Genomic DNA, 57,671 nt, shown 5'->3' with positions numbered 1-57,671 from the left:
TTACACGAGTTTTCTTAACTTCTAACCCTTTATATTCACCTAGTTCAACTTCTGGTTTAACTGGCACTAAGATCTTAACTTCTAATTCTTCTTTACTTACCTTATCAATACTTAAAGCTGGCTGTGCAATTGGTTCCACTTTAGCCTCATCTAAAATCTTAACAAAATTAGCTTGTAAAATCATATCAGTCGCTTCTTCTAAAATACTTGCTTTAGATACTCTAGCTTTAACCATTGCTACTGGTGCTTTACCTGGTCTAAATCCATCAATTTTTACTTTTTTAGCTAATTTGTCTAATGCTTTTTTTTGAGTTTCTTTCCATTCTTCTACATCGAATGCTACTGTTAATTCAACGATGGCATTCTCTAATTTTTTATTATTGATTTTCATACAATTCTCCTTCTTTAGTTTCATCACGTATTATATACTAACAATTTCATTAATTCAACTTTTTTGAACATTAATATCCCAATTTTTGTGACTTTAATATTCAATTTGTTTAATTTCATTTAATTTTTCTAAAATTTCTTCTTTATCACAGTTATAAAGCAGTTCAACATCATCTAATTCCAGATCAATATACTGCATCGAAGCCAAATGATAATGAATCGCTCCAGCAATTGATCGATAATCATATTCATCAATAAACTTAGGATATATCAAATATAAATAAAAATTTAAAAACTGCTCACACAAATTAAATAAAGATGGATTTTCATCTTCGATTGCATCACTTAATAAAGCTAAGATTATTTCACCAACTTCTTGATTCAATACTAACGGTGCATAACTAGGATTAATTTCATATTCGATTCCGTTTTTTACCAGAATCATTTCTTCATCGATCTCTTGATCGATCATTAATTCAACTAACAGGCTTTTAGCAAAAGCCGGTTTATCATCATCTTTTAAAAATCTTCTGATTGCTGGTAAAAGACGGCGAATGTTCATTCCTTCCATTTGTTCGATCGCCATATATAAAAGATCTTCATTTAAGATATCTTTCATTAAAATATTTTCCATATCTTCTAAGCTAAAAGCATTATTATGACGTTCCATTCCTTCATTAGCTTCTCTTTTAGCTAATAAAAGCTCATCATAAGCCGCATTAAAAACACTCTCATATTCATAAGGAATATAAGGCATCGACAGTTCTTCAACAATAATATTGATTGCCTCTTCAAATTCCTCTAACTCTTTTAAAACTGCAACATAAATACTAATAACATCATAATATGTATTACCAGCTTTTGCCTTTGCTAGCACTCCTTCACTTCTAGCTGCCTGATATTCACCTAAGCCGTATAAACATACTAATCTTTGATAGCGAACCATTTCGTCATCAAGATCAGTAAGCAGCTCTAGTGCATCTTGAAACTGACTATTAGCAATATATTCTTCAATCATACATTCTCCTCAAAAATGATGTATCATAGATACATCATTAATCTTCATCTTCTAAATCAAGCTGATACTCCTGTTCCTCAGTACCATCATCTTCTTGTTCATGTAAACTTTTAATTACTTCATTATAAAGTTCCAATTTACTATCATTAAAAAAATCATCATCTGTCAAAGGCATAACTATCACTCCTCAAAACACTATTATAACAAGCCGTAAATATTTTGCAATGAAAACAATTTATTTTTTTGACCGGCTAAACAATTACCGATAACGATCAACAAAAAAACTATTTTCTCGCTAAATAAAATCAATATCATCTTTTTCAACAAGTCAATTATTTATTTATCGATCTGTTTAAAAAAGATAATACAAAAAGAATTTATCGAAAATTGATAAATTCTTGATTCAACACTTAAACTATCAAATTCTGTTAAATAAGTTTACCCTAGTAGTAATATAAAATATCACTAACACTCCTCTTATAATAAAACCTAACAATGCCCTTTTACTTGTAAATATAATTGTGGTAATTCTCTTGCTCTTAGCTTTTCTAACATTTTTAAATCATCATTATCAACAGCAAGTGCAATAGTTTGCTTTCTTAATCGATCTTTTTCTGACCTGATTTGCAATTGTAAATCAATTGGTGGTATATAACGTAACCCCCATTACCAAGTTCTTCAAATTCTGTTTTGGGGATACTAGTTCCAGCCCCAAAATTTGCCTATAGTCATTGCTATTGCCACTATCAAACCAAATATATTTATTATTGATAAGAACTTTTATAAAATCATAATCATTGAACTCAATAGCATCTTCAAATACTGTTTTTTATATTCGTCAACATTAAGAATCAGCTCATCATCTCTTTTTATATAAGCAAGTCATTCTTTTTATTATGTAATTAAGCAATAGCATAATTTGTTACTCTTTTACTTTTTTGAACGCCACAACTTCCAGCACTAAGTATTTGTTCAAAAGAAACATCAAGTAACTTAGAAAAAATAGTGGATCGTAAATTTGAATTGCTTTTGTCCCCTTTTTAATTTGTAAAAGACGATTTGCCACATTTTGGATCGTATCCTCATTGATCTTTTCACCACTTATTTTTAAATATTCTCTACAAAAACTACGTGCTGAATCAAATTTATTAGTAATTAAACTTGAAATATAGTTTCCAATCTTATTGTTTTCAATTTCAAACATAACACTTTTTCCCTTCTTTTCTAGATGCTTTTATGATATCAAAAAAATTCTCATTACATATCATAAAATTGTATATAAAAAAGCAAGCTATAAACTCAAAATCATTTTGGGTATATGCCATTTGCATATATGTTGATATCCTCGATGTAAACGATTTATCATAAGATCTATTTAGAAAACAATTTAAATAACTGTTGATAATAATCAACAAAAACACTATTTTTTCGCCAAACAAAGTTAATATCATGTTCCATTGATAAATCAGCTATTTTTATTTCCTTTAATAAACCTAATTCTATTTCCTTTTCAACAGCAATGCGATACATAAAAGTTATTCCACGATTATTTTTAACTAGCTGTTTAATTGTATTGATATTGCTGATTTCAATCAAATTAATAAAATCATTAATACTTAAATTACATTCTCCTAAATACCGCTCAAGTATTTCTCTTGAGCCTGAACCAGTTTCGCGAATAATTAGATTATAGCTAAAAAGCTCGCTTATATTTTTAACTGCATCAATTTCAAGATCATTTGCCGCTACACATACATACTGTTCCTTACAATAATATAGATAATCATACTCCAGTTTATTAAAATATCCCTCCACTAGAGCAAAATCAATTTTCCCTTCATTAATATAATTTAATAATTCCTTAGTATTTGCCACTTCCATTTTTAGCACCATATTATCTTGATTACTCAAAAAATTATCAATAACTTTTGGCATCATATATTCTCCAACTGTTAATGTCGCTCCAAAAATCAATTCTTGTTTCATTTTCATATCATTAAATTTTCTCTTTAAAAAGATATCATCATGTTTCAAAGTTCGGGCATATTCTAATAAGATTTTTCCTTCATCAGTTAATTGCATCTTTTTACCTAGAAAATAAAATAATTTAATCTGGTAGTAACTTTCAAGATAATGAATATGATTAGATACTGCCGGTTGTGTAATATTCAAATATTGACTAGCTTTAGTGAAATTCATAAATTTGCATACAGCTAAAAATGTATCGATTCTAAAATCCAGCATTTTTATCACCCTGATTAATAATAACATTTTTTTATCGTTATATAAATATATATAATTTTTATTTATTGTTTTAATCATGTATAATATTAGCGATCAGAAGGGAGATTTGTATGATTAAAATTAAAAATAGCTTTTTAGGTGTAGTTTTATGTCTAATTATTTCTTTACCTGCTTATTATTTAGGTAAAATGTTCCCTTTAGTTGGTGGTCCAGTTTTTGCAATTTTAATGGGAATGATCATTACCTGCTTTTTAAAAGATAAAAGTAAAGTTCAAGAGGGTATTACTTTTACTTCTAAAAAGATCTTACAATATGCAGTTATTTTATTAGGATTTGGGATGAACTTAAAAGACATCTTAAAAATCGGCAGTTCATCATTACCAATTATCCTTTCAACCATCACAACTTCACTAGTAGTTGCCTTTGTTTTATGTAAACTGTTAAAAATACCTTCAAAGATAGCTACCTTGATTGGGGTCGGCTCTTCAATCTGTGGCGGATCAGCCGTAGCAGCGACAGCACCAGTAATTGAAGCTGATGATGAAGAGATTGCTCAAGCAATTTCTGTAATCTTTCTTTTTAACATTCTCGCGGCATTGATTTTTCCAACTTTAGGAGGACTCTTAGGATTATCAAACGATGGTTTTGGATTATTCGCTGGAAGTGCTGTTAATGATACATCTTCAGTTACTGCTACTGCTACAGCATGGGATGGTATTCATGGCAGCAATACATTAGACCATGCTACGATCGTTAAGCTTACAAGAACTTTAGCAATCATTCCAATTACTTTAGTTCTAGCGCTTAAACGTACTCGTGATAATGGAAAAAGCAGCAAAGTTGATCTAAAAAAGATTTTTCCTTACTTTATTTTATTTTTTGTTCTAGCTTCAATTATTACTACTGTTTTTAATCTACCTGTTAGTATTACGGCACCAATCAAAGATTTGAGTAAATTCTTTATCATCATGGCAATGAGTGCTATTGGTCTAAATACTAATATTGTAAAATTGATAAAAAGTGGTGGTAAACCAATACTACTTGGTTTTAGCTGCTGGATGGCGATTACTGTTGTATGTTTATCAATGCAGGCATTACTTGGTTTATTTTAATGACGGAATTTCCGTCATTTTTATTTATTCGATAATTTTTTATTATTTTAATTTATTTTTATCAATTTTTATACTAAAATAGTAAGAGGAGGTGGATATATGATTAGCAAAACTACAAATATCCAATTTCAAGAATTTGGATCAATATATAACGACCCCTTTACTACTAAAAATAAATATATTCATAAAGAAATTTCTTTATCTAGTCAAATACTAACTGCCATGTTTTATTGCAACAAACAAGTACGTATTGAATCAGCAGATTTAGCAAATATCGTAATCAGTAAAAATTTAAGAGATTTTGAACTATTTGCTATTCGCCTTAATTTACTTATTAAGCCTTTTCAATTTTTTAATATTATTCCTCATAACAAAAAAACAACAGTTAAATTAATCATCCCAAATAACGCTAAATTTATTGCCTTAAATCTCATGAAACCATACATTTACCAGCCAATCGTTCCAATCTTATCGATTCCGCAAATAATTGGCTGTTACTATAACATAAAAAAGCCTAAATATTATTTTGAAGGTGAGCAGCATAATTTTTATGAACTTACTTTCATTGATCATGGCAGCCTTGATAATTATATTGATGATACCTGTTACACACTACAAAGCAATGATTTAATGATCTTTGGCCCAAATCAATTTCATAAACAACAAGTTAATAGTAATCAAACCTGCTCTTATTTAACGATTCTTTTTGAAATGTCGATTGCTGATGATTCAAAATTATTAAATACTGTTTTTCACCTTAATGACACTTTACGCAACTTATTAAATAAATTATCCTTAACAAGTGATAAACAAAATATTTATTCTAAAACATTAATGTTATGCTATCTCCAGGAAGTAATCATCCATCTATTGCAAGATAATCAATTTCAAAAAAAGCATTCCAAACTTCCAAACATTCAAAAATACCAAGACAATTTATTTAAACAAATAATAGCATATATCAACAATAATATTAATACACCATTATCAATTGAAGATATTACAGAATATTTCTCTATTTCCCGAAGTTCTTTACAAGCCCTTTTTAAAGCCAATATCAACAAAGCCCCTAAAAACTATATTATTAATTTAAAATTAAAACGCAGTAAAGAACTACTATTAGAAAATAAATATACGATTACAGAGATTGCCTATATGTTAGGATTTAGTTCCATTCACTATTTTTCAAGAGCATTTAAACAGCAATTCAACCTAACCCCCAGCGAATATTCCAAACTTGTCTATCATCAGCAAGATCCTGCATCATATAAAAATGACGAATAATCGTCATTTTGTCACAATATTCACAAGTTATTCACAATTGTGATTTTCAATAGTAAGAGAACTTAATAAACTCTCCAATTCTTGGATTCCTTTTGACTGAGACATAATAATCGCCTCTAATATCGGCCTCAATCCTGGACAAATATCGTATTTCAAAGCTGTTTTTGACATCGCTATTGCACCAGCATGATGAGGAATCATCTCTTTAATAAAATTAACATCAATATTATTATTAAAAGATTTTTCCGACATTTTGATAAACATAGTTTGCATGATTGCATCTATCTCATCTTGATATTGATCTAAGTGCATTTTACAATTAGTCTGCTTTTGACAAGTACATAAAATACTTTTCATATTCTCAATGCTTTTTGTCTGATCTCTAATAATCCCAAAAGCCAGTTCTTGTAAATAAGTATTTTTCGTATATTTTAAAAGATTACAACACATTAAAATAGCTGCGCGATGATGGGGAATCATCTGAACAATAAAATTATGAGAAATACTGCATGATAATTGTACAGAAGTCATCTTTTCAATCATTTGCGCCAGAATACACTGATACTCATTCAAATATACCTGCGTGTTCCAATCAAGGTAACATGATTGTTCCATAGCCTCATCTCCTAATTTATTTATATGCTGTCTCTATTTATTTGTTACAAATATTATTCTTTCCTTTCAGCTTATTACCCCACGTATTTTCGCCTTAACTAAACTTTTAATCATTTCTAAGCAAAACAGATTTAAAAATTATAGCTTTACGTGTTTCAAAACATATGATCATTTGATTTTTAGTAAATATTCCAGTATTATAAATGTATTGGAGGTTAAAAAATGAAAAGAATATTACAAATAAATAAAAAACAATCTATAATATTTGTGATTATTTGTATAATCATCTTATCAATATCTCTTTTATTTGTTCTTTTCAACAGGGAAGATACTCATATAAAAAATACTAATAAAGACAAGATAACTACACTGACAAAAAAAGATATCAATGAGTATATTACAGGTTTAGATGATCATTACATCTTAGAGGGTTCTAGTGATATCGATTACTTACACGATGTACAAATCGATAATGAAATAATCGAAAATGTTGAAGTTGATGATTCCAATGTCGATTTATCTGTATTAGGAAAATATCCAGTTAGATATAAAATATATATCAATATCAATAAATATAATGAGAAAAACAATACCCATATTACAAATAAGACAATTACCATCCAAAAAGAAGTTGAAATCATAGCTGCAGAAACAGCAACAGATTTAGCCAACAGTGGAAAGACTGTCTGGACAAGTAACAGTGAAACTCTGCCTAGAGATGACAAAACAGCAACTTCGATACCCGACTCTAAGATGCCTGCGGAAAATAGTGCAACCTCTGCGCCATCTACATCGACCAGTGGAAGCTCATCCAGTTCATCTGAAAACAATTCTAAAAATACAAACAGCAGTGCATCGTCCCATAGCCATAACTGGGTCGCACAAACAACTTCGATTTTTCATACAGCAGAAGGATATTACAAAACAGTAACAGTACAAGATGCCATCTATGCATATCGAACAATATGTAATGGATGTGGGAAAGATTTAACAAATCTTGATGGTGAAGCATTAACAATTCACATTGCCGAGGAAGGAAGTTCTTATTCAGTAAAAAAAGTCAAAGTCCAAGATGCCGTTACAGAGCAGCAGTGGGTCGAAACCAAAGCAGCCTGGACAGAAACAAAAATCAATGGATATAAATGCTCAACATGTGGAGCTACAAAGTAGAGGGAAATAATTATGTATTGTAAAAAATGTGGTTTTAATTTAAATGAAGAAATGAGTTTTTGTCCTAAATGCGGGAGAAATGTAGATAGTCTCAAATCTCAAAAAAATAATGAGACAAACTTACAAACAAAGAAAAATAACAGTAATGAAACTGTAGATCGTGATTTGTGGAACAAGCTTATATCTAATGTACTAAAATATCATAATTTTAAAGTAAAAGGGGCTTCTTTAGATAAAATAGAAGATGCTTATCATCAAGCAGAAAAAGATTTGATCAAATATAATCAGTTTTTAAAAAAGCAGGGTAAAAAAATATTTCCAATTGATCAAAATAGTCGATACCCTTACGACAAATCTATTGAATATATTGCTAATAAAATTATAAAAAATCACCAAAGAAAAAATGTTGGCCAGCAATATATGCGTTCCTTTACAGATATTAATGAATTAAATCATTGGTTAAAAAATGAAAAAGGAATCAAAAATATTAAATGTGATATCCAGACAGGAAATTCAATCGGGCTAGTTGCTAATCATATAACGCTTGAAAAAATAAACGTCACCTACATCAAAACGATGAATGATTATCCATACCGATTCCAAGTTACATTTATTGAAAAAACTAATATGTTAAAGGCTGGTGGCGGTAAATATATTGATACATTAAAAAAATTAAATCCATCTAAAACGATTGTTTCATATGTTTGTAAATCATCATCAAGAGGGAGTTCGTCAAGTGTTGCTTTTGGATTTGGTTTAGATTACATGGAACATGAATCATATTTTATTGTTTATCGTGAAGATATTTCTGATAATCGAAGTTTTATTAAAAAATAAAAGATTTTTATTCGATAGAAAATGAAATTATGCAAAATTTAAAGAATAAAAAACAATTATTGTAATATTTTGAATATTTATAATTATATCAGGCCTTAGCTGTTATTTTATTTCTTCAAAAACACTAAACAACCAAATAAGAATGCTATATCGAATATAACAGAAAAAGATGTTAGTCCATATATCATAAGCTTAGATGATCATTATATCTTAGAAGGTTCTAATGATATCGATCAGATCGACAATGTTGAAGTTGATGATTCTAATGTCGATTTATCTACACCAGAAAAATATCCAGTTAGATATCAATATTGATAAATATAACGAGAGAAATAGTGAAATTCTGCCTAGAGATGACGAAACAGCAACTCCGATTCCTAAACCTGAGATTTTTGCCAAAAATACCGTACTTCCACATCGACTAGTGGAAGCTTATCCAGTTTGTCTAAAAGTAATTCAAAAAATATAAGAGCAGTTCATCGATCCATAGTCATAACTGGGTCGCACAGACAACTTCGATCTTTCATACAGCAAAAGGATATTACAAAACAGTACCAGTACAAGATGCCGTTACAAAACAGCAATGAATCGAAACTAAAGCCGCCTGGACAGAAGGCTGCAAGTGCTCAACGTGTGGAGTGGCAAAATAAAAACAAAAGAATTATTTGACCGTAGGATTTTCTATTATAAATCACAAAAACTGTAAATTAAGATAACGAAAAGGTTAAGAGAAAAACTCTTAACCTAATCTATGGTGTATTTATTAACTACTTTATGAAAAAAGATAATTACACTTTCATAAGTAATCGTTCTGTTACATAAGTAAATAAAACAGTATCTTCCCGATTGCTTCAAAGTTAATTTATTTATGTGATATAAATGAATATCATATAGTTTCTCAATGGAAAATTAATTAAAAATTTTATAGACTTTCAAGTACCTTTTTTCTACTTATTTATTTCTAAAAAGCCTATAAAATCTTAAAAGTATGACACTTTTTACACCACAAAAAAACACTCAGTCGAGCAGTTTTTCATCTTGTTTCGCTTTTCAGGAAACATATGCAAATAACGATTTCCAACCATTTCTCTGCCATGTCCAAGATGTTCAGGAATAACCCAAACATCAGCACCATTGTTTGCTAAATATGATTGTACTCTATGATAAAATTGAGTACGTAAAAGAACTTTTGGTATAGTCTTTACATTTATGAGATACTGGTAATATCTCATTTGGTCACGTGCTGGTAACACGTGATTTTATTGTATCTATGCTAAAATAACTCTGATAAGAAAGTTTGCGAAGATCCCATGCTATATTGTGTGGGTGTTCTATAATTCTTCTGTTTTATATAAATCATATCCCTCATAATTATAGCTTGCATCTATACCTTTCATATAGATCTCTCTATCATTTATCTTATCTGTTAAGGCATTTTTTAATAGATGTCTGATTTCTAAATCTTTGATAGGACTTCTTTCCATAGCAAGGAGATATTCGTTTTTATCAACTCTTGACCAGTCCACAACATAACCGATTTCTTTTTTTAAAATAGCATCAAGCCATATCCTTGTACTTCTGCCAGTTCCTTCACGAAAAGGATGGGCAACATTCATTTCAATATATTTTTCAATGATTTCATCAAATGTTGATTGAGACATTTGATCAATACTTTCTAAGGCTGAATAAAGATAAAGAACAGGCGCAAAACGAAAATCTCCTTTAGCAATATTTATATCTCTGATCTGTCCTGCAAAATCATATATGTCTTCAAAAAGATATTTGTGAATTGTAGACAGGCCTTTAAAAGTACCCACTTCAAAAGTATCTAAAATACCTTTTTCAAACAACTCCAAAGCTTTCTTTTTAGTTGTTTTTTCTTCAATGTGTGCCAGTTTTACAGAATTAGTTATATTGAGTTTATTTTTTAAAACCATTTTTATATCTCCTGTGAATATATGATATTATCTATCAAAAAATGGATCAACTTCTTGAAATACCATTTTTTGCATAAACGACATTATTCTTATATAAATTCCATCTGTAATTCCTTTATAATTGTATGAACTTGTTTTCACAGTAATATTCATATTCCTTAGGACAAGAAAAATAATTTTCAAATACGTGAATAAGTTCATGCATAGTCGTTTTCTTCTGCTGTTTACTGCTGCATCAATTATTGATGAGCACCAGATATTCATAACCATTATAGTATGCAAATCTCTTTATACAATTTCAATAAATCTGGTTTATCTTTAAAACATTCTATATTTTCATAATAATCTCCTAGAGATGAATTCGTTTGATAATTTGTCTTTGTTTCATGAATAACTTTAGCATAATCAATAATCAAAATATCAGCTATTCTTTTTAATATTGCTCCTATCCCTTTATAAAGAGCCATATCTATTTTTGTTATTGCAATCACCATCTTAATTTGACTATACAAAAAAAGTGTTGGAAAACGCAAAAATATAGTAAAAAACAAATTATGCTTAGCTCCTTGGAAATTAGTTTCTTGTCTATGAATATATAATAGGAATTAAAAAATAATGTTAAAACACTTTTTTTGCAATAAAAAAACCCGTTAAAACGGGCATTTTTTACTAATGGCGTCCACGAAGGGATTCGAACCCTTGACCGCACGCTTAGAAGGCGTGTGCTCTATCCAGCTGAGCTACGTAGACATCTGCTTCCTAATGCTTTAATATATTAGCATATATTTAATAAAAATGCAAGTTAATATAATTCCAAAATTATCCTTTTTTAAAAGAAAATAATTTTAAAAATATTAGTGAAGAAACCAATAAAAACACAAAAAACAAAGCTATTGAAATTCAAGTTATTCTTGAACTTTAATAACTTTTCATATATTTTCATAGTTTATTCAAAAAGTTGTAATTTAATGATATTTTGATTTTTGAAATCTTAATATAATCATTTAATGAAGCAATATAGTTACATTCACAATTAATAATTTTTAACATCAATGTCATTTCATCATTAAAACAACCATTATCGGTATTTTCTAATTCATTTTCAATTTTTATGATTAATTCAAATAATTTATCTAAATTTTCCATATTAACTACCCTATTTTTTATTGATCATATTGTTAATATATAAACAACAATTTACCAGCATAATTACTAGTCTATTTAAACTTAGTAGCAAACAAAAAAAAGTCTAAACACTATTTGCTTAGACTTTATTTTTTAATGGCGTCCACGAAGGGATTCGAACCCCTGACCGCACGCTTAGAAGGCGTGTGCTCTATCCAGCTGAGCTACGTAGACATCTCTCCTGACTGCCTATATAGAATAACATATTCAAAAGAGATGTGCAAGTATTTTTTATATTATTTCTTTAAACTCAACATTAATTTTTCCTTGTTCAACATAAATAATGCAATACGATTTAGCACTACCTCGCCTAGGTAAAGTAGTTGATCCCGGATTGATCAAATAAAAACCATCAATTTCTTCACACTGAGGGACATGTGTATGACCTGATAACAATACATCACAACCATGTCTTAATAAATCATCAACCATTAGCTCTTCACGATTAAAATACCCATAGCGATGACCATGTGTTACTAAAAAACTTATTCCCTCGACTTCAAAAACAATTTCATCTTCTAATCTTGCCATCCAATCATTATTACCACGTACACATATCCAACCTTTTAAAGCCTCTTCTAACGCTTCACTATCCCCACAATGAACATAATAATCTCCATCAGGCTCTAAACGTTTTATTTCATCGATCATTTTATGATATCCATGATTATCAGACATTACTACTATTTTTTTCATTTATATCACCAGTACTTATTATACACAATTATGATTAAAATTAAAATTATATTTTGATTCGATTATCTACTATGCCATTTACATCTTCTACGGGCTCAATTTCCTGATCATCAATAAATAATGATACCTTTTTTACATCATCTAAATGACTTGCGGATTTAACGATTCGATTATATAAAGTATTATCAATTGACTCATTATCATTTAAAATATTACTAGCTAAATGAATTTCTAAATCTCCATCTTTTAAAGTACACTGCTCAACTAATGATAGGGGTTGTTCATATTCCATTTGTTTTAACATTATTGATACTTTAGTATCAATATCACTTTCCGTGGTCTCGATGCGCTCAGTGACGGGAACATAATAGTCTTGATTATTGATTGTTTGTATATTATAAACAACTACTGGTAACGTTTTATATAAATAATTTGTTGAAGACTCAAAATTATTTATTCCTAAACGATTAGTTATACAGCTAACTGGTATAGTACTATTGGGAAGCTCATTAATATCATTACCATCTATCTTTAAATTAACCTTTTCAATATCTCCTACACAAAAAACATATGATAACATTTCGCAAATATCTAATGCTTCTTGATTATTATTAACATATAAATTGTCACTAAAATCAAATGTTAATGATTTATCATTGATGGCAATGGCATTGACCTGGAGATTAGAATCTAAAATAGGATGTAATCCCAAATATTCATAATCTTTGGATTTCATTACTTCCAGCATATTTCGATATTTATCATCTGCTTCCAATTCCTGAGCCATGTCTACTTCAATTGGTATCAACGTATTATCATCATCTTTAAAAACAACTGTTTGATAATAAGTCTTTTCTGTTTTCTGCTCTTTTTCATTATTATCATGTTTGATACAGATAAAACAAATCACTAAGCAAGCACCTACCAGAATCGTTATTAGTAATTTCTTTTTCATCTTTAAATCCCCCCAATAATATCATATGAAATAATCATTTTAAAATGCCAAAATAAAAAGTTATTTACAAAGCAGTAAACAACTTTTTATTTTATGATAATATGTTCGACTTTTAACCCTGTATAATCAAAAAATCCTGAAGACGAATATCTAAATTCATCAGTTTCACCCGTCGTATAGATTTTAATATACTTATTAGGTTGTGTATTTAACAATTTTTTGCTTTCCAAGATCTCTTTAATATTTTTACAAATAGCTTCACTACTAGAAATATATTCAATATTTGGTAGTACTCGTTTTATTTGTTCCTTTAAAATAGGATAATGAGTACACCCTAAAATAATCGATTTGATCTTACCGGCATAATCATCAAAATATTCATGTAAAACTTCATAAATTCCTTCTTTATACATTCCTGATTCTACTAACGGCACTAGTTTAGGTGTAGCCAAAGAATAAGTTGTAATATGAGGATTTATTTTCTTGATCGTATCAGGATACTTATTTGATTTAATTGTCGCTGCAGTAGCAATAATTAAAGTATTATCAACATTACGATTAATAAAATCATCAACTGTAGCATCGATCACCCCAATTATTGTCATATTAGAATATACAGCCTGTAATTTATCTAATACTGTTGAACTAGTAGTATTACAAGCTAAAACGATCATTTTAACATTTTGCTCAATAAAATATTCAACTATCCCACTTGCATAACTAAATAACTGTTCTGGAGTTTTATCACCGTAAGGACAGTGATAATTATCACCAATATAAATAATATTTTCATTTGGTAATAATGACCTAATTGAATTTACTACTGTCAAACCCCCAACACCTGAATCAAATACCCCTATTGCTCTTTCCATCTAATTACTCCTTATCTACCACATATTCTTCTAAGACTAAATTTTGTTCATGTAACTTAGCAGCAAGTTCCTTACCAACATATCTAAATGTGGTTGGGCTGTACTCATGATTAGTTACTTGCGTCTTATCAGCAGGATACCGTAAAACAAAACCATACTCATAGCTATGATTAACGAGCCACTGAAAAACGTCTGTTTGATCAAAATCATCAATACTTATATCCATTTTTTGAAGATCGACCGTGCTGCCTAACTGGTACTCATTATAACCAGCGATAACACCTCTATCCTCCAAAAGAGCTACATCATAACTAATATAAGTTTTCGTTAAAATAATTTTCTTACTACAATCATTATAACAGGCTAGATACATTTCTAATAAATTATTATAAGTTTCTTCTTGCAGATACATCGAATATTTAGTTCTTGCAATTCCCGAAGCAACTACTAAATTTTTAGGTTCATAACCACCAATAAAAGTCTCATTATTTACTACTAGTGATATTTCACTAGGATTATAGATTCTTCTTGCATTGGGCTGTAGATCATGGTTAAAAAGTGTTGCCAATGAAGTCTTTGTAAAATCATTACTTAACTGTTTAAAACTATCACGCAATTCTTTATCATCTAAATCATCATATTCCTTCATCGTGTTTAAATAATTATTTGTATCGCTTATATATGTATAATCTGTTTCATCATAAATCGATCTTAACATTTGATAAAAATCAACATTATTAAAATCAAAAGTATCCTGATTAATATATGCATCAACTAAATTATTTTTTATTAATGTATTACAATATGTAAGTGCCCTACTGGCAAAAGATACCTCTAATTTATCAGCCAACTGATTTCCAATACTAACTAAATTATTTAAATCTGGATATTTATTAGTTTTATCTAAAGCATTATAAAATTCATAATACATTAAATTAAAATCAGGAATCTCGATATATTTAATAAACTTATCTACAGCAATTGCATTTTCAATCAGATATTCCTGTTCGTCTTCATCTAAATACATTTCGATCAATGCTCGATTATCATTATTGATCCCATTAACTCGATAAAAACGATCATATTTACGATTTATTGAAACAAATGCAGTTATAAAACATAACGTTACTACTAAATATAAATGCCATCTTTTTAACTTCATAATATCACCTTGTTCCATTATATACTAACTACCAGCAAAAAACCATAATAAAAATATCAGCTTATCTAAATGTTGATTTTATAATAAATAAAAGCTGTGTAAATATTTATCACAGCTTTTACCAAGATACTATATTTAAAATTACTAAAGTTCTAATTCCTTAAATTTAATCAATTCAAAAACCGCTTGTATTCTTGAATCAACTCCTAATTTTTGAATAACATTAGAAATATGATTACGTACTGTTTTTTCACTAATTCCTAATGTTTTAGCAATTTCTTTAGTTGATTGATTTTTAATTAAAAGATTAAAGATTTCCTTTTCTCTTGGCGTTAGAATCACATTCACCTTTTTATCTCACCTCATATTGTAATATATGAAAAGATTTATTTTTCGGTGTCATTTTTTAAAATTTTAAAAAGATTTAAAGCTACTTCTTTAGGTAAAACCTTCTCCAGTTGTTCCAATGTAGCTTCTTTTAACTGCTTAACACTACCAAATTCTTTCAATAATAACTTTTTACGTTTAGGTCCGATTCCCTCAACATTATCTAAAATCGATTGAAACAATGATTTTGAACGCACATTTTTATGAAAGCTGATTGCATAACGGTGAACCTCATCCTGCATTCTAGTAAGTAAGAAAAATAATTCACTTTTTTTATTGATTTCAACAACTTCTCCATTACTATCTAACAATACCGACGTAGAATGGCGCTCATCTTTAGCCAATCCACAAACCATAATATTCATATTCAAACCATCAATAACTTCTTTAGCAACTTTTATCTGTCCTTTACCACCATCAACGATAATTAAATCCGGTCTTTCCAAACCTTCCATTAAAACCCTAAAATAACGGCGATAAATAACTTCTTTCATGCTGGCATAATCATCAGGTCCTTCAACCGTTTTGATTTTAAACTTCCGGTAATCTTTTTTAGATGGTACCCCATCTTTGAAACAGACCATCCCAGCCACGGCATAAGCACCTTGAATATTCGAATTATCAAATAATTCGATTCTTCTTGGCAAAGCGATTCCTAATAATTCCCCCAACTGTTTAATTGCGCCAATAGTTGCTGCTTCATTTTTTTGGATCAATAAAAATTTCTTTTCTAATTGTTCCTTGGCATTTTCATTAGCCATATTAACAAGATTAGCTTTATTGCCTCTTTGCGGTTTAATAATTTTACAATTAATGATTTCTTCTAATAAACTTGTATCAAGTTCCATCGGTACTAATAATTCCTTAGGTTCGGTATTTTCCTGATAGAATTGAACTAAAAAGGAAATGATCTGTTCTTGAAAATCATCTTGTAAAGGAACGAGATTTAGATCCCTTGCTAAAAGTTTACCATTTCGCATAAAAAACAGCTGCAAACATAAATAACCTTTATCATGATAATATCCAACAATATCACGATCAACTAAATCATTAAACTGGACATGCTGCTTACTTGTAACGTGCTGAATATGATTGATCAAATCTCGACATTCTTTCGCTAATTCATAATTTTGCACCTCACTGGCATTAAACATTTTTTCCTGTAATTCTTTGATTATTTGTTTAGTATCACCTTGGATAAACTTAGTAATACTAGAAGTTATTTGTTTATAGTTATTTTCATCTACTTCTTGAATACACGGTGCTAAACATTGATTTAAAGAATAGTATAAACATGGTTTTTTAGGAATATGGTTACATTTTCTAAGGGGGTATAGCCGATTTAAAAGTTTAAATGTTTCTCTAGCTGCTGTTCCATCAGGAAATGGTCCAAAATGTTTATGTTTTTTATCTTGGGCATTTCTGACGATTTTTAAGCGGGGATGTTTTTCTTTTGTTAACTGAATATAGGGATAATATTTATTATCCATAAAAGAAATATTGTATTTAGGTGCATAATCTTTAATTAGATTGATCTCTAATAATAATGCTTCTTTTTCTGAATCTGTGACAATATAATCAAAATCAACGATTTCCTGGACTAATTTTGTCGTTTTATAATTATGGGCACCAACAAAATATGAAGAAACACGATTCTTTAACTTTTTCGCTTTTCCTACATAAATAACCGTGCCTTCTTTATTTTTCATTAAATAACAGCCGGGCTGTAACGGCAATAAAGAAAGTTTATCTTTGATTACTTTACGATCCATTACTCAAAATAAACTAAGGTTGCCCCTAGTCCTCCTTCATTAGGTCCCCCATCACGATAACTAACAACATTTTTATTCTTCTCTAACATCTTTCTAACACCATTTCTCAACACACCAGTACCCATACCATGAATGATCCTTACCATCGAATAGTTATTGACTAGAGCATCATCTAAAAATTTATCAACTAAAAGCATCGCCTCTTCATAACGTTTACCAATAATATTTAATTCAAAGCTCTGATTAGTTGATTTACGTAATGATTTAAGATTAGATCTAACTTTTTTAGGCTTAACTTTTTTAGAAATAAAACTAACTTCTTCAGGTTTAGCATTTAGTTTCAAGCCACTCATATTGATCGTCAAGATACCTTTTTTATTGATCGAAAGAATTTCCCCCTGGCGATTAGCTGACAATACTTTAACGACATCGCCTACTTGATATTCACGTTTTTCTTCATTGATCAGTTTCTTTTCTTCATGTTTTAATAAATCTAGATTTCTTTTAGCATCGATTACTACATGTTGTTTTAAAACGGCCTGTTTTTTTAGATCCTCAACAACTAAATCGATTTCCTGCTTTGAATCCTCTAATAATTGATTAGCTTCTTTTTTAGCTTTTTCCATTAAATCATCTTTTTGTTTTTCAAAATTATTAATTAAACGATTATATTTATTTAATTTATTTTCAGCTTCTTGCGCTAAAATTTCTAAACGATCTCTTTCAAGCTGAACTTGAGTCAATTCATTTTGCAGCTTTTCAAGCAGTTTATCACTATCAGTTAAACTGCTTTCTTTGATCTGATAAGCTAATTCAACGATTTCTTGTTTCAAACCTAGACGTGAAGAAATTTCAATCGCATAAGAATTACCAACACTACCTTCGATCAAACGATATGTTGGCGCCATATTTTCCTGATCAAATTCAACTGCTGCTACTAAAATATATTCTTCATTTTTAGCAAATTCCTTTAAAGCTGAATAATGAGTTGAAGCAACGATCAAAGGATTTACCTGATGTAAATAACGTAAAATAGCTTCGGCAATACTCTGTCCTTCTTTAGGATCAGTTCCGGAACCAATTTCGTCTAATAATACTAAAGACCGTTCACTTACTTCATTAGTAATTTCCACTAAACGTTTCATATGACTAGAAAAAGTTGATAAAGACTGTTCAATTGACTGTTCATCACCCAAATCTACACAAATCTGATCAAACATTGGCACAACAGCCTGATTACAAGGCAGTGCCATCCCACATAAAGCCATTAAACTAAGTAAACCAGCGGTTTTTAAAACAACTGTTTTCCCACCCGTATTTGATCCACTGATCAATAACATTCGTTTAGGGTCGTTTAAAACAATGTTGTTGGCAACTACTTTATCTTTATCGATCAAAGGATGACGCGCTTTAATCAAGTTAAAGTGATGATAATCTTCACTTACATCAGGAACGATTCCATCAATTTGAACCCCATAACCAGCTTTAGCAAAAATGACATCAATTTCAACTAATAATTCTTGATCTTCATGTAAAAGATCATAATTATCTTTGATCATTTTTGATAATTCCATCAAGATTCGGTTGATTTCCCTTAGTTCATCATCACGAGCGTGAACTAACTGGTTATTCATCGAAACAATAACTTCTGGTTCAATAAACATGGTTTGCCCCGTCGCTGACATAGCATGTACGATTCCTTTAACATTATTTTTATTTCCGGCTTTGACTGGCAATACTAAATGATTATTACGACTTGAAATAGCTTCTTGCGACAAATAGTCTTTATTAGCTGTCTTTACTTGTTCGATTTTAGTTCTAATATTAGCTTCGATCGATAGAATCTGGCGTCTAATTCTTTTAAGTTCTTTACTGGCACTATCTAAAACATTACCACTGCTGTCAATACAGCGATTGATTTCTTTTAATAACTGTTTTGGTAAAATGAGCTGATTACATAATTGGATCAATTCATTTTCTTCAAGTTCTTTTTCTGATAAATAATTAGTTATTTCTTTTACATTATTTAATAAATAAACGATTTGAACAAAATCTTCCCCAAATAAAGTCCCATCTTTATTAGCTTTTAATAATAATGGTTCAACATCATTATAATGGCCAATTGGTAAACGACCATATTTATAAATCAAACGCATCGCCTGATCTAAATATTTTTGGTCTAATTTTAAATCTTCTAAATCTTGATAAGGCGCTAAAGAATCAATTTTATCTTTAGCTAAAAGACTAACTCCAAAAGCTTTAACTTTATCTTTAATTTGATTAAATTCTAATGTATCATATATATTTTTCATCCTACTCACTCACTATTATTTTACTTAATATTTTATCTACATCTATTTTACTACGATCCACCTTTGATAACAATCTTGATACTTCATCATACTGCTGTTGATCAAGATTAACAGGTTCTTGTATTTCATCTATATCATCATAATATTTTAATAAAGTATTTTCTAGTTTTGCCTGATCGATCAAGCCATTATCATATGCATTATTTAATGAAAGTGAAACCATGTAAATATTACTAGCATCAAAGCTATCATAGTTTATTCCATCACTAATTACCTGACCAACAACATCTAACGATTCAATTTCGTCAGTAACTGCTGGTACCAGCTCTAAAATTTTTTTAGCAACGATAGTATCATCAATACTTTCTTTACCTCCTGGAATAATCGGCATGACAACAAAGATCAAAGCTAAATAAATATTAATAATTCCGCTGATCAAACTAACAACGATTCCCAATAATCGATCTAACTGCTCAAAAATACTAAAAGTATAAATAATATTTTTCAAAAGTGGTTTAACCGCTTTTCCCAACAAGAATAATATCATTTTTAAAACAATAAATAAGATAATAAAAATAATAAATCGATTTACTGTTTTTCCGATCATCTCACCTAATCCCTCAACTTTATATACTGTATAAATACTTGACAGTGGTGAAGATGCATATAAAGCTATCAATAAGGAAATAATTGTCGCTAAAAGATCATAAGCGCGATAAACAAATCCCTTAATATATCCAAAAATCAACATTAATACCAAAACAAATACAATTATTATGTCAATAAAAATTGAATTTACAACAAAACTCATGGAAACACCTCAATTTCTTTTAATATACATTGTAGCAAAACAAATTTATACTGTCAAAAAGTTTGAAAATATGTTATACTGAAATAGTAGGACTAGGAGGACAAGTAATGAACATGAATGTAGTGAGAAATAATAGTTCAAAAAGAATGAATGTTATTAATATGAATGCTTACGGTAAACTTGTAGCTTTTAGCGACTCTAGTACAGCTAACAGCAGTAATATATCTAATACCTATGTAAATCTTAATCATATTGGTTGTGATGAAACTGGTTCTAGTGATTTTTTCGGACCATTATGTGTTGTTGCCTGTTACATAGATGAACGTGATTTTGATTGGTTAGTCAGCCTTGGAGTGCGGGATCCAAAAGATATGGATAATCATGAACTTGTTCGTATCGCTAGGGAAATAAAAGATCGACTAATTTATAGTTTGTTGATTTTAGATAATTCGCATTATAATGCTATGGTAAAAGCTGGTAATAATTTAGCTAATATCAAAGCAAAATTATATAATCAAGCTGTAACTAATGTTATGCAAAAAGTAGGTATGCCGGTCAAAGACAAACTAGTCAATCAGTTTGTTTCCCCAAAAACGTATTATAATTATTTAAAAAATGAAGTAATTGTTGTGAAAGATTTGACCTTTGTTCAAAAAGGAGAAGAAAAGTATTTAGCCATAGTTTGTTCAATGATATTATCGAAATATGCTTATTTACAATATTTCACTAATATGTCACGGAGTTTAAAAATGAAATTACCTCACGGTAACAGTAGCACTATCGACTCAATTGCAATTGAAATTGCAAAGAAATACGGACCTAAAATGTTAAACAAAGTTACAAAAACCAACATGACTAATTACAAGCGAATTAAAGATTTAATTTAGGGTAACATTGTTATCCTTTTTTATTATGCTTTTTTTATTTTTAAATATACTTTATTTGTTTATCTTATAATTCAACAAAACCAACTTCTATTAAACTAGAACATTTTTCAATCGATAATATTGTAATCATGCCTAAAAAACAATAGAAGAATCCCTGTAAAACCAAAGAAAAATCTACAGAGGAAATATCACCCATCAAAATTTTGAAGCAATTCCCACAATCATTCAAACTTTTCATTAAAATAACGCAACCATTAAAGAAAAGTATATATAATTAAGGTTAAAGAGCTGTAATGAATAGCTAAAAACTATTTCATTACAGCCCTTCGATCATCAAACCTTTTTAACTTAACAGCTATTTGACTTCAATTGTAAAAGGAGGCACTTTCGTATACTTAACTCCTGCAGCATCCAACATTCTTTTAGCAGCACGATCACTGTCAGTCCCGTTATATTTATCATCCTCATAAATAATTTCACCAATACCACTTTGAATGATTGCTTTAACACATTCATGACATGGAAATAACGAAACATAGATTCGACATCCTTTTAAATTTCCAGTACTATTTAAAATTGCATTTAACTCTGCATGAACTACATAAGGATATTTTGTATCATACAATTCTCCTTCTCTAACTTCCCAGGGAAATTCATTATCCTCACATCCCCAAGGCAATCCATTATAGCCAACTCCTACGATCTTATTATCAGAATTAACAATACATGCCCCTACTTGAGTATTAGGATCTTTAGAACGATAAGCTGATAGTTTAGCTACTCCCATAAAATATTGAGTCCAGTTAATTATCTTACTCATTTATCATTTCCTCCTCTAATTCATTTAATTTAGCTTTAAAATAATCTGGTAATTCACTTTCAAATTCTAGATATTTTTGCGTCACCGGATGAATAAAACCTAATTTTTTAGCGTGTAAAAACTGTCCATGACTAAAATCATCTTTACGACGTCCATATTTAGGATCACCATATACCGGATAACCAATATAACTCATGTGAACTCTAATTTGATGTGTCCGCCCTGTTTCAAGCCGACATTCAATCAAACTCATACTTTTATAACGTTTTAAAACGGTAAAGTTAGTTATCGCCTCTTTACTATTATTTCTAGTAACACACATACTTTGACGATCTTTAGGATTACGCCCGATCGGAGCATCGATCTTACCTTTTACATGAGGGATCAAACCATGAACAAGCGCTACATATCTTCTTGTTACAGTATGATTTTTTAATTGACTTGATAAAGAACGATGGGCTGCGTCATTTTTAGCAATCATCAATAACCCGCTTGTTTCCTTATCAATTCGATGTACGATTCCCGGCCGATTGACTCCATTGATTCCTGAAAGATCTTGACAATGAAATAATAAAGCGTTAACTAAAGTTCCCTTGGTAATTCCCGGTGAAGGATGAACGATCATTCCTGTTGGTTTATCTACAACAATAACGTCTTTATCCTCATAAACTATCTTTAAAGGAATATCTTCAGGTTCGATATCTAAATCAATATTATCTTCCATTATAATTTCAATTTGATCATTTAACTTAGTTTTATAACCAGCTTTAGCCACTTTACCATTTACAAGAACAGATCCATTACTAATCATTTCCTGAATTTGCGTTCTTGATAGATCTTTCATCTTTAAAGCAATTACTTTATCTAACCGACAATTATTTTCATCTTCAATAACTAAATTATATTTTTCCATGTATATACTCCTCAAAAACAATCTCAATAATTATTAATATCACACCAATCACAACTGCCATATCAGCAACATTAAAAATAGGAAAATTATAATTAAATATAACTACATCGATAAAATCACGAACATAGCCATACATTACACGATCAATCAAATTTCCCGCCATTCCTGCAAATGTAAGTACCAACCCAAAACGCGTCAACACTTCATTACGACGTGTTTTCATAAAAAAGACGATCATTAAAACAGCTGATACTAACGCTACAATAATAAAGAGCCATAAATGTCCTGCCAGCATCCCCCAGGCAACACCAGTATTATGCGCATATGTAAAATAAAAAAAGTTGTTGATTATCTCTTGCGATTGCCCTAATTGCATCGATGAAGATACCAGATGTTTAGTAAACTGGTCACCACCAGTGATTACTATTAGTGTTATTAAATATAATAATTTATTTCTTTTTGTTAAATTCATTTTTATCACCCACCGACATTATACAATAATCTTTACTTAACCACAATAAAATAAAGAGCCAAGGCCCTTTATAAAATATAAATAATAACTGCCAAAAAATGAAACGCTGAACCAACCATTACAAAAATATGAAATAATTCATGAAACCCAAACTGCTTAAACCAATTAGGTTTTTTTACAATATAAATAATAGCTCCTAAAGTATAACTAATACCACCTAAAGCAATTAAAACAAAGCAGCCCCCAGGAACATTTTTAAAAGCCGGAAAGTCAAAAACTAAAGCCCAGCCCATCAAAAGATAAAAAACCGTTGAAATAAAGCGTGGCGCTTTCATCCAAAATAATTTAATCATTATCCCCAGTAACGCAATTGACCAAATCACAGCTAAAAAATAAAAATTATGAGGATAATCTAAATACGTTAAGCAAATAGGCGTATATGTTCCCGCAATCAAAATATAGATCATTGAATGATCCAATTTTCTTAAAAACAGTTTTACTTTATTATTTATAGCTGCATTATAATAATGATATATGCTACTAGCACTATACAATGCAATTGACGATAAACTAAATACTGTTATTCCAATTATCGTTAATTTATCAGATCTTTCGATTATTGCAATTACCATCATTAAAACCAGCATCAGCGCTGATAAAAGAGCACCAATGAAATGTGTTTTACAACTAATTGGATCCATAGCTTTATCAAGTTTTCTCATATCAAGACCTCCTTATGTAGTATTGATAACTATATTATACATTTATATTAACACTAATAAAGAATATGTCAACTATATATTGCAATAAAGATATAAATAAGTTAAAATATTTTTGAGGTGAGACCATGGATAAATTAACTGAAATCGTTAATAAGACAGCTAATAAAACTGATTTAAAAAGTCAAGATATTCCATCATTGGATCTTTATATGGATCAAATCATGACATTGTTTGAAAATAACCTAAAAGACAATAAACGTTATGAAGATGATAAAATTCTTACTAAAACTATGATCAATAATTATTCTAAAGCAGGAGTTATCAAACCTGTTAAAGGTAAAAAGTATACTAAAGAACAAATCATTGGCATGTTACTGATCTATAATCTAAAAAATACCATTACCATTCAAGAGATAAAAGAAATCTTAACACCTATTTATGAAACAGATGAAAGTTTAGAAGATATCTATGATCGTTTCATCAATATCAAATCCAAACAAACTCAGCAGCTGGAACCCTTAGTTAAAAATATCATTGAATCTTATCAGCTTGATATCAATGACAAAAATGAGCGTTTGATAACTATTATGGTTTTATCTGCTTTAGCTAATCAATTAACTAATATTATCGAAGGAATCATTGACAGCTTTTATAAGGAGTTTTAGTTGACTAAAACTCCTGTTTTTTTTATAATTAACGTAATTTATCGATGGAGGAAAAACACATGAAAATTATTGATTTATTACTTAAAAGACCAACGTTGTCATTTGAAATATTTCCACCAAAAAATCATGATGGTGACATTAGCTCGATCTATCACACTATTGATGAGCTTTCTAAATTAAATCCTGATTTTATCTCAGTTACATATGGAGCTGGTGGTTCAACAACAAGAAATACTGTTGAAATAGCTTCAAAGATAAAAAAAGATTATCATATTGAAGCTGTTGCTCACTTAAGCTGTATTGATGCAACGCCAGAGCAACTGATTCAAACCATTGACTCTTTAAAAGCAAATAATATTGAAAACATTCTGGCTTTACGCGGTGATTATCCTAAAAATTACGATCCTAACACTGCTCCTTATTACTATAAACACGCTAGTGAATTAAACGAATTTATTAGTAAAAATTATCCTGATACTTTTTGTCTAAGCGGAGCTTGTTATCCTGAGGTTCATCAAGATGCCGATTCTTTAGAAAGTGATCTGGAAGCATTAAAGAAAAAAGTCGATGCGGGGGCTCAATATCTAATTACACAGATCTTCTTTGACAATAATTATTATTATCGCTTAGTTAGAGAAGCTCGAGCTAGAGGCATCAATGTACCGATCATCGCCGGAATAATGCCAGCTACTAATTCTAAATCACTATTAAATATCGCTAAATTAAGCGGCTGCAATATTCCATATAACTTATCAGCAATGATTGAGCGCTTTAGAAACAATCCTCAGGCAATGAAAGAAGTAGGTTTAAATTATGCGACTTATCAAATAATTGATTTAATTACTAATGGTGTTGATGGTATTCATCTTTATACGATGAATAAACCCGAAATAGCTAAAGAAATATTACTTAGAACTAATAATATTTTCGCTGAATTTATTAATGATTAAAAAAAATGCGTTAAAATATTTAGGCTACTTAGATGATCAAGCCGATGAACAAACAAATAGACTTTTAGATGAATGTTTATTAGAACTTGAAAAGTTAAAGCCAAAATTCATGTATCAAATCTTTTCATTAGAACACCATCCTTTATTAATTAAAGAATTAAATCTCTCTCTCGAATATCCTGATTTAATCGATTTATTTGATAGTTGTGATAAAGTCGCGGTCATTGCCTGCACTTTAGGAATTGAATTGGATAAATTATTACGTTACTATGCCATGATCGACATGACTAAAATGACTGTCATGGATGCTTTAGCTAGTAGTTATATTGAAATTAAATGTGATGAATTTGAAGAAAAGCAAAATTTTGGCAAGCGTACTTTTCGTTTTTGCCCTGGCTATGGTAATGTCCCTCTTGAACTCAATCATAAATTAGCAAACGCTTTAAATTGTAATAAGCATATTGGTTTAACTGTTCAAGAAAATAATTTATTATTACCACAAAAATCAATGATTGGTTTAATTGGTATTGGTGATGAAAAATTAACTAAACATTGTTTTTCATGTATAAACTTAGAAAATTGTATATATAGAAAGAAGGGACAAAGATGCTACAAAAAAGATTAAAAGAAGAAATACTAGTATTTGATGGCGCAATGGGAACACAATTGCAGGAAGCCGGATTAAAAGCTGGAGATATTCCTGAGTGTTTAAATATTACCGATCCTAAATTAATTCAACAGATTCATCTTAATTATTTAAATGCTGGAGCTGACTTTATTACTACTAATACTTTTGGCGCTAATCCCTTAAAAATGAAAGATGCTCCTTATCATTATGATGAAATGATCAAAGCAGCTATCGATAATGCAATCATTGCTCGACAAAAAGCTAATCGTGAAAATGATAGTTATATCGTTTTAGATATTGGACCGATCGGTCAATTATTAGAACCGATGGGAACCTTAACTTTTGATGAAGCTTACGAAATCATTAAAAAGCAGGTTTTATTGGCAAAAGATAGAGTTGATGCGATCTTATTAGAAACAATGACTGATATTTATGAAGTCAAAGCCGGAATTTTGGCTGTTAAGGAAAATAGTGATCTACCCGTCTTTGTTACTATGACATATGAAAGTAATTTAAGAACTTTATCAGGATGCGATCCTATTACCATGGTAAATGTTTTAGAAGGCTTGAATGTTGATGTTTTAGGAGTAAATTGTTCTTTAGGACCAATTGAATTAACACCGATCATTAATGATATTTTAAAAATCGCTACTGTCCCTGTAATGTTACAGCCCAATGCTGGATTGCCATGTTTAGTAGAGGGCAAAACTTGTTACAATATGGATGAAGAAACTTTTGTAACCGAAAGTATAAAACATGTTATCAACGGGGTTAGTATTATTGGCGGCTGTTGTGGAACGACACCAGCATTTATTGCGGCTTTGAAAAAAAATCTTCCTAATAAAAAAACAAAATTAACTCCTATCAACGCTACAAGAGTATCGAGTGGAACTAAAACAGTTGAATTTGATCATCATGTTGTAGTATGTGGTGAAAGATTGAATCCGACAGGAAAGAAAAAATTGAAATTAGCATTAAAAGAAGAACGTTATGACGAATTGGTCGTTGAAGCGATCAAACAAGAACAAGCTGGAGCCCACGTCCTTGATGTCAATGTTGGTTTACCAGGAATTGATGAAGTAAAGACGATGAAACGTGTAATTAAATTATTACAAGAAGTTATTTCTTTACCGTTACAAATCGATAGCAGTAATTTTGAAGCAATCGAACAAGCTTGTCGTTATTATAACGGTAAACCATTAATTAATTCTGTTAATGGAAAAGATGAAACGATGGATGCTGTTTTTCCCATTGTTAAAAAATACGGTGGTGTCGTAATTGGTTTAACACTTGATGAAAACGGGATTCCGCCACTTGCTAAAGACCGCTTTGAAATCGCCAAGAAAATCGTAAAAAAAGCTGAAAGTTATGGTATTTCAAGAGATAATATCGTTATTGACTGTTTAGTTCTAACAGTTTCTGCCCAACAAAAAGAAGTCATGGAAACTATCAAAGCTGTTTCGATGGTTAAACAATTAGGAGTACATACTGTCCTAGGAGTTAGTAATGTCTCTTTTGGTTTACCAAATCGTCCCTTATTAAATAAAACTTTCTTAGCTATGGCATTATCTGCCGGCCTTGATCTACCAATCATCAATCCTCTAGATGCCCAGCTTATGGCGACGATCGATGCTTTTAATGTATTATATAATTATGACCATGATGCTTCTGTTTATATTGAACATCAGTCAAATCAAGAAATTGTAGTAAAAAAAGAAACCGCAAACTTTAGTTTAAATGACATTGTCCTGCATGGTTTAAAAGATGAAGCAGCAAATACTACTAAAAAATTACTTGAAACAACACCAGGCTTAGAAATCATCAATAATATATTGATCCCAGCTTTAGATACTGTTGGTAAACAATATGAAAAAAATATTATTTTCTTACCGCAACTGATTCAATCTGCAGAAACTGCAAAAATAGCTTTTAGTACTATTAAAGAGACTTTTAAAGAAACAACGGCTACCAAAGGTCCAATTATTATGGCAACTGTCCATGGTGATATTCATGATATTGGTAAAAATATCGTTAAAGTTGTTCTTGAAAGCTATGGCTATAAAGTAATCGATCTAGGTAAAGATGTTCCTCCAGAAACTGTTGTTGAAGCCTTTTATAAGCATCATCCTAAAGCAATTGGTCTAAGTGCCTTGATGACAACAACTGTTGTTTCGATGGAAAAAACAATTACAATGTTAAAAGAAATTGATGATATGTGTCCTATTTTTGTTGGTGGTGCAGTTTTAACAGCTGATTTTGCTAAAGAAATCAATGCTGACTATTATTCTAAAGATGCAATGGAAGCAGTAGAACTAATGAATCAAATCATAGACTAAAAAGATCAGCAGCAAAAAGATAAGTTCTTACTTGCTTATAAGTAAAACAGATATGTTAAGCAGCACAAGATATTGTGCTGTTTTCCTTTGAATTTATATTTCTTATATTTAGGGATAATATTTTTATGAATAACGATTCATGTTAAGTATAATGAAATCACTTTGAATGAAAAAATCTTTGGTGAAAAGTAAGCGTCAAATAGCTTACAATATTCTAAACTTTATTTTTAATATAAAATAAACATATCGTATGCTCAACTGACTAAAGTCTATATTCATACAAGTATGAATATCAATAAAGAAAAAAGGCAATTAATTATGAGGGAAATCATCGCCTTTTTTGCTTTATTCAATTATAGATGAAATCAGATAAAGAGAAAACGCATACGTTATTACAGAATTGACTTTTTCAGCACTTACGCTTGTGCTACCTGTAGTGCTAATGTATAATTACATTCAAATACACCAACAACTCAGAATTGATGGAGCAGAAAATGAATACACCAACACTTGAAACGGAACGACTGATATTAAGAAAATTTATAGAAAATGATATAGAAGCAATGTATAGAATTTACAGCGACAAAGAAGTCAATAAATTTCTGCCATGATTTCCATTAGAAAGCCTTGAAGAAACTCGACTATTTTTTAAAGAGAGAGATGCGTCAAAATATGCACAGCCACAGGCATATGCCTATGCTGTTTGCTTGAAAAAAGATAACATTCCTATTGGTTATATAAATGTAGATATGGAAGAACACCATGATTTTGGCTATGGACTACGAAAAGAATTCTGGCATCAGGGTATTATAACAGAAGCTGGGAAAGCAGTGGTTGCACAAGTGAAAAAAGATGGGATTCCTTATATCACAGCAACCCATGATCGCAACAACCCTCGAAGCGGGAACGTGATGAAAAATATCGGAATGAAGTATCAATATTCGTATGAGGAACAATGGCAACCTAAAGATATATTAGTCACTTTTCGTATGTACCAATTAAACTTTGACGAACAAAAAGATAGGGTTTATATGAAATACTGGAACAACTCAAATGTCCATTTTATAGAAGTGAATATGTAACTTCTCGTTTGTCAGTCTAATTGATCGTCTACAAGAATATCAAGTATCGGATTGTGTCAGTCATAATCTAGATCCATATCTAAGAGTTGCGTAAACTTAAATAGTTGATAGACTTTTTTCTCCTTATTTAGTTTCATTTATGCTCTATTGTTCGATAAATTAGTAAAATGAAAACCAAATAATATTTTATGGATATGATATCCTATTAATCCTCCAATTAAATAGTATATTATATCTGTTATGTCAAAATAACCATATAAAATTAATAAGTGAAATAATTCTTTTGATAATCCAATCAATAATATTATTTTCGCAGCTTTAATTTGTCTTTGTTCTGGTGCAAAGAGCATATAACCAACAGGAATAAATAGACATAGCTTAAAAACAATATTTTTTAAAATAATTGCTGGCATTACAGTATAATCAAAATAGAAAGGAATTATATTTATACACCTAATTAATTTTTCAAAATAAGATGGATAGCCGTTGACATGAGCAATTGATCCTTTCAATAATGGGTAAAGAAAGATAATTACTAAATAAATAGTGAAAATGATAGTTGTTTTTTTCTTCATAAATTCCTCCATTTCCGTCCGCCTTCGTCGGTCGGACACAAACATGTGATCAAAGCTTCAATTTACTATTAATCTAAACAAATTTAGAATATTACTACGATATTTATTTTTATCATAAGTAATACCCTCACTTTCTTTATTTTCTTCGATTAATAACAAATTTTATTTTCACACTTAATCCTCAAGATAATTTTATTTAATAATCCCTTCCATTTATTTTATTATACTATATAAATATTAAATTTGTAAATTTATAAAGATAAAAAAGTTAATTTATAAAATTCAATTATAATAATAATCAATGTATACTATAAACCTAATATTTTTAAATTATAGGTTTACTTATGAGAAAAAGTTGCTTTAAGAATGAATTAAAAAGCTTGTTGAAACTAATGACAAAAAAGAGCTGCTACTAAAAACTAAAACTGTCAATAGACTGATTCAAAAATACTATCAATATGGTAAGGCTGGTTTTATCCATGGTAATCGTAGAAAATCTCTATCTACTACTGTTCCTCTTGATAAAAGCATTTGATGGTGAGGTTAAAGAAACCAAAAAAACAGCACAATTTCTTGTGCTCTCTAACATATCTGTTTTGCCATAAGAAAGTAAAACTACATACACTCATATTTCTTTTTTCTTAAATAAAAACAGATAGTTATCTTTAATTAGATTTCTATCTGTTTCTACAATCTTAAATTGATGACATTAAAATTACTAGGAATTCTCTTTTCTTGTTTGAATCTGTTGTAAAATTGAAGGATCCTTGATCTTATCATCTTGAGCAAATAAAACAACTTCAGAAATGATTTGCGCCGTTTTAGGATCTTCATCTAAAAATGGTAAATAAACTTTGCCACGTTTTCCACTCCATACAGAAACAATTCTAATTACTGCGCCACCATCTTGATGAACTATTCCACTCCCTAAATGAACACTATAATTATTTAATCTTCCTTGAATACATACAAAATGATCTTTAATTTCAACATTATTTAATTTCATTAATTGAGATGTATACTCAACAATTGTTTTTCGCAATTCCATCGTAGAAAATGATGTGATTGGATCAACACCACCAACATAGGCAGTACTTACAGCTAAATCAACATCTCGCATCGTTTCCGAAAAAACAATATCATCGATATCACAAATCTTCATTGGCTGATTATTTTTCTTGTCATAAAATTGAATATAATCGATACATGGTGCTTCAATATCACTAGGTGAAAACCAGTCAGCTTGAGCAAAAAGATTTACAATAATCTGGTCTTGATAATAGATTTTTTCTAAACCATTTTCATAGCTTACATTCCACTTTCTTGATTTTAGTGCAGCTGCTGCTTTTTTAGGCTGAATTTGATATCCTGTATAACGTTTAGATGATGATTGATCTTTTTCATCATCCAATTTGAGATAAAGTTCTCTAAAAACCTGTTTAAAAGGCTGAATAATTTGCTGTTTATAAATATACGTTTGATATTCGTGCCAGCACTGACGTTTATATAGATCATAAGGATGAATGATGCGCACATAGTTACCTAATTTTTCACGATGAGCGATTCCTTTTAAATATCCTTGATCATAAAAACCTAAATTTTCATCAGAAATCAAAACAAGTTTAGAAAGCATTGGTGCTACGATTGGATTATTCATGATCGTATGAATTTCATCAATCATGAAAACAGTTCGATCTTCCATAGCCTGTTCTAACATTTTTCTCGAACGCTGATATTGTTCGTTCCATTTTTTATGAATATCTTTAATTTCTAGTACATAACTATTATTTTTTAATTTAGCTGGAATAGATTTCTGTTTTCGTTTATTTTTTAAAACTTTTATTTCATTATGTCCCTGATCATCTATTTCGATCCACAATTGAATTTCATCAACCTGGTGTGGTTGTAAGACATATTCATATTTTTTAACTATTTCAGTTTCCATCATCCAAGATAATCTTGTAGCTGTTTCAAAGCGTGAATTCTTAGCCAAATTCATCAAAGCAATTTCACAAGCTCTTTTTTCACTAGCTTGTCTTTGCGCCCCAAATTGTTTGGATTCTTTTAAAAACTGCTGAATCGCTAAATAACGCTCAAGTAGATCTTGATCATCCTTTAATGGATAAATACAGTAAGCATTTAAAGCATCTTTATTTCGTTTTTGGCGCATTTGTAGATATAATGTCTCTAAATCTATTTTCTTTAAACAAGCATCTGCATATTTACGAGCACGACTATGAAAAGAATTTTCACATAAATATTTTGCCGCCCGATATAACATTTGAAATCTTTTTTCGCCCAAAAGCTGATAGACATTTTGGCACCATTCCATATCAAATGCCCCATCATTTAAATCTTGAGGATCTATTTGCGTGTAATGAGCAATCTGCGCTTTCTTTTGTTGATAATCATATTGTTTCATATGAGCAATAAAATAATAACAGGCTTCTTTAAAACCTTCCCAATTTAAAACTCGATTAATAAAATCGATCCATTGTGGAGCTAACATTGCCACTTCAACAAGTCTCTCTTCTTTAAAATTTTCGTTTTTTAAAGTTTGGGGATCATCACTTGATAAAGGGTAACAATGACGGATCAAATCAGTAAAAACAACGTTTCGATCATCACCATAGCGTTGCCTTTTTAATGTCTCATGTTCTAAAACATGCAGGGCATCAATAAGATATTTAACCCCGTTAACAACATATAGATTTTCAACATAAGAAGTAACAGCTGTTTTTTCGTTTAATCTTGTTTTTTCCATCGAAATTAAATGATCAGCTATCAAATCAAGTTCTTTTCTTAAATAAGCAAAAACTTCAATATCATTATTCAACCTATTATGATGATAGCATTCTAAATTTAACTGTGGTTTTTTCCAAACTCCTGTTCCTTCAAAATAAGCATCTCGATAAGCAGCAAAAAGCTGATGCTGATCATTTGTATATCTACTACTATTATTATGACTATCAAGAATACATTCATAAAAAGCTTCTTGGCTAATAATTCCTAACAAAGCAGCTCGAGCTAAAATCATTGGTGAAATAGTAAATTTATGTTGTGTATCCCGTTGACACTTTAGATTAAAATTTTCATAACAGTGCATCATCATCGGAAAATATTCCTGGAACTGTTGATCATTAGCGTTTTCTAAATGCAATTGAACAACTAAAAAGGGAAATAAATTACTTAGGCTCACAATTTCATATTGATTATTATAAATTCTTCTTTTATATTGATAATATTTACAATGCTTATTGATAACTTCTAAAAGCATAAAAGCTTTATCACGATAATTACTTGTATTTTCATATTCATAAAAATAGTAAGAAATTAATTTTGTAATATGCTGATAGTATTGTAATGATTCGATATCCTTTTGATAAAGAGTAAATAATGGTGTTTCTAAATTAAGAATCTTATCAAATTCAATTCCTTCTAGTAATAAACGGAGTTCAAAAACAATATCACTATCTAATTGATCTTGTTGAAAATATTCATTCCACAACTCATTTAAAGGTAAAGCCTTTAATGAGTGTTCTTGATAATTAAGAGGATAAAAATACTCTGACTTTAATTGTCGATATTCATATCCATTATAATATTCATCATTTTGATGTAAAATAATTCTTTGATCCCATTTTTTTAAATATTCAAGAACTTGTTGTTTATCCCATGGCAATAGTGTTGAAAAATCAATTTTTTCTTTTTTAATAATTAGACCTTTTTTGATTGTTTTTATTTTTGAATGATAAGGCAATAAATAAGACTGATAAGGACGATATAACCCAAATCCTTCATCTTTTCCCTGAATTTTCACTGCACTGATTTTAACATCCTGAAAATAGTGCGGCACCTTTTGTTGTAACTCAAGCGCTGCTTCTTGAATCATTTTATTTGCTGATTTAGATAAGCGTTGATAACTTTGCTGAATCTGCTCTTGATTCTGTTTTGCAAGAATATGAACGATATGTGCTCGTGCCTGAGCTTTTTTTGTTTTTAAACGGTTTTCAAGATCAATAATATCTTGACTAGAGAGATTTAATTTTATATATTCTTTTTCAATATAATTTGCTAACTCACTATTATTAGAAATGATTTCTTTTAACATAAAAGTCTTTTTCTTGTTTTCATCTAATAATGGAAATCTTTCTTCCATAAATTGTTTTAATCTTTTATCATGAAGATTACTAGCAACATACGGCAAATATCTTTCAATAAATTCTATTTGCGGATTTGCTGCAATTATATCATAAAGATGATAACAAATACTTGATTTATATAACGTTATTGAAAACCATTCAAATCCTCGTGACAAATAAGTTTCTTGACTTTTCATCGTTTTAGCAAAAGTTTCCATCTCATTAAAAATAAGTGCTAATTCATCATTTGTTAAAACTGCTTTTTGATAATCATAACGGCAACATTCACTAATAAAAAGAGCCATGATCCATTGATCATGATGATAATCTTTTAAATAAGGCAGCAACGCATGCAAATAAGGACAATTCGTCAATTTTAAATAAATCAAAGCACAAGCAACAATATGACGCTTAGAACTCTTTAATAAAATTAGCGCTTCATCTATTGCCTGATTAACATCATAGACACCTTTACAATATAAAGCCAAATAAATATCTAAAGGATTTTCACTTTGTAATGCCTGAGATCGATTATTTTCATTATGAAAATAATCTTGAAGATGCCAGAAAATATAACGAACATCTTTTTCTTTTACAATTTCATAACCTATCCCTATCCAGGTCAAAACACCTCTTTGAACTGATGAATATCTTAATAGATCATTTTGAGCAATTACATCGATCATCTTTAAAAAATAATCAAGATTATTTTCATCAACTGTTTCTATAACACTTTGTCTTAATCCCTCTTGTAATCTGGCCGCTAAAAAAAGCTGAGTTAATAAATCCTGTAGTTCTTGATGATGACTTTGTTCAATAGCAATAATCACGTTTCTTGTTAAAACAGCCGTATTATTATCGCTTGTTAAAACATCTTTACAGTATTGAATGACATCCTGATCATCACTTAACAAGCGTTCAGCAATAACACTCGAAAAATTCATCCAATTATCAAATTGACGATATTGACCATAAATCAGCTCTTTCATTGTCATATCCGTACCATAAAACACATAAAATGAACCAATTGCCCTAATTATCTTATTTTGATAATCAGAAAAATTCTTACTTCTAACATCCATCCTAATGAGTTGATCATTACATGTCCATTCGTGCATACATCTTAAATAATGACATAATTTTTCATAATGTTTAGGGAGTAATCCTTTAAAATATTTTTGTTCTTTCAAAAAACTTTCAACATCATTTAAAATACGAATATCTTTAAAATAAAAACTATAAAAATAATCCTGCTGGACTTGTTTGATAAATTGTTTTTCTAAATGAGTGCAAAATACCGATAGTGTCTGATTATATTCTCTTAATTGCGCAATTATATCTTTTCTCTCCACTACCATAACCTCCCTGCTAACATGACAAAGCGAATAAAAACAATCTCATCGTTATCTTTAATTTGAATATGCTCATTAAGATTTTCATATTCCTGTCCATTGATAAAGACTTTATAAAGTCCATCAGTAAAATCTTGAAACATGATTTCGATTAAATCATCTAAATCTTTTTTATCAGTATTGTATAGATTTGAAAAAGATATTTTTCCTAACTTAGCTAAATATTTGATATCTTTTTCAGTTAAAGTTTTTATCTGATTATTATAAAGATGATTGTATTCATTATAGAATATCACTAACAATAATTCTTTTAATGTTGAAACACTTGGGATTTCAATTGTTTCTTTTCCTAAATCTTTTAAACTACTAGCTTTCTTTTTAATAATATTTATTTTCATAATCTTTTCTCCTACTATAATCTTAACACTATAAAGCATCAAGAAAAAGAATTCTTTCATATACAATGAAATAATTTAATATTTTATACACTAAATTTAAATCAAATAACTCTTTTACTTTCTATTATAAAAATTTTATTAAATAATAATTGTAATTAGAATAATAGTGCAAATTAAATCATAACTGTAGTAGGAGGTGATTTTTTGAAAAATCAATGGAAAAAACTAGTTATCTGTCTTGTTATACCACTTGCTGTTGGTAGTTTGTCAGCACTGCTAACACAAAACAGTATGGAAACTTTTGGATCAATCAACAAACCAATTCTAGCTCCACCGGCCTGGCTGTTTCCAATAGTTTGGACGATTCTATATATCCTTATGGGAATTGCGTCATATCTAGTTCTTACATCCTGTAAGGAAAATCATACTGCTTTAACCGTATACAGTATTCAACTTGCTTTTAATTTTTTATGGTCAATTATTTTTTTCAATCTAAAACTATACTTGTTTGCGTTTATTTGGCTTATACTATTGTGGCTGCTGATTCTTGAAACTACCATTTTATTTTATCATATATCAAAACCAGCTGGATATTTGATGGTGCCTTATCTTTTATGGGTAAGCTTTGCAGGGTACTTAAACTACTTCATCTATCTTTTAAATTGATAGTCTACTTCTTTAAATATCCAATCTATAAAACGATGACAGGTCATCATCAAAGTTTACTAGTCACCTATATTAAATCAGTAATAACATAACTTTCTAAAAATAACAGATTTTAATTAAGCAAAATCCCTCAACAGCCTATAATCAGTGTTGAGGGATTATTTCTTTATATTGCGTTATAAAAACAAAACTAATTTTATCATACTTTCAAATGTGATTCAGACTTTTTAAACAAGAGAAAAGCTATCACAATAATAACTGTTACCACTCCATAATAGATATATACAATATGGATCGCATTAATATCACTGCCTGCCAGTGTAAAAATCTGTACAGAAAGTGTTGATGCCAGCGAACTTGAAATCTGACGTATCGTATTAAAAACCGCACTTCCATCTATCCGAGCATTTCCAGAGAGCTTGCTCAATGCCATTGTCGTAGCAGGAGAGTTTAATACTGACATTGCCACGGTTTGAAATGCAAAAGCAACTGCAATATATATGATTCCTGTATGTTCTGTGAAGGATATTCCCATAAACGTATATACTGCAAACATGATCACTCCGGTAATAAACATTGGTTTGATCCCTATTTTATCATATATATTGCCCACATATAGAGTTGTAAATACTGATAGAATAGAACCAACAAGTGTTGCATAGCCATAACTTGAATCAGAATAGCCACATATCGATTTGGTTAAAATTGGAAGAACCATTGCAGATCCCATAGCAATTAAATATAAACAGATGCTGATTATAACTGCAATCGTAAAGGAAGAATCCTGAAATACGCGAAGATTCAACATCGGTTTTTTTGCTGTAAGCTGCAGCCAAGAAAAAATTATGAGAGCAATCACCCCAATTACCATGATTCCACCACTCTTTAACTGCAATATTGATTTACCGCTTATGTTACCAATACCAATCAATAAGCATGCAAAACCAATTGCTGAGATAATAACATAACCCATATTGAGACTGGCATCTGATCTTGGAGTAATATTTTTCATAAAAATACTTCCAATAATTATGATGATAATGCCAAAGGCAAACAAAGACGCAAAGACCCCTCGCCAACCAAAAGAATCCAGCATTAATCCTGCATAAGTTGGTCCTATGACAGTGGATACCATCGATGCCATGGAAAAGGCAGCCATAACCCTTCCATGTTTTTCTGAAGGAAAGACATTTAGTAGCATCACTTGTCCAAACGGTATCATCATTCCACAACCTACTGCCTGCACTAAGCGACTTACAAGAAGGATATAAAAAGACTGTGCCAAAAAAGCCGCCAAAGAACCTATTGTATAGGCACTCATAGTAACAAAAAAGTATATTTTGTTTGGAACTTTTTTAATTAGAAAAGCTGTAACAGGAATAATAATGCCAGAGACTAGTGTAGCTCCACTTGTCAGCCATTGAGCAAGATTAGCGGATACATCAAAATATTTAGTAAAGTTAGGAATCATATTTCCCGTTACAGTAGTTGACATTGCTGTAATAAATGTCGCTACGATCAAGGTAATAAATATGCCGTTTTTATCTGTTGCTGAAATATCTACATTTTTTTTCATTTGAATCTTGTACCTCCTTATTTCACTTTAGAACTATCTTTTTTGTCCATTCTGTGCCATATTTTCTGATTTAGATTCTCACTCATTTTCGATATCGTCTGTTCAGTTTTATGAATATCCTCCTTCGAAATTTCGAAGCACAGTGTATCAAAAAAGCTACGGTGTATTTCTTTGATACGTCTAACAGCGGGAATAGCTTTATCCGTCAGGTAAAGATGTTTTGTACGCTTATCCTTTTTACTTTGAATAACTTCGATATAACCATTCTCCATCAGTTTCTTGATAACTTTAGTTAGTGTTGCTTTGTCAACCCGAATGCATTCGACCATCTCCTGAGCAGTTGTGCCAGGATGATCATAGAGATATTCTACATAAAACTGCTGACCCCAGCCAATTTCAAAATCAGCTAACCCATGGTCATAATACATTTTCATTAGCCGATCTATAATGGAAATGTAACGCGCTATATTAGGAAAATTGTCATTCATAAATTTTCACCTGTCTTAATTGAAATAAATATAGAGTTATCGCATCCAGCAATCGATTACGACATTATTCTCTTATTATTGAAGCTAGTATAGCACAATATAGTAGCGTGCGAACTTTTTTAATAACAATTTAAAACTATTATACCGTCATCATCTTGTATAAAACATCTGATTTGCACTTGAAATCAAACTATCATATTGACTAATCTAGAGTTGTATCTTTGAACCACTACCTCATTTTACTATCATAAAGCATAATTTAGCTGACAAATAAAATAGAGCCAATGAATTTAAGACATAATACTCTCTAAACTATTGACTCTGCATCTAACTTTTCAATAACAATATTCTATTTTTTATAAGATACTTTTCAAGTCCTGCTGTATTAAAAGTGCAAATACTTGATAAATCTACACTGATAAGTAATATAAAAATCTTTATTTACAATAGCAGGCACATCAGAAATGATCTATTTATAATTTTACATTTAATTTTCTATAAACCATACTTATATAAATCTATCAATATAATAGTAGGATCATAGAGGAATATAAAATCATAATCCCCTTTATTTACTAGAATACTATCCTTTAACTAACACATATTTTTCTTTAATTTTTTATAAAAATAAAGATAGAAAGTATAGTTATTATAAATTCTATACTTTCTATTTTCTTTTCATCTTAGATATTACATATCTATATTAATTTTTTATCATTCTTTTTTTCAATCCTATTAATGCGATTGATAATGTAAGAATTACCATACTACCATATAATAAGATATTTTCACTATCGCCTGTTTTAACAGGGTTATTCTTTTCAACTACTGTACCATTATTGTTTAGAGAAACATTTGAATTATTTGGATCTGTTGTTTCGTTTCCATTTGGCTGATTATTTTCACCAGGGATAGTTGTTGAATCATCTGATTTTTTTGTTAAACCATTAATAGCATTAATCAAAGCTGTTTCATTTTTACTTACAGATTCATCAGTTGCAGCACTATTAAATACTTCTGCAAAAGCTTTATCATAAGCATCTTTAAATGTTGCAAAACTTTCTACTGTATAGCTATCTTCTAAATTTAAATAATTTTTTGCATCTTGTAATGTTGCACTAATACTTCTTAAATCAACATTAGCTTCTCTATAACTGTCCATTGTTGCAAAATTAATATTTGCTTTAACAGGAGTTCCTGTTGCTCCAATGCTCATATTTAAAGCGTCTTTTTCAGGGAATACTAATTCTGTTAATACTGTTGTATAATCATTTGCATATACTTCAATTGAATAATTATCAACAAAAATATGTAAAGATACTTTTCCATCTTTCATTGGAACAGGTGCTGAATAAGGATATAAAAATTTAAACCATGTACCATTTTGTGAGTGATCAGCAGGTGCTTTTTCAGCTGACATAGAATTAGAACGATCTACTGTTAATGTTTGAGATTCTACATTATAAATAACTTTTGTTTCATAATTTTCATTTTTTAGTACTTCAATTTCAACTTCTTTTGTACCTTTTTCAACTTCGAATTCAACATCCATCTGGAACTGTTGACTCTTTAATCCTTCTAATACGTTTGTTTGATTATCTAAAGTAACATTTTCAAAATTAAATTGTGCATTTTTATATGCATTATATTCTTCAACTGGTGTTTGTGCCATACGTAATCCATAAGGAGTATTTACTAAAGTAAGTTCTGCATTTAATGTAAATTGTCCATTATGTTCTTCACCCAATACTTTTCTTAATCCTTCTAAAGTAACACCATTTACTTTTGAATTATCAGCATAAGACCAGTTACTCATCCATTGAACCATTACAGTTCTACCATCCCAATTATGATAACTTTGAGCAGCATATGCATCAGGAGCATAATTCATTTCATAACGAGCTGCTGTTCCATCAGCACCAGTATCAGCAACAAATGTCCATTTTCCATCTACTTCTTGTAAATCCCCAATTTGATACCAGCGTCCACCTTCGCTTAATACATATCTATGTTCATTTGTTCCTTCAACAGGTAGATAATAAATTTCTGGACATTCTGTAATGATATCATCCTGCATTGCTTCTGCTTTCCATGTTTTTAAATCTTTTGATGAATATAATCTCAATGGTCCTCCAGCTACTGCCATGATCCATTGATTACTTTCTTCATGCCAAAATACTTTTGGATCTCTAAATGCTGTATTATTTAATGGATCATCAGATACTAAATCATCACCATCTACTCTTAATACACTACTTTCTGCCAATACTACATTTTTATAGTACTCTTTTTGTAAATCAGTTAAATCTAGTATTTCTCCTTGAGAATTTTTATATTTTCTTTCAATTCCTAAATCTGGTTCTGTCCAATTAAAACCATCTGTACTATAGGCAATTGCTTGTCTTTGACTTCCTCCACCACTCATTCCACTTGGGCGACCAGAGATAGTCCATACTGCAACTAAACCACCATCTTCAACACCATCAAAATAACCTGATGTATTGTTTTTATCCCAAACAACACTACCAGAAAAATGTCTTCTTGTACCATTTTCTGATGGATATAAACTTGCACTAAAAACATCTGGAATATCATATTCTGTCCAATTTACTAAATCACTACTTACAGCATGTCCCCAACTCATTGCACCATGATTTACACCATCTGGATAGTATTGAAAAAATAAGTGCCATTGTCCTTTATAATAAACCATACCATTAGGATCGTTACTCCATCCTTTTTCATTAGAAAAATGATATTGTAAACGATATTCTGGATTTGTTTCTTCTGCACTGACAGAAGAAGGTAAAACTATACCAAATACCATCAAACAAACTAATAATATTTTGAATAACTTTTTCATATTTTCCTCCATTTTACCTTGTCGGCAAAGCAATTTTTTATTAATTATCAATAAACCAAATCATGCTCTGTCTAATTATTATTCGCCATAATCTTATTTTCACAAAATCCCCTTCTTTACAACAAAAACCAACATTTCTTAGCGCCATTAAATGTAATCTCTAATTGTATGTATAAATTATATACCTTTTTATACCAATTTTTTAAGTGACAATTGTCACATTTTTATATTTTTTTATATTCTTCACAAAATAATAACATATTTTTAATTTTTAATATTATATTTATATAATTCTAAAGTAATATAAAAAGGCTTCTAATATGATAAAATATCATATTAGACTGCCTTTATTTATCAAAATCTAATCTTATTAATTTGATAATTTTTGAATTTTCTCTAAACTTATATTATTTACATATACCAAATAACAAAATCTATTAATTTCATTTACTTTTATGAAATAATTTAACAAGTTCACAAATAACTATTGTCGATAAACATAATCCGATACAAATTAGCCATTGAACTAGGTGGAGCCTTTGAAGTTTAAAAATATAAGCTAATTCGGGAATTGTTATAATGATAACTTGTAGGAACAACCCTGCCGCTAAAGATCCCCATAGATAGACATTATTAAATAAACGTTTATTTAAAATCGAATGATGTGATTTAACATTAAACGAATGAACAAGTTGACAGCCACACAAAGTAATAAACGCCATTGTCATTCCTGTCAAATGATCGATTTGATTACCGATTGCATAAGCAACCAATGTTAATATTCCAATCATTATCCCTTGCCATGCAATTGTAAAACCTAATCCATTAGAAAAGAAACTTTCATTTTTATCACGCGGTTTGCGCTCCATTACATCAGGTTCTACAGGTTCCATCCCTAGTGCAAAAGCAGGTAAACTATCTGTAATTAAATTAACCCATAATAAATGAATTGGTAATAACGGTACTCCAAAATCAAATGGTGTAAGCAAAGAAATGATGGAAGCACCAAAAATAGTTAGTACTTCACCAATATTACTTGATAACAAAAACTGAACATCTTTTTTAATATTATCAAAAATTCCGCGCCCTTCCTTGATTGAAGTAATGATCGTTGCAAAATTATCATCTGTTAAAATCATACTTGCGGCTCCTTTTGCAACATCAGTACCCGTAATTCCCATCGCACAGCCAATATCAGCAGCTTTTAGCGCTGGTGAGTCATTTACACCATCACCCGTCATCGCAACAACCTGCCCCTGATTCTGCCATGCTTTTACAATTCTTACTTTATGTTCAGGAGCTACTCTTGCATATACTGAATATTCCTCAATGTGCTCACGTAAATAATCATCACTCATCTTTTCTAATTCGCTACCCATGATTGCTTTTTGATTTGATTCCAAAATTCCTAAACTTCGAGCAATGGCACTGGCTGTAATAACGTGGTCACCAGTAATCATAATCGTTCTAACACCAGCTTTTTTGGCTTCAGCAACAGCTTTTTTGGCTTCTTCACGAGGTGGATCGATCATTCCTACCATTCCTACAAAAGTTAAATCGTTTTCAACTAGTTCGCTAGTAATTTTATCTGGCATTTTTTGCCAATAACGAATTCCCAAAGCTAATACCCGAAGGGCATCGTTAGACATCGTTTCATTAACTCGATCAACTTCTTCTAAATCAAGATCTTTACAACGACTAAATACAACATCCGGACCCCCTTTAGTAATTGAAAGAATCTTGCCTTCATGTTTCACAAAAACTGTCATCATCTTACGATTTGAATCAAATGCTAATTCGTTGAACCTTGGATAATCTTTTGCCAAAGCTTCTTTAGTAAAACCTTTTTCTAAACTAGCTTTTACTAAAGCTGTTTCTGTAGGATCACCTATTAAGACTTCTTTACCAGCTATATTACTGATACTCCCATCACTACATAAAGTGAAATAATTCAATAATTCATTTGTTTCTTTACTGCATGTTTCAAGTGGTTCAATTTGCTGCTTATAACGATATGTCTTTATAACCGTCATTTTATTTTGAGTTAAAGTACCGGTTTTATCAGAACAGACAATTGAGGTGCTACCTAACGTTTCTACTGCTGGCAAGCTCTTTACGATAGCGTTCTTTTTAACCATTCTTTGTACACTTAATGCCAAAACTACTGTAACGACTGTTGCTAATCCCTCAGGAATAGCAGCTACCGCCAATGCAATTGCTGTTTTGAAAGCTTCTAGAGCAGTTAACCCTGATAATACTTCCATAAAGAAAACGACAATACAAATTATAATACACAAAATACCAATACTTTTACCAATTTGATCCAACTGATCTTGAAGAGGTGTATTTTGACTTTTAGTCTGTTGCAGCATTGTGGCAATTTTACCAACTTCATTATTTTCACCTGTTGTTGTAACTAATGCAACACCACGCCCATAAGTAACATTACAAGAAGCATGAACCATATTATTTCTCTCTGCTAAAGGAACTTCTTCTTTAGTAATTATCGCACTATTTTTTTCAACTGGTACACTTTCACCCGTAAGCGCACTTTCATCAACCTTTAAATTAAAAGCCTCAATTAAACGACCATCACTAGCTATATTATCACCGGCTTCTAATACTAACAAATCACCTGGAACAACTTTACTAGTTTCAACTGTAATTGTATTTCCGTTACGAATCACTTTTGCTTTAGGACTAGCCATCTTTTCTAATGCTTCAAGAGCACGCTGGGCATTATTTTCTTGAACTAATCCTAAAATAGCATTAATGATAACTACCACAATAATAATAACACTATCGATCCATTCTGATGGTTCAACAATAATACTAACAATTGCGGCAATAATTAAGATAATTGTTAAAACATCTTTAAATTGTAAAATAAATCTCACTATCAATGATTGTTTAGGGGCTTTTTTCAATTCATTTGGGCCATACTTTTCAAGATTATCTTTAGCCTGTTTATCTGTTAATCCATTTTTTAAATCAGTTGAAAACTTCTGTACTAATTCCTGTAATTCTTGATTATAAAACATTTTTCTCTCTCCTTTTTAATATTTTATGCAAAAACGAGACTCCTATCGTATTTGCATACAATAAAAGTCTCGTTGTTTAATTACGATCCGGATATACCTATCGAGCTGACGACTCGTAAACCTCAATGGCTAACTACTCCCTTTTATATATACTATTTTATCACCTAGTATTTTTAAAAGCAAATATCTTTTTTATATTATATCCAGAAATAATCTAATCATTCCTACTAATGCATATTTTTAACGCGCCAGCAGTCATTTGAACGACTATTGCCATTATTCATTACAACGATATTAATTTTTCGTCTTTTATGATATACATCTTCATCGATCATATCATAAATTGCCGAAATTCGTTTGTGACCATCTTGACAATAATATTTTCCATTTTCAATCACTACTTTGATAGGGAAAGATAAACCGATCCGTTTGATTGATTCATATAAACTTTTAGAATAATCTTTTTTAATAAAACTAATTTCTTCTATATCAATTTGCTGTATTCTCATCTACATTACCCCATCTTAAAATTACATGCATATCATCGACTTAAAAATCAAGACTAAAACTAAAGAAAATAGGTTTAAAGAACTCATTATATCTTACTTTAAAATACTTATTTTCTTATAAACTAATCTTCAATGCTTTTAAGCAGATTATAAGTATCCAAAGCAACTATATTTAGAGCTACATTTTTGTCTGCATTTTTAGCGTCACTAATATAGTATAAATATTTACCATCGTTAGATATTTTAATTGAATATCCTTTTTCAGCAGTAATCTGAAGACTAATTTTATTAATAAGATCGTAACTAAATACGCCTTGATCAGTATTATAATAAACAATATTATCATAGATATCAAAATTATTTACAGGAATATCACAAATTAAAGTTCTTTTTTCATAAATTTTTTTGTCTTTAATACTATGGCAATATATCTTATCCTTGTAAATAAAAAAGTAATCACATAAAACCGTATCAATTAATTCTTTTTTCTTAGTTGTTAATGAATATTTTATAATTTGATTATTACTTTGTAGTGAATATATGCAATTATCATATAATGAAATAACGTTAGAAAAATCACCTTCAATCAAAACATTATCATTTTTATCAGTAATACGATTATCATATACGCAAATATAATTATTTTTATTACCTAATATTCTAACACTAATATTGTCTAGATTTAATATATTATGTTCTTCATTAATATTTAAATAATTTCTTTTTTCCTTACTAATATCATTTATCTTTTCTGTAACAAATTCTTTTAAATCCAAATTATATAAAATTCTATCACTATCATTACCAGATATATAAATAATATGATCATCAAATGCGAATATATTATGTAAAAAATCATCTGATTCAAGGGGATTTCGATATAATGAATATGCAGATAAACTTTCTTTTTCAAATAATTGTTGGTTAAAATAAAGATATTTATCAGTTTCACTAAAATTAATGTTTTGATAACTGTTATATGTTTCTTTAAGATAGACATTATCTTTCTTACAACCACTAAGTAAAAATAGGCATAACATAAGTAAAAATATCTTTTTAGATTTAAATAATGTTAATTTAATAAAAAGAATGGTTAATATAAGTATTATACATAAAATTTTAATATCAAAAGCCATTATCGTATCACCAATTCCAGCGAAATAGTTACCAGGAATAAGAAAACTAACAAATGGTAAATATAGAAGTAATCGATCATTACCAAAGAATCCTTTAATAATATAACATAAAAGAAATAGTAAGATTAAAATAAATGCGGCTTTTTTTATCAAACGATTAAATATTGATGCTATTGCAGCAAGCAGCCAGCTGCCAATGATCATTAATATAATAGATATAATATAAAATTGGAATAAAGTAATGTTAATTGTTTCTTTACTTATCCAGCTAATATTATGAATTGAAAAATTTAAATCAATATATTGATTCATTTGTAAAATCTTAATTGCATTTGTTAAAATAATAAAAACAAGTGTAAATATCAAAAAGACCAATATTTTAGCTATATGACTATATTTTTTACCTCCGGAAGTTATTTGTTCATATATAATGGTATTATTATCATAGTCTTTTAGAAAAATTGTATATATCATGTATAAAATAACAAAAAGTTGAATATAATCAAAATCACACATTGTTAGAAATGAAATAAATTTACTGTTACAAATTTGTAAATCAGGATTATTTTTTACTGATAAATATTGTTTATAAAAAAGATTAAATCCTGTTTCTTTTTTTAATTTTTTATTTAATTGATTTTGTTTATTAATGTATTGATCTTCACTAAGTTTGCCATCTTGATACTCTTTAATCAATGTAGAATATTCGTTTGTTTGAAATTCAGCATTGATTTGTTCAATTTCTTTTATTCTTTCATCTGTTAATTTTCCAGAAAATCGTTCAATATATTCATTATAATAAATTTCATCATCAGACATTTTTGCCTGATAAGAATAAAATTGGAAATTAAATAAAGAAATAGAAAAGATGGCAGCTGTAACCAAAATAATAAGTCCTTTATTTTTGATTAAAAATATTTTTAATGTTTCTACAAAAATAGGTTTCATAAATGTCTCCAGAAAATAAAAGAATATAATTAATAATAATTAGTATTACAAAATTAATACTACCTTTAATAATACGATCAATTAATTCAACGTTTTTAATAAATAGATCTTTTATTGATGAAAAATCAATCAAACTATAAAAATTATTATTATATGCAAAAATTGATAAAACTAAAATAATAAATCCTACAATAACTCCCTGATAATTATATTTGATAAACTTAAAAACTGTCATTATAGTTAATGCAAAGAGCACACATCCTATAATTTGCATTAAATTATTGATAATCATATAACTAGCTATTGATATTAATGAAGCACTAAATTTAAAATCAGTAATAGCATATAAAGGTTGTAACCAGCCTTTATCAGCTCCTAAAAAGAAATAAATGATAAAAGTTTCTAATGAAAATATTATCGATATTAATCCTGAAATTAAAATTAATATAATAATTTTAGGTAAAAAAATTTTCTTCTTTCCATTTCTAACTAATTTATAATATATAACCGTACCTTCCTGCTTTTCTTTTAAAAAAATGACAGTAGTTAACATTATTATTAAAACTAGACTAAGTAAAAAAGAAAAGTTGTAGTTAAGATAACTATTGATCAAAGTATAATCATAATAATAACTTAAATTTCTTTGTTTATAGGTTTTTAAAAGCTCATTATTATATTCTTTCCATGAATCATTAGTTGTTAATTGTTTGTTTTCTTCAGCAATAGTAATAATATTTTTAATACTATTACTATAATTTATACAATTTTGATAATCTTCAAATATCTCACTAAAAAGTTGATTATCGCCAAAAACATAGCCACTATAAGTATTTTTGTCAATCCTATCTGTTTGATAATCACCAGCTTCAACTTTTTGCTGAGTCATATTATAATTATTCAATAAAAAATCATAATTTTCTTGCGTTATTGGTCCTTCAATTTCAGCTAAAATTTTCTTTTTTCCTTCATAAAGTGAGCCATGACAATCAGGATAAACTTTATATATGATCTGGGCTGCATTTAGAAAAAGAAGCACCCCTAAAAGAATTATTAATGATTTAGATCTTAAAACTTTTTTTAATTCATATTTAATCATCATTACCATAATAATAAAGATAAACATCCTCCAAAGTAATATCATCACATGATTGATAAGATACCCGCGTTTTACTTATAAATTTTATTTTATATCCTGAAGTTATTGGCTGGATATGAGTAATCTGGTTAGTTTTAAAATCTTTTAATTCTTCTGCATTAATAGTTGTTTGATAAAAATATTTTTTTACATCTTCAATCAAATCATCAGGTCCTTTACAAGCAATCATTTCACCATTTTTTAATAATATAATTTTATCTGCTAAATTTTCCATATCAGAAATAATATGTGTTGAAATGATGATAATTTTATTTTTAGCTAATTGCCCTAAAATATTTTTTAATCTGATTCGTTCTCTTGGATCCAATCCTGCAGTTGGTTCATCAAGTAAAATGATCTTAGGATCATTTAACAACGTTTGACAAATTAATAATCGTTGTTTCATTCCCCCAGATAAACTTTTTATTTTTTTATCTGCTTTATCAGTTAAGTTAACTAAAGCTAAAACTTCGTCAATTATTTTATTATTATCAACTTCTTTTAAAATACAAATATAGTTCAAAAATTCGCGACAAGTAAAATTTTGATAAAGAGCATTATACTGCGGTAAATAGCCAAAATTTTGATAATATTCATCGCTTAAAAATTTATATTCATCATATGATATCATTCCAGAATCATAAGGAATCAAACCGCTGATTATGTTCATCAATGTTGATTTGCCAGCACCATTAGGGCCAACTAATCCATATATTCCTGGAGTTAATGTTAATGATATATTATGTAAAGCGATACTTTTTCGATAACGCTTTTGCAAATCGTCAATCTTAAACAACATATCATTCCCTCACTAATGTCGAACTTTGTTCTGGAAAATTTACATCATCTAAAGGAACAGCAAAAATTTTGATATTTTTGGTATCATCATTTTTTAGCGTAACATTCATCGATGCCATTTGGCCTGAAACTAAATCCACATAATAAGATTGAGTGGGAATAAGATCTTCTAAGATCCAAACTCGATACACTGTTGGGGTTCCAACAAGTTCAAGTGAAATATTTTCTCCTTTTTTAAAAACACCTTTAGAATTGGAAGGAAATTTTATCAAAAGATTTTCGTTAAGATAATTATCACGATCTTGATATTTTTCAATAATATCAGCATCAATAGGTCTATAAGTGACATTTTCATTATCACCAGGTACTATTTCATTACTATCTTGTTCTAATTTAAGAGTAGTTTTTCCACATACGATAATATGATGTTGATTAGTCATTGATAACAAATCATCAACAACTTCACAATCAGCAATCAACGCACCCTGCATCGACAAAACTTCGCCCGCTTTACCATTATTAGGAGTAAATGTTACTGTATCTGTAATTTTACTGTCATTTTTCCCATCTATTTTATATACAAGTCCTTCATCATTATTTCCTTTTAATATTTGCGGAATTCCATTAATATAAATCATTAGCCCTAATTTACTATCACGACCAGTTAATTCATAAGTGAAATTAACAGTGACTTCGTTACCATTATAAATATAACCGGTTTCAATATTTTCTAGCCCAAAACCTACTTGTAAATTTGTTGTTTCACTTATTTTATCAGTATCAATATCATTTTCTTTTTGAACATTTACACATCCTGTAAAAAGAAAAATCATTATAACAAAAACAATTAATTTTTTCATAATTATTCAATCTCCATTACACTAAATTCAGATTTTTCTTCATTAATATACCCATATAAATATAATTTTTTATCATAATATACACAATTTATTAAATAAGTATATTTTTTATCAAACGATGTATATTCTTTATCATTAAATAAAACTTTAGGATCACTAACGCCTGCATCTCCTGATTCAATAATTATAATTCCTGATGACGCCAAACGTGCGTTTTCTGAATCCTCTAAAGACATCGTTAATTGTTTACTATTTACTCCATCAAAATAACAGCTAATACTTTTGCTGTTTTCTTCAGGTGCTACAGATTGATTATGAACTAATACTTTATTTTCATATACGGATAAAATTACTGCACTACTATTTATTTTTTCATAGGTATGTGAAGCAATATCAACAGTTCCATAACAGCTAGTAGACTGTTCACCATATTCTAGATAAGTTGCTCCTGTGTAACATAGCGTATTATTATCTAAAAAAGCCATTTCAAAAATAAAATTCAATTTATCTAAATTATCGTCAAATGTTAAAATATTAATTATTTCATCATTTTCAAGAGTTAATAAATTTAATGAATGATCTCCTTTTATAAAAGCAGCATATTTTAAATCCTGAGAAACACATGTAGATGCAATAAAATTAGCATTATAATTAGAAAAATCTACAGATTTTATTAATTTATAATCTTTATTATATATATCAATATAAAGACTATTACCATAACTTACTGTAAAACCGTTTAATAATATTGTTATTGTTGCTTTGACCAAAGGACCATCATGAATTTTTTCTTTTAAAATAGTTTGTTCATCTTTTAATGAATATACTATTAAATCAGCATGATCTTTATCAGCTGCAACAACTATAAATTCATCATTATATATTTTATAATCTAATAAGTCATAATTTTCTAAAATTTTTTCAATAGATTTATTACTATTCTCAATCGTTTTTTTAGAATTGTTTTCTATTTTTGAATGACTGCATCCTGATATTAATAGTAATAACACTAAAAAAACTAATCTTTTTTTTATCATAAACATTTTCTATAAATATTATTTTCCTTTCAACTTTCAATTTTGAAAACATTTCCCGAAAATAATTTAATAAATATTTAAGATTAAATATAATTAATATTGTGTTGATGTATATACAGCATAGCCATTTGTATGAATTGCATCATGAGTTCCATAAAATGTAAGTCTTGTATTACTATAACCGCCTACTTCATAAGTTCCACCAACACTTGTTGCATTACTATTTGAAAAACGATCATCGCCAATAGTTTCACCAGTACTTGTTTTTTTTGCTTCAACTGAAAATATAATTCTATTAACTTTTTGATCTATTCTGGTAACACCAGAACAAATTTTTCCACCATAGTTTGAGCTAACGCCACCACCGATACTACCATATAATGTCCCATATGGTGTACTTTTAGTAACGGTTGCAGCAGCAAATGATGGTATTACATTTGTGAACAATAATGATCCTGATAAAACTAAAATTGATAAAAACTTAAAACATTTCTTCATATCCTTTATCCCCTTTATATTATATATTTGGGAAATGTTTTCATACCAATATGCTATCATAAATAATATATTTATTCAATAGCACATATATTTAATAAGTATTATTGTAATGATAAAATTAGACTTTAAAATTAATTATTTTAGTTTATAATACATTAAAAAATCTTTAAATTTAATTAAATTGATTAATAGTTAATAAATTAGTTATTAATAGACTTGTAATTTTTTTTAATTTATAAATTAATTAATAAAAACACGAATTATCAATAATAGTTTGAACCAAGAATATTAAATTAAGAAAACTAACCTGTAAAAGTCTAATCCTCACTCAAAAATAAAACCGGATAAGAAAATTATCTTACCCTAAAACACTTATTATAAATTAAAGAATATTTATATTAAAATCAACTGCATAATAATATTTTGTGTAACATTACTTAGAACATATCCACCAAATTCAATAATACACTCCACTTTCATAATTTAAATAAGAGTTAATATATTTAGTTACTGCAACTGTATCTTTTGCTCAATCTTCGCTAATTATTATAGACGCAGCAAATATAGTAAAATAAAAATGTGCAAGTCTCCTACCTGTTTGGACTTACACACTTATTTATATTTATTTACACAACTACATAATAACAAATATTAGTAAATTAAAGTAGTATCCAATATTTTTTAAATATTTTTATCATTTAAACTTAAATTTCGATAAACTACATCATCTCGTTGAATAAAGCCTAATTTGTGCCAAAAAGCATTACCTGCTTCATTATTGCTAAAAGTAACTAAAGCTACTTTGTTTATTCCCTCAACTTTCAATGATTCTAAACATTTATTAACTAAGTTACTTGCAATCCCTTTACGCTGATGATCTTCTTTAACGGTTAAATGATAAATATAACCTCTTCTTCCATCATTTCCCGCCATAATCACCCCAACGATTTTATCATCTACTAAAGCAACATGATTTGTATTAGGATTACGTATTAAAAACTTTTTGATTCCTTCTAAACTATCATCCAAGCTCCTTAATCCCAGACCAGCTGTGTTTTTCCATAAATCATAAACTTCATAATAATCATTTATTTCAAATAGACGGATGTTCAACAATATATTTTGATACCTCCTCTTGATCACTAAAATGATGTCTACCATCTTTAGTTTCCTGATAATCTTCATGCCCTTTACCTAAGATCATCAAGATGTCATTATGTTCAAGCATAGCCATACCTTTGATGATTGCTTTTCTACGATCAACGATAACTTCAAAATTATCAGCAGACAAATCAGTAACGATATCATTTAAAATTGCTTCTGGTTCTTCTTTTCGGGGATTATCACTAGTAAAAATAACATAATCACTGTTTTCAACTGCTATCTTACCCATGATCGGGCGTTTTAAAACATCTCTATTTCCACCACAGCCTATTATTGTAATTATTCTACCACTTTTAAATTCCTGAGCACTGACTAAGACATTTTTAACCGCATCTGGAGTATGAGCATAGTCTACAAAAATACTGTTAGTTCCATATTTAATTAGTTCCATACGTCCTGATGGTGCTTTTAACCCCTCATTTAATGATAAAATATTTTCAATTTCAAATCCTAATTTATTCACTAAAAGCAGTGCAATCAAATAATTATAGATATTATATCTACCAACCATATTCAATACAGCTTCATATTTTTTATCTAAAAATGAAAATTTAAAAGTTGTTCCTAAATGAGAAAATCTCATTTCATCAATTATTAAATCACCAGCTTTTTCACTAATAATAATGTTATTATTTTCTGGTAAGATAAAATGTTGACAGTGGGGATCATCGCCATTAATAATCGTAATTTTATTTTTTCTTGTTTTTGTAAATAATTTCTTTTTAGCATTAGCATAATTTTCTAACGTCTTATGATAATCTAAGTGATCTTGAGTCAAATTAGTAAAAGCCACCTCATCAAACTCTAAACCATAAATTCTTTCTTTATCTAAAGCATGAGAGCTAACTTCCATAACAAAATAATCAACACCTGCTTCTTTAGCCTCTAATAACATACTATATAATACATCAACATCTGGTGTTGTATTTACCATTTTTCGTTTAACATCACCATAATAAAAACCAACTGTACCCATATAAGCTACATTTTGCTTTAACATTTTTAAAATTTGATAGATCATCAAACATGTCGTTGTCTTACCATTAGTTCCTGTTATTCCAATTAATTTCATATCTTTAATCAAAGGATAATAATTTTTATAAAGATATTCTTTTAAATATTCTCGTGTATTTTCAACAACTACAGTTTCAACACTGTAATTTCCATGTTCAACAATCACTTTAACAGCACCGTTTTTAATTGCCTGTTCAATATAATCATGACCATCTCTTACAACATTAACAATGGCAATAAACGTATCACCAGGCTTTACTTTTCTTGAATCTGTTTTTAATGCTATTTCCACTATTTTCACCTCATTTGTTCCTATTATAGCGCATCTTAGAGAAAAAGTATTCAATTTAATGCGTAAAGTAATAAATTTTAATATCTTTTCCCGTATAGTAATGTTTGATCTGTATTTTTGATTACCTTTTATTTCTTTGATATTCACATAAAACTTTTGTAATTTTAATATGATTAAGTATATTAATTTCACTATTTCGTACATTTTGATTTTTTAAAATCCTATCACAAAATATTTTAATCACATTATATACTTTTTGATGTAATTATTGATTCAAACTATCCGAAAACTATGTAATAGCTATTTTCAAAATGAACAATAATTTATAATAAAATAATAATATTGGCTTTATTATTGATCATACAAAAAAGTTATACCTCAAAATAATGAGTATAACTTAATTTTTATCTATATAACTTTAATAATTTTTTGATTTAAATTTGCAAAGTCACTATCAAACGTATATAAATCAATTTCATTTTTTTTACAATATTCATAATATATACAATCATTTACATCTAATTTTTCCAAAAATGCAATTACTTGTTTTACATCAATTGAATACTCATCTATAGTTGATGACATTCTTTTTATATCTTCATATGTGCTTTCACAAACTAATAATGCTTGCTGAAGATAACTTTGACAATTAGGATTATTTCTAAACTCCTTTATATTTTTTGCTACTCCAGATATGTTATTTTTTCTCAAATTTCTATTACATTGTTTCATTTTAGTTTTCAAAATCACTTGCATTAATTCAACAATCTGATAATTCAAAGAAACTATTTCTACTCCTTTTGTCATCAAATCACTTAACAACTCAGTTGCTTTACGATTTTGAGAAATTTCATGAGGATTTTGAGGATTTGATAATACACATAATTCCATCCATATACATGTATCTAAAAAAGCTTTTTTACTCATCTAAATCACTTCTCTTCAAAAGAGCTCCATCTTTAACTATTTTTATTTTTTTTAGAATATCATTATTTGCATTTTCAATCTCAATTTGTTCCATAACATCTTTTCCATTTTCTATAATCAAATCACCGATAATTGGATTTAAAAAGGCTGTTATAACATAATTAACCCCCTCAAAATTAAGAAGTATTTTTTCTTTATTAGACAAACATTGCTTTATTAAAGTATAACATTTTTTTCCTTCATCATAAGACACAGCAGTATCCCCTTGTGCAAATTTATAAATTTCTATTTCCATTTTCTATCACCCTCATTTTAATATATTATATATCATTTAGACTTATTCTCCTAGTAAAAAGTGTCTTGTTTTTTTCATCATATATAAAGCAATTATCCAAATCATATAATTTAATCTTAAAACAAACAGCTGTGCCAGGAAAAAATCCCAATAACTTATTTTGAAAATTTTTATGTCCATTTTTCATATGGAGAATTTCATTTCCAGATAATATTATTAAATCTCCTTCTGCTTTTTCTACATAGTCCAAAAGTGTTGGTAATCCATATCCACCACTTCCTTCCCTTGTTGTGTTTCCTGCCCCTATAGCCCATTCAATACAACAATCGCGAGAAATTTTATTTTTACGAAAATATGACTCTACATTTTTTGCAATGGTATTCCCATAATCAACAACATTAACTATTAAATAGAAATTGTCATTTTCAAATATAATATCCTTAAAATAATAATACTCGTTTATATTATTATGAATACAAGCATTGGAAAACACTTCACCAATTGTTGTTTTTAAAAATGATTGTACATTATCTTTATCAAGTATCACATTAGTGTCCATTATAAATTTTATCAAATCATTTACAACAGCATTGATTTCATCTTCTCCATATAAAATATAATGTTTAATATCTTCCGTAGCAATCTCTTGTTTAAATTCTTGTTCTTTATATTTTTCCCCACTCATATTATTCACAATACCAGTTAGTTTATAATAGAAATTTTCAGACATAAAAATTTTTATTTTCATAGTTTTCTTCATATATGAGCAAACATTATAAATATAGGCTAGTGCTAATTTTTCAATATGAGTTGATTTATCACACCTGAAAAGGAGATTATGATATTTATAATTTACTGGTTTCAAAACATCAAATAATTTAGCTATATTTGATAAAAAATTAATATCAAAATTAATACATCCAGATAATATTATCATTATATCCCCATTGTTATAAATTATTTTTATCATGTATACAAAATCCTTTCTCATTCTACTGTAATTATACTATAAAAATAATCGTTTTTCCCATTAATTATAAAGAACGTTATATTTGTCAAAAATCACTTTAGGCTCATATTGAAGCATTTTCTAGGATTTAATTTTTAGCATTTATATATTTTAAAATAATATTCGTTATTACAGTGTTTGATCTTTTTACAATAAAAATCTCACATATTCTATTAACAATGATTAATGTGAGATTATTAAATTATTACTCTATTTATCTTGAATCGTGATTTCTGTAGTTGTTTCACCATCTGAATTCTTTATGTCAGCATCAGTTTCAAGACCATCTTTTTCTAATTCACTTTTATTTATATCTATCTCCTGACTTGATTGATCAGTTTCATGTTTATATTTGATCCAAATGTCTCCATTTTCATCAACATACTGTTCTCCCGTTATTTCTCTTTCCTGATTATTTTCATCAGTAAAAATTACTTTAATTGTATTTTTGACGGTATTACTAATTTTGCCATCAGTTGCCGCATCAACTGTACCAATTCCACCTAATATCAAAACGCATACAGCAATACTAAATACGGCTTTTTTTAGTTTCATTTTTTTCATAGTTCTATTCCTTTCATAAAGATTATAAGCAATGCGATCATTAACCATAGCCTTAATTTTATCAGTATCAATTTGTTTCATTTACTCTTTCCTCCTTAACTTCTTTCTGATTCGATATAATTTTACTTTCATATGATTGATTTTTTGCTT

At 29.0% G+C, this 57,671-nt stretch carries 56 protein-coding genes, 2 tRNA genes and 1 pseudogene (2 of these 59 running past the window's edge); 12 read left to right on the top strand and 47 right to left on the bottom strand.

The features are described from left to right. The 6 genes from tig to OC535_RS02470 all read right to left on the bottom strand — a co-directional run. Window positions 1-391, bottom strand: the 5' end (the start) of a protein-coding gene (tig, locus tag OC535_RS02495) for a trigger factor (RefSeq protein WP_024720894.1). It extends 893 nt beyond the left edge of the window; 391 of the gene's 1,284 nt are visible here — the first part of the coding sequence; the start codon lies at window positions 389-391; its stop codon lies off the left edge, out of view. A gap of 93 nt (window positions 392-484) precedes the next feature. Next, window positions 485-1,408: a hypothetical protein gene (locus tag OC535_RS02490; protein WP_498823065.1), complete on the bottom strand. Its 924-nt coding sequence runs from the start codon at window positions 1,406-1,408 to the stop codon at window positions 485-487. Between the two features lie 37 nt (window positions 1,409-1,445). Then, window positions 1,446-1,583 carry a hypothetical protein gene (locus tag OC535_RS02485; RefSeq protein WP_498823064.1) on the bottom strand — a complete coding sequence of 46 codons (138 nt, stop codon included), beginning with the start codon at window positions 1,581-1,583 and terminating at the stop codon, window positions 1,446-1,448. 314 nt (window positions 1,584-1,897) lie between these two features. Next, window positions 1,898-2,038 carry a hypothetical protein gene (locus OC535_RS02480; protein ID WP_498823063.1) on the bottom strand — a complete coding sequence of 47 codons (141 nt, stop codon included), beginning with the start codon at window positions 2,036-2,038 and terminating at the stop codon, window positions 1,898-1,900. A gap of 292 nt (window positions 2,039-2,330) precedes the next feature. Next, window positions 2,331-2,612 carry a hypothetical protein gene (locus OC535_RS02475; protein ID WP_227052447.1) on the bottom strand — a complete coding sequence of 94 codons (282 nt, stop codon included), beginning with the start codon at window positions 2,610-2,612 and terminating at the stop codon, window positions 2,331-2,333. Window positions 2,613-2,779: 167 nt separating this feature from the next. Further along, window positions 2,780-3,652, bottom strand: coding sequence for a LysR substrate-binding domain-containing protein (locus tag OC535_RS02470; RefSeq protein WP_024720897.1), 873 nt, complete (start codon window positions 3,650-3,652; stop codon window positions 2,780-2,782). A 110-nt stretch (window positions 3,653-3,762) separates the two neighbouring features. Here OC535_RS02470 and OC535_RS02465 point away from each other — a divergent pair, with 110 nt between their 5' ends. Then, on the top strand, window positions 3,763-4,764 hold the full coding sequence (locus tag OC535_RS02465) for a YeiH family protein (RefSeq protein WP_024720898.1): 1,002 nt from the start codon (window positions 3,763-3,765) through the stop codon (window positions 4,762-4,764). Between the two features lie 99 nt (window positions 4,765-4,863). Further along, window positions 4,864-6,048, top strand: a complete 1,185-nt coding sequence (locus tag OC535_RS02460; RefSeq protein ID WP_024720899.1) for an AraC family transcriptional regulator — start codon at window positions 4,864-4,866, stop codon at window positions 6,046-6,048. A gap of 27 nt (window positions 6,049-6,075) precedes the next feature. Here the strand turns inward: OC535_RS02460 and OC535_RS02455 are convergent, their stop codons facing one another. Then, on the bottom strand, window positions 6,076-6,663 hold the full coding sequence (locus tag OC535_RS02455) for a DUF305 domain-containing protein (protein ID WP_227052448.1): 588 nt from the start codon (window positions 6,661-6,663) through the stop codon (window positions 6,076-6,078). A gap of 222 nt (window positions 6,664-6,885) precedes the next feature. Between OC535_RS02455 and OC535_RS02450 the strand changes: the two genes are divergently transcribed. From OC535_RS02450 to OC535_RS02440, 3 genes are all read left to right on the top strand, one after another. After that, entirely contained in the window at window positions 6,886-7,833 is a 948-nt protein-coding gene (locus OC535_RS02450) for a hypothetical protein (RefSeq protein WP_227052449.1), read from the top strand. Window positions 7,834-7,845: 12 nt separating this feature from the next. After that, window positions 7,846-8,670 carry a zinc ribbon domain-containing protein gene (locus OC535_RS02445; protein ID WP_498823062.1) on the top strand — a complete coding sequence of 275 codons (825 nt, stop codon included), beginning with the start codon at window positions 7,846-7,848 and terminating at the stop codon, window positions 8,668-8,670. 223 nt (window positions 8,671-8,893) lie between these two features. Beyond that, window positions 8,894-9,139, top strand: coding sequence for a hypothetical protein (locus OC535_RS02440; RefSeq protein ID WP_498823061.1), 246 nt, complete (start codon window positions 8,894-8,896; stop codon window positions 9,137-9,139). 529 nt (window positions 9,140-9,668) lie between these two features. Here the strand turns inward: OC535_RS02440 and OC535_RS02435 are convergent. The 14 genes from OC535_RS02435 to OC535_RS02370 form a co-directional block, all read right to left on the bottom strand. After that, a complete protein-coding gene (locus OC535_RS02435; protein ID WP_024720905.1) occupies window positions 9,669-9,902 on the bottom strand; it encodes a hypothetical protein in 234 nt (77 codons plus the stop codon). Window positions 9,903-10,001: 99 nt separating this feature from the next. After that, window positions 10,002-10,607, bottom strand: a complete 606-nt coding sequence (gene fic / locus OC535_RS02430; protein WP_498823060.1) for a protein adenylyltransferase Fic — start codon at window positions 10,605-10,607, stop codon at window positions 10,002-10,004. 269 nt (window positions 10,608-10,876) lie between these two features. Then, on the bottom strand, window positions 10,877-11,158 hold the full coding sequence (locus OC535_RS02425; protein ID WP_498823059.1) for a hypothetical protein: 282 nt from the start codon (window positions 11,156-11,158) through the stop codon (window positions 10,877-10,879). A gap of 122 nt (window positions 11,159-11,280) precedes the next feature. Next, window positions 11,281-11,357 (bottom strand) — tRNA-Arg (locus tag OC535_RS02420). A gap of 189 nt (window positions 11,358-11,546) precedes the next feature. Then, entirely contained in the window at window positions 11,547-11,753 is a 207-nt protein-coding gene (locus OC535_RS02415; protein ID WP_227052454.1) for a hypothetical protein, read from the bottom strand. A gap of 136 nt (window positions 11,754-11,889) precedes the next feature. Then, window positions 11,890-11,966, bottom strand: a tRNA-Arg gene (locus OC535_RS02410). 57 nt (window positions 11,967-12,023) lie between these two features. Further along, a complete protein-coding gene (locus OC535_RS02405; RefSeq protein ID WP_227052455.1) occupies window positions 12,024-12,488 on the bottom strand; it encodes a metallophosphoesterase family protein in 465 nt (154 codons plus the stop codon). Window positions 12,489-12,534: 46 nt separating this feature from the next. After that, window positions 12,535-13,443, bottom strand: a complete 909-nt coding sequence (locus tag OC535_RS02400) for a GerMN domain-containing protein (protein ID WP_024720911.1) — start codon at window positions 13,441-13,443, stop codon at window positions 12,535-12,537. An 86-nt stretch (window positions 13,444-13,529) separates the two neighbouring features. Beyond that, the gene (gene murI / locus OC535_RS02395) at window positions 13,530-14,315 is read right to left on the bottom strand and encodes a glutamate racemase (protein ID WP_227052456.1); all 786 of its coding nucleotides are present in this window, start codon (window positions 14,313-14,315) and stop codon (window positions 13,530-13,532) included. Window positions 14,316-14,319: 4 nt separating this feature from the next. Continuing rightward, on the bottom strand, window positions 14,320-15,477 hold the full coding sequence (locus OC535_RS02390) for a M15 family metallopeptidase (RefSeq protein ID WP_227052457.1): 1,158 nt from the start codon (window positions 15,475-15,477) through the stop codon (window positions 14,320-14,322). 144 nt (window positions 15,478-15,621) lie between these two features. After that, window positions 15,622-15,825: a helix-turn-helix domain-containing protein gene (locus tag OC535_RS02385; RefSeq protein WP_024720914.1), complete on the bottom strand. Its 204-nt coding sequence runs from the start codon at window positions 15,823-15,825 to the stop codon at window positions 15,622-15,624. 38 nt (window positions 15,826-15,863) lie between these two features. Further along, window positions 15,864-17,636, bottom strand: a complete 1,773-nt coding sequence (gene uvrC / locus OC535_RS02380; RefSeq protein WP_227052458.1) for an excinuclease ABC subunit UvrC — start codon at window positions 17,634-17,636, stop codon at window positions 15,864-15,866. Beyond that, window positions 17,636-19,948, bottom strand: coding sequence for an endonuclease MutS2 (locus OC535_RS02375; protein WP_498823058.1), 2,313 nt, complete (start codon window positions 19,946-19,948; stop codon window positions 17,636-17,638). The genes uvrC and OC535_RS02375 overlap by 1 nt, the downstream gene beginning before the upstream one ends. Before the next feature lies 1 nt (window position 19,949). Beyond that, window positions 19,950-20,759: a CvpA family protein gene (locus OC535_RS02370; RefSeq protein WP_227052460.1), complete on the bottom strand. Its 810-nt coding sequence runs from the start codon at window positions 20,757-20,759 to the stop codon at window positions 19,950-19,952. Window positions 20,760-20,866: 107 nt separating this feature from the next. On the opposite strand from OC535_RS02370, the gene OC535_RS02365 reads away from it, so the two are divergent. Then, window positions 20,867-21,646: a ribonuclease HIII gene (locus tag OC535_RS02365; protein ID WP_498823057.1), complete on the top strand. Its 780-nt coding sequence runs from the start codon at window positions 20,867-20,869 to the stop codon at window positions 21,644-21,646. A gap of 64 nt (window positions 21,647-21,710) precedes the next feature. On the opposite strand, the gene OC535_RS02360 is transcribed toward OC535_RS02365, so the two are convergent. From OC535_RS02360 to trhA, 5 genes are all read right to left on the bottom strand, one after another. Beyond that, a complete protein-coding gene (locus OC535_RS02360; protein ID WP_227052461.1) occupies window positions 21,711-21,884 on the bottom strand; it encodes a hypothetical protein in 174 nt (57 codons plus the stop codon). A gap of 117 nt (window positions 21,885-22,001) precedes the next feature. After that, window positions 22,002-22,466, bottom strand: a complete 465-nt coding sequence (locus OC535_RS02355; RefSeq protein WP_027089903.1) for a deoxycytidylate deaminase — start codon at window positions 22,464-22,466, stop codon at window positions 22,002-22,004. Continuing rightward, entirely contained in the window at window positions 22,459-23,379 is a 921-nt protein-coding gene (locus OC535_RS02350) for an RluA family pseudouridine synthase (RefSeq protein WP_498823056.1), read from the bottom strand. The genes OC535_RS02355 and OC535_RS02350 overlap by 8 nt, the downstream gene beginning before the upstream one ends. Next, entirely contained in the window at window positions 23,366-23,851 is a 486-nt protein-coding gene (gene lspA, locus OC535_RS02345) for a signal peptidase II (RefSeq protein WP_024720919.1), read from the bottom strand. Before lspA ends, OC535_RS02350 begins: the two co-directional genes overlap by 14 nt. Before the next feature lie 68 nt (window positions 23,852-23,919). Continuing rightward, the gene (gene trhA / locus OC535_RS02340; RefSeq protein ID WP_024720920.1) at window positions 23,920-24,573 is read right to left on the bottom strand and encodes a PAQR family membrane homeostasis protein TrhA; all 654 of its coding nucleotides are present in this window, start codon (window positions 24,571-24,573) and stop codon (window positions 23,920-23,922) included. A gap of 125 nt (window positions 24,574-24,698) precedes the next feature. Between trhA and OC535_RS02335 the strand changes: the two genes are divergently transcribed. From OC535_RS02335 to OC535_RS02315, 5 genes and pseudogenes are all read left to right on the top strand, one after another. After that, window positions 24,699-25,238 (top strand): DUF1836 domain-containing protein, encoded by a 540-nt coding sequence (locus OC535_RS02335; protein ID WP_024720921.1) that lies wholly within the window; start codon window positions 24,699-24,701, stop codon window positions 25,236-25,238. Between the two features lie 59 nt (window positions 25,239-25,297). Continuing rightward, window positions 25,298-26,188 carry a methylenetetrahydrofolate reductase [NAD(P)H] gene (gene metF / locus OC535_RS02330; RefSeq protein WP_024720922.1) on the top strand — a complete coding sequence of 297 codons (891 nt, stop codon included), beginning with the start codon at window positions 25,298-25,300 and terminating at the stop codon, window positions 26,186-26,188. Further along, window positions 26,181-26,813, top strand: coding sequence for a vitamin B12 dependent methionine synthase (locus OC535_RS02325; RefSeq protein WP_227052464.1), 633 nt, complete (start codon window positions 26,181-26,183; stop codon window positions 26,811-26,813). The genes metF and OC535_RS02325 overlap by 8 nt, the downstream gene beginning before the upstream one ends. After that, a complete protein-coding gene (locus OC535_RS02320; protein ID WP_227052465.1) occupies window positions 26,795-29,152 on the top strand; it encodes a homocysteine S-methyltransferase family protein in 2,358 nt (785 codons plus the stop codon). Before OC535_RS02325 ends, OC535_RS02320 begins: the two co-directional genes overlap by 19 nt. A gap of 635 nt (window positions 29,153-29,787) precedes the next feature. Then, window positions 29,788-30,234, top strand: a pseudogene (locus tag OC535_RS02315) (GNAT family N-acetyltransferase); the annotation flags it as partial. A gap of 137 nt (window positions 30,235-30,371) precedes the next feature. Here the strand turns inward: OC535_RS02315 and OC535_RS02310 are convergent. The 3 genes from OC535_RS02310 to OC535_RS02300 all read right to left on the bottom strand — a co-directional run bounded on the left by OC535_RS02310 (window position 30,372) and on the right by OC535_RS02300 (window position 36,701). Further along, entirely contained in the window at window positions 30,372-30,809 is a 438-nt protein-coding gene (locus OC535_RS02310; protein ID WP_498823055.1) for a VanZ family protein, read from the bottom strand. 718 nt (window positions 30,810-31,527) lie between these two features. Further along, window positions 31,528-36,303, bottom strand: coding sequence for a DUF4132 domain-containing protein (locus OC535_RS02305; protein WP_498823054.1), 4,776 nt, complete (start codon window positions 36,301-36,303; stop codon window positions 31,528-31,530). Continuing rightward, window positions 36,303-36,701, bottom strand: coding sequence for a hypothetical protein (locus OC535_RS02300; RefSeq protein WP_024720928.1), 399 nt, complete (start codon window positions 36,699-36,701; stop codon window positions 36,303-36,305). Before OC535_RS02300 ends, OC535_RS02305 begins: the two co-directional genes overlap by 1 nt. Window positions 36,702-36,905: 204 nt before the next feature. On the opposite strand from OC535_RS02300, the gene OC535_RS02295 reads away from it, so the two are divergent. Continuing rightward, entirely contained in the window at window positions 36,906-37,367 is a 462-nt protein-coding gene (locus OC535_RS02295) for a TspO/MBR family protein (RefSeq protein WP_024720929.1), read from the top strand. A gap of 199 nt (window positions 37,368-37,566) precedes the next feature. Here the strand turns inward: OC535_RS02295 and OC535_RS02290 are convergent, their stop codons facing one another. The 18 genes from OC535_RS02290 to OC535_RS02205 form a co-directional block, all read right to left on the bottom strand. Then, window positions 37,567-38,943: an MFS transporter gene (locus OC535_RS02290; RefSeq protein WP_024720930.1), complete on the bottom strand. Its 1,377-nt coding sequence runs from the start codon at window positions 38,941-38,943 to the stop codon at window positions 37,567-37,569. A 17-nt stretch (window positions 38,944-38,960) separates the two neighbouring features. Then, window positions 38,961-39,431: a MarR family winged helix-turn-helix transcriptional regulator gene (locus OC535_RS02285; protein WP_227052468.1), complete on the bottom strand. Its 471-nt coding sequence runs from the start codon at window positions 39,429-39,431 to the stop codon at window positions 38,961-38,963. Window positions 39,432-40,134: 703 nt separating this feature from the next. Beyond that, on the bottom strand, window positions 40,135-42,294 hold the full coding sequence (locus tag OC535_RS02280) for a glycoside hydrolase family 32 protein (protein WP_227052469.1): 2,160 nt from the start codon (window positions 42,292-42,294) through the stop codon (window positions 40,135-40,137). 443 nt (window positions 42,295-42,737) lie between these two features. Then, window positions 42,738-45,335 (bottom strand): cation-translocating P-type ATPase, encoded by a 2,598-nt coding sequence (locus OC535_RS02275; protein WP_498823053.1) that lies wholly within the window; start codon window positions 45,333-45,335, stop codon window positions 42,738-42,740. A 227-nt stretch (window positions 45,336-45,562) separates the two neighbouring features. Then, the gene (locus tag OC535_RS02270) at window positions 45,563-45,844 is read right to left on the bottom strand and encodes a hypothetical protein (RefSeq protein WP_227052471.1); all 282 of its coding nucleotides are present in this window, start codon (window positions 45,842-45,844) and stop codon (window positions 45,563-45,565) included. Window positions 45,845-45,966: 122 nt separating this feature from the next. Then, window positions 45,967-47,928, bottom strand: a complete 1,962-nt coding sequence (locus OC535_RS02265) for a hypothetical protein (RefSeq protein ID WP_498823052.1) — start codon at window positions 47,926-47,928, stop codon at window positions 45,967-45,969. Further along, a complete protein-coding gene (locus OC535_RS02260; protein ID WP_498823051.1) occupies window positions 47,879-49,051 on the bottom strand; it encodes a hypothetical protein in 1,173 nt (390 codons plus the stop codon). Before OC535_RS02260 ends, OC535_RS02265 begins: the two co-directional genes overlap by 50 nt. Further along, window positions 49,017-49,862 carry an ATP-binding cassette domain-containing protein gene (locus OC535_RS02255; RefSeq protein WP_498823050.1) on the bottom strand — a complete coding sequence of 282 codons (846 nt, stop codon included), beginning with the start codon at window positions 49,860-49,862 and terminating at the stop codon, window positions 49,017-49,019. Before OC535_RS02255 ends, OC535_RS02260 begins: the two co-directional genes overlap by 35 nt. Before the next feature lies 1 nt (window position 49,863). Next, entirely contained in the window at window positions 49,864-50,721 is an 858-nt protein-coding gene (locus OC535_RS02250) for a hypothetical protein (protein ID WP_498823049.1), read from the bottom strand. Between the two features lie 2 nt (window positions 50,722-50,723). Then, window positions 50,724-51,758, bottom strand: a complete 1,035-nt coding sequence (locus tag OC535_RS02245; protein WP_498823048.1) for a hypothetical protein — start codon at window positions 51,756-51,758, stop codon at window positions 50,724-50,726. 93 nt (window positions 51,759-51,851) lie between these two features. Next, window positions 51,852-52,256, bottom strand: coding sequence for a hypothetical protein (locus tag OC535_RS02240; RefSeq protein WP_498823047.1), 405 nt, complete (start codon window positions 52,254-52,256; stop codon window positions 51,852-51,854). A 681-nt stretch (window positions 52,257-52,937) separates the two neighbouring features. Beyond that, window positions 52,938-53,372 (bottom strand): GNAT family N-acetyltransferase, encoded by a 435-nt coding sequence (locus OC535_RS02235; protein ID WP_498823046.1) that lies wholly within the window; start codon window positions 53,370-53,372, stop codon window positions 52,938-52,940. Next, a complete protein-coding gene (locus OC535_RS02230; protein ID WP_498823045.1) occupies window positions 53,350-54,726 on the bottom strand; it encodes a UDP-N-acetylmuramoyl-L-alanyl-D-glutamate--2,6-diaminopimelate ligase in 1,377 nt (458 codons plus the stop codon). Before OC535_RS02230 ends, OC535_RS02235 begins: the two co-directional genes overlap by 23 nt. 408 nt (window positions 54,727-55,134) lie before the next feature. Further along, the gene (locus OC535_RS02225; RefSeq protein WP_498823044.1) at window positions 55,135-55,653 is read right to left on the bottom strand and encodes a hypothetical protein; all 519 of its coding nucleotides are present in this window, start codon (window positions 55,651-55,653) and stop codon (window positions 55,135-55,137) included. Next, entirely contained in the window at window positions 55,646-55,948 is a 303-nt protein-coding gene (locus OC535_RS02220; protein WP_498823043.1) for an STAS-like domain-containing protein, read from the bottom strand. Before OC535_RS02220 ends, OC535_RS02225 begins: the two co-directional genes overlap by 8 nt. Before the next feature lie 25 nt (window positions 55,949-55,973). Next, the gene (locus OC535_RS02215) at window positions 55,974-56,885 is read right to left on the bottom strand and encodes a hypothetical protein (RefSeq protein ID WP_498823041.1); all 912 of its coding nucleotides are present in this window, start codon (window positions 56,883-56,885) and stop codon (window positions 55,974-55,976) included. 282 nt (window positions 56,886-57,167) lie between these two features. Next, window positions 57,168-57,602 (bottom strand): hypothetical protein, encoded by a 435-nt coding sequence (locus OC535_RS02210; protein ID WP_024720940.1) that lies wholly within the window; start codon window positions 57,600-57,602, stop codon window positions 57,168-57,170. After that, a protein-coding gene (locus OC535_RS02205) for an RNA polymerase sigma factor (RefSeq protein ID WP_024720941.1) crosses the window boundary here: on the bottom strand, window positions 57,603-57,671 show its end. 411 nt of this gene lie beyond the right edge of the window; the window shows 69 of its 480 coding nt (coding positions 412-480); its start codon lies beyond the right edge, outside the window; it ends in the stop codon at window positions 57,603-57,605.

The sequence above is a fragment of the Clostridium sp. Marseille-Q5894 genome (genome assembly GCF_946902305.1).
Taxonomy (GTDB): Bacteria; Bacillota_I; Bacilli_A; order Erysipelotrichales; family Coprobacillaceae; genus Thomasclavelia.
Note: the sequence above shows the minus strand (reverse complement) of the source record. Positions and strands in the feature narration are given on the sequence as shown.

Coding starts and splice junctions, on each gene's coding strand:
- OC535_RS02245 (WP_498823048.1), bottom strand. CDS start 51,758: ATGATAAAAAAAAGATTAGTTTTTTTAGTGTTATTACTATTAATATCA.
- trhA (WP_024720920.1), bottom strand. CDS start 24,573: ATGAGAAAACTTGATAAAGCTATGGATCCAATTAGTTGTAAAACACAT.
- OC535_RS02440 (WP_498823061.1), top strand. CDS start 8,894: ATGATATCGATCAGATCGACAATGTTGAAGTTGATGATTCTAATGTCG.
- OC535_RS02465 (WP_024720898.1), top strand. CDS start 3,763: ATGATTAAAATTAAAAATAGCTTTTTAGGTGTAGTTTTATGTCTAATT.
- OC535_RS02370 (WP_227052460.1), bottom strand. CDS start 20,759: ATGAGTTTTGTTGTAAATTCAATTTTTATTGACATAATAATTGTATTT.
- OC535_RS02325 (WP_227052464.1), top strand. CDS start 26,181: ATGATTAAAAAAAATGCGTTAAAATATTTAGGCTACTTAGATGATCAA.
- OC535_RS02300 (WP_024720928.1), bottom strand. CDS start 36,701: ATGAAAATAAATATTATTAAAAAGAAAGCTAGTAGTTTAAAAGATTTA.
- OC535_RS02215 (WP_498823041.1), bottom strand. CDS start 56,885: ATGATAATATTATCTGGATGTATTAATTTTGATATTAATTTTTTATCA.
- OC535_RS02320 (WP_227052465.1), top strand. CDS start 26,795: ATGCTACAAAAAAGATTAAAAGAAGAAATACTAGTATTTGATGGCGCA.
- OC535_RS02490 (WP_498823065.1), bottom strand. CDS start 1,408: ATGATTGAAGAATATATTGCTAATAGTCAGTTTCAAGATGCACTAGAG.
- OC535_RS02390 (WP_227052457.1), bottom strand. CDS start 15,477: ATGAAGTTAAAAAGATGGCATTTATATTTAGTAGTAACGTTATGTTTT.
- OC535_RS02225 (WP_498823044.1), bottom strand. CDS start 55,653: ATGAGTAAAAAAGCTTTTTTAGATACATGTATATGGATGGAATTATGT.
- OC535_RS02335 (WP_024720921.1), top strand. CDS start 24,699: ATGGATAAATTAACTGAAATCGTTAATAAGACAGCTAATAAAACTGAT.
- OC535_RS02415 (WP_227052454.1), bottom strand. CDS start 11,753: ATGGAAAATTTAGATAAATTATTTGAATTAATCATAAAAATTGAAAAT.
- OC535_RS02460 (WP_024720899.1), top strand. CDS start 4,864: ATGATTAGCAAAACTACAAATATCCAATTTCAAGAATTTGGATCAATA.
- OC535_RS02210 (WP_024720940.1), bottom strand. CDS start 57,602: ATGAAACAAATTGATACTGATAAAATTAAGGCTATGGTTAATGATCGC.
- OC535_RS02450 (WP_227052449.1), top strand. CDS start 6,886: ATGAAAAGAATATTACAAATAAATAAAAAACAATCTATAATATTTGTG.
- OC535_RS02275 (WP_498823053.1), bottom strand. CDS start 45,335: ATGTTTTATAATCAAGAATTACAGGAATTAGTACAGAAGTTTTCAACT.
- uvrC (WP_227052458.1), bottom strand. CDS start 17,636: ATGGATCGTAAAGTAATCAAAGATAAACTTTCTTTATTGCCGTTACAG.
- lspA (WP_024720919.1), bottom strand. CDS start 23,851: ATGAATTTAACAAAAAGAAATAAATTATTATATTTAATAACACTAATA.
- murI (WP_227052456.1), bottom strand. CDS start 14,315: ATGGAAAGAGCAATAGGGGTATTTGATTCAGGTGTTGGGGGTTTGACA.
- OC535_RS02265 (WP_498823052.1), bottom strand. CDS start 47,928: ATGAAACCTATTTTTGTAGAAACATTAAAAATATTTTTAATCAAAAAT.
- OC535_RS02375 (WP_498823058.1), bottom strand. CDS start 19,948: ATGAAAAATATATATGATACATTAGAATTTAATCAAATTAAAGATAAA.
- OC535_RS02405 (WP_227052455.1), bottom strand. CDS start 12,488: ATGAAAAAAATAGTAGTAATGTCTGATAATCATGGATATCATAAAATG.
- OC535_RS02475 (WP_227052447.1), bottom strand. CDS start 2,612: ATGTTTGAAATTGAAAACAATAAGATTGGAAACTATATTTCAAGTTTA.
- OC535_RS02350 (WP_498823056.1), bottom strand. CDS start 23,379: ATGGAAAAATATAATTTAGTTATTGAAGATGAAAATAATTGTCGGTTA.
- OC535_RS02470 (WP_024720897.1), bottom strand. CDS start 3,652: ATGCTGGATTTTAGAATCGATACATTTTTAGCTGTATGCAAATTTATG.
- OC535_RS02400 (WP_024720911.1), bottom strand. CDS start 13,443: ATGAAAAAGAAATTACTAATAACGATTCTGGTAGGTGCTTGCTTAGTG.
- OC535_RS02280 (WP_227052469.1), bottom strand. CDS start 42,294: ATGAAAAAGTTATTCAAAATATTATTAGTTTGTTTGATGGTATTTGGT.
- metF (WP_024720922.1), top strand. CDS start 25,298: ATGAAAATTATTGATTTATTACTTAAAAGACCAACGTTGTCATTTGAA.
- OC535_RS02360 (WP_227052461.1), bottom strand. CDS start 21,884: ATGAAAAGTTTGAATGATTGTGGGAATTGCTTCAAAATTTTGATGGGT.
- fic (WP_498823060.1), bottom strand. CDS start 10,607: ATGGTTTTAAAAAATAAACTCAATATAACTAATTCTGTAAAACTGGCA.
- OC535_RS02435 (WP_024720905.1), bottom strand. CDS start 9,902: ATGAGATATTACCAGTATCTCATAAATGTAAAGACTATACCAAAAGTT.
- OC535_RS02455 (WP_227052448.1), bottom strand. CDS start 6,663: ATGGAACAATCATGTTACCTTGATTGGAACACGCAGGTATATTTGAAT.
- OC535_RS02365 (WP_498823057.1), top strand. CDS start 20,867: ATGAACATGAATGTAGTGAGAAATAATAGTTCAAAAAGAATGAATGTT.
- OC535_RS02290 (WP_024720930.1), bottom strand. CDS start 38,943: ATGAAAAAAAATGTAGATATTTCAGCAACAGATAAAAACGGCATATTT.
- OC535_RS02445 (WP_498823062.1), top strand. CDS start 7,846: ATGTATTGTAAAAAATGTGGTTTTAATTTAAATGAAGAAATGAGTTTT.
- OC535_RS02285 (WP_227052468.1), bottom strand. CDS start 39,431: ATGAATGACAATTTTCCTAATATAGCGCGTTACATTTCCATTATAGAT.
- OC535_RS02355 (WP_027089903.1), bottom strand. CDS start 22,466: ATGAGTAAGATAATTAACTGGACTCAATATTTTATGGGAGTAGCTAAA.
- OC535_RS02240 (WP_498823047.1), bottom strand. CDS start 52,256: ATGAAGAAATGTTTTAAGTTTTTATCAATTTTAGTTTTATCAGGATCA.
- OC535_RS02485 (WP_498823064.1), bottom strand. CDS start 1,583: ATGCCTTTGACAGATGATGATTTTTTTAATGATAGTAAATTGGAACTT.
- OC535_RS02250 (WP_498823049.1), bottom strand. CDS start 50,721: ATGAAAAAATTAATTGTTTTTGTTATAATGATTTTTCTTTTTACAGGA.
- OC535_RS02255 (WP_498823050.1), bottom strand. CDS start 49,862: ATGTTGTTTAAGATTGACGATTTGCAAAAGCGTTATCGAAAAAGTATC.
- OC535_RS02270 (WP_227052471.1), bottom strand. CDS start 45,844: ATGAGAATACAGCAAATTGATATAGAAGAAATTAGTTTTATTAAAAAA.
- OC535_RS02310 (WP_498823055.1), bottom strand. CDS start 30,809: ATGAAGAAAAAAACAACTATCATTTTCACTATTTATTTAGTAATTATC.
- OC535_RS02260 (WP_498823051.1), bottom strand. CDS start 49,051: ATGTTTATCTTTATTATTATGGTAATGATGATTAAATATGAATTAAAA.
- OC535_RS02220 (WP_498823043.1), bottom strand. CDS start 55,948: ATGGAAATAGAAATTTATAAATTTGCACAAGGGGATACTGCTGTGTCT.